General features: G+C 69.0%; 52 protein-coding genes and 2 rRNA genes (2 of these 54 running past the window's edge). 23 read left to right on the top strand and 31 right to left on the bottom strand.

The genetic code is table 11. The annotated features are described in order from the left end of the window. Positions 1-7 carry the 5' portion of an ROK family protein gene (locus FDZ84_RS20860; protein WP_168587276.1) on the bottom strand. The gene continues 926 nt to the left of window position 1, outside the view, so 7 of the gene's 933 nt are visible here — the first part of the coding sequence; it begins with the start codon at positions 5-7; the stop codon falls past the left edge of the window. Further along, positions 1-372, bottom strand: a complete 372-nt coding sequence (locus FDZ84_RS20855; protein ID WP_168587275.1) for a hypothetical protein — start codon at positions 370-372, stop codon at positions 1-3. The genes FDZ84_RS20860 and FDZ84_RS20855 overlap by 7 nt, the downstream gene beginning before the upstream one ends. Before the next feature lie 3 nt (positions 373-375). After that, a complete protein-coding gene (locus tag FDZ84_RS20850; RefSeq protein WP_168587274.1) occupies positions 376-1,593 on the bottom strand; it encodes an ArsA family ATPase in 1,218 nt (405 codons plus the stop codon). Between the two features lie 38 nt (positions 1,594-1,631). After that, positions 1,632-2,075 (bottom strand): SRPBCC family protein, encoded by a 444-nt coding sequence (locus FDZ84_RS20845; RefSeq protein WP_168587273.1) that lies wholly within the window; start codon positions 2,073-2,075, stop codon positions 1,632-1,634. 63 nt (positions 2,076-2,138) lie between these two features. Then, positions 2,139-2,927, bottom strand: a complete 789-nt coding sequence (locus FDZ84_RS20840) for a metallophosphoesterase (protein WP_168590222.1) — start codon at positions 2,925-2,927, stop codon at positions 2,139-2,141. Between the two features lie 242 nt (positions 2,928-3,169). Between FDZ84_RS20840 and FDZ84_RS20835 the strand changes: the two genes are divergently transcribed. Then, positions 3,170-4,981 (top strand): long-chain fatty acid--CoA ligase, encoded by a 1,812-nt coding sequence (locus FDZ84_RS20835; RefSeq protein ID WP_168587272.1) that lies wholly within the window; start codon positions 3,170-3,172, stop codon positions 4,979-4,981. A 186-nt stretch (positions 4,982-5,167) separates the two neighbouring features. Here FDZ84_RS20835 and FDZ84_RS20830 read toward each other — a convergent pair whose 3' ends face one another. The 3 genes from FDZ84_RS20830 to FDZ84_RS20820 form a co-directional block, all read right to left on the bottom strand. After that, positions 5,168-6,469, bottom strand: coding sequence for a basic secretory family protein (locus FDZ84_RS20830; protein WP_246868306.1), 1,302 nt, complete (start codon positions 6,467-6,469; stop codon positions 5,168-5,170). 96 nt (positions 6,470-6,565) lie between these two features. Then, positions 6,566-7,618: a C40 family peptidase gene (locus FDZ84_RS20825; RefSeq protein ID WP_246868305.1), complete on the bottom strand. Its 1,053-nt coding sequence runs from the start codon at positions 7,616-7,618 to the stop codon at positions 6,566-6,568. 371 nt (positions 7,619-7,989) lie between these two features. Then, on the bottom strand, positions 7,990-9,303 hold the full coding sequence (locus FDZ84_RS20820; protein WP_210435024.1) for an NYN domain-containing protein: 1,314 nt from the start codon (positions 9,301-9,303) through the stop codon (positions 7,990-7,992). A gap of 627 nt (positions 9,304-9,930) precedes the next feature. On the opposite strand from FDZ84_RS20820, the gene FDZ84_RS20815 reads away from it, so the two are divergent. After that, positions 9,931-11,649 (top strand): DEDD exonuclease domain-containing protein, encoded by a 1,719-nt coding sequence (locus FDZ84_RS20815; RefSeq protein ID WP_168587271.1) that lies wholly within the window; start codon positions 9,931-9,933, stop codon positions 11,647-11,649. 43 nt (positions 11,650-11,692) lie between these two features. Here FDZ84_RS20815 and FDZ84_RS20810 read toward each other — a convergent pair whose 3' ends face one another. From FDZ84_RS20810 to FDZ84_RS20790, 5 genes are all read right to left on the bottom strand, one after another. Further along, positions 11,693-12,118: a PPOX class F420-dependent oxidoreductase gene (locus FDZ84_RS20810; protein ID WP_168587270.1), complete on the bottom strand. Its 426-nt coding sequence runs from the start codon at positions 12,116-12,118 to the stop codon at positions 11,693-11,695. A gap of 94 nt (positions 12,119-12,212) precedes the next feature. Continuing rightward, complete coding sequence (locus tag FDZ84_RS20805) at positions 12,213-13,865, bottom strand: cytochrome bc complex cytochrome b subunit (protein ID WP_168587269.1); 1,653 nt, start codon at positions 13,863-13,865, stop codon at positions 12,213-12,215. Further along, positions 13,862-14,989, bottom strand: coding sequence for a ubiquinol-cytochrome c reductase iron-sulfur subunit (locus FDZ84_RS20800; RefSeq protein WP_168587268.1), 1,128 nt, complete (start codon positions 14,987-14,989; stop codon positions 13,862-13,864). Before FDZ84_RS20800 ends, FDZ84_RS20805 begins: the two co-directional genes overlap by 4 nt. Beyond that, the gene (locus FDZ84_RS20795; protein ID WP_168587267.1) at positions 14,986-15,792 is read right to left on the bottom strand and encodes a c-type cytochrome; all 807 of its coding nucleotides are present in this window, start codon (positions 15,790-15,792) and stop codon (positions 14,986-14,988) included. The genes FDZ84_RS20800 and FDZ84_RS20795 overlap by 4 nt, the downstream gene beginning before the upstream one ends. Positions 15,793-15,879: 87 nt before the next feature. Further along, positions 15,880-16,491, bottom strand: coding sequence for a heme-copper oxidase subunit III (locus FDZ84_RS20790; protein ID WP_168587266.1), 612 nt, complete (start codon positions 16,489-16,491; stop codon positions 15,880-15,882). 94 nt (positions 16,492-16,585) lie between these two features. On the opposite strand from FDZ84_RS20790, the gene FDZ84_RS20785 reads away from it, so the two are divergent. The 3 genes from FDZ84_RS20785 (at position 16,586) to trpD (ending at position 18,738) form a co-directional block, all read left to right on the top strand. Then, positions 16,586-17,014, top strand: coding sequence for a hypothetical protein (locus FDZ84_RS20785; protein WP_371812907.1), 429 nt, complete (start codon positions 16,586-16,588; stop codon positions 17,012-17,014). A 121-nt stretch (positions 17,015-17,135) separates the two neighbouring features. After that, the gene (locus FDZ84_RS20780; RefSeq protein WP_168587265.1) at positions 17,136-17,543 is read left to right on the top strand and encodes a hypothetical protein; all 408 of its coding nucleotides are present in this window, start codon (positions 17,136-17,138) and stop codon (positions 17,541-17,543) included. 157 nt (positions 17,544-17,700) lie between these two features. Then, a complete protein-coding gene (gene trpD, locus FDZ84_RS20775) occupies positions 17,701-18,738 on the top strand; it encodes an anthranilate phosphoribosyltransferase (RefSeq protein WP_168587264.1) in 1,038 nt (345 codons plus the stop codon). A 106-nt stretch (positions 18,739-18,844) separates the two neighbouring features. Here the strand turns inward: trpD and FDZ84_RS20770 are convergent, their stop codons facing one another. From FDZ84_RS20770 to coxB, 3 genes are all read right to left on the bottom strand, one after another. Further along, positions 18,845-19,147: an Lrp/AsnC family transcriptional regulator gene (locus FDZ84_RS20770; protein ID WP_168587263.1), complete on the bottom strand. Its 303-nt coding sequence runs from the start codon at positions 19,145-19,147 to the stop codon at positions 18,845-18,847. A 312-nt stretch (positions 19,148-19,459) separates the two neighbouring features. Then, positions 19,460-19,858, bottom strand: coding sequence for a cytochrome c oxidase subunit 4 (locus FDZ84_RS20765; protein WP_010695317.1), 399 nt, complete (start codon positions 19,856-19,858; stop codon positions 19,460-19,462). Between the two features lie 42 nt (positions 19,859-19,900). After that, positions 19,901-20,839, bottom strand: coding sequence for a cytochrome c oxidase subunit II (gene coxB, locus FDZ84_RS20760; protein WP_190817477.1), 939 nt, complete (start codon positions 20,837-20,839; stop codon positions 19,901-19,903). Positions 20,840-21,104: 265 nt separating this feature from the next. On the opposite strand from coxB, the gene asnB reads away from it, so the two are divergent. Beyond that, positions 21,105-23,033 (top strand): asparagine synthase (glutamine-hydrolyzing), encoded by a 1,929-nt coding sequence (asnB, locus tag FDZ84_RS20755; protein ID WP_168587262.1) that lies wholly within the window; start codon positions 21,105-21,107, stop codon positions 23,031-23,033. A 208-nt stretch (positions 23,034-23,241) separates the two neighbouring features. Continuing rightward, positions 23,242-24,141, top strand: coding sequence for a homocysteine S-methyltransferase (mmuM, locus tag FDZ84_RS20750; RefSeq protein WP_210435023.1), 900 nt, complete (start codon positions 23,242-23,244; stop codon positions 24,139-24,141). A gap of 355 nt (positions 24,142-24,496) precedes the next feature. Here mmuM and FDZ84_RS20745 read toward each other — a convergent pair whose 3' ends face one another. Continuing rightward, positions 24,497-25,423, bottom strand: a complete 927-nt coding sequence (locus FDZ84_RS20745; protein WP_168590215.1) for a carbohydrate kinase family protein — start codon at positions 25,421-25,423, stop codon at positions 24,497-24,499. Between the two features lie 207 nt (positions 25,424-25,630). Here FDZ84_RS20745 and FDZ84_RS20740 point away from each other — a divergent pair, with 207 nt between their 5' ends. Next, a complete protein-coding gene (locus FDZ84_RS20740; protein WP_168587261.1) occupies positions 25,631-25,843 on the top strand; it encodes an RNA-binding S4 domain-containing protein in 213 nt (70 codons plus the stop codon). Positions 25,844-26,383: 540 nt separating this feature from the next. On the opposite strand, the gene FDZ84_RS20735 is transcribed toward FDZ84_RS20740, so the two are convergent. Continuing rightward, on the bottom strand, positions 26,384-26,749 hold the full coding sequence (locus tag FDZ84_RS20735) for an iron-sulfur cluster assembly accessory protein (protein WP_168587260.1): 366 nt from the start codon (positions 26,747-26,749) through the stop codon (positions 26,384-26,386). A 228-nt stretch (positions 26,750-26,977) separates the two neighbouring features. Here FDZ84_RS20735 and FDZ84_RS20730 point away from each other — a divergent pair, with 228 nt between their 5' ends. The 4 genes from FDZ84_RS20730 (at position 26,978) to cobS (ending at position 30,149) form a co-directional block, all read left to right on the top strand. After that, positions 26,978-27,616, top strand: a complete 639-nt coding sequence (locus tag FDZ84_RS20730) for a DUF3043 domain-containing protein (RefSeq protein WP_168587259.1) — start codon at positions 26,978-26,980, stop codon at positions 27,614-27,616. 107 nt (positions 27,617-27,723) lie between these two features. Beyond that, on the top strand, positions 27,724-28,269 hold the full coding sequence (gene cobU, locus FDZ84_RS20725) for a bifunctional adenosylcobinamide kinase/adenosylcobinamide-phosphate guanylyltransferase (RefSeq protein ID WP_168587258.1): 546 nt from the start codon (positions 27,724-27,726) through the stop codon (positions 28,267-28,269). A 33-nt stretch (positions 28,270-28,302) separates the two neighbouring features. Further along, positions 28,303-29,397 (top strand): nicotinate-nucleotide--dimethylbenzimidazole phosphoribosyltransferase, encoded by a 1,095-nt coding sequence (gene cobT, locus FDZ84_RS20720; protein ID WP_168587257.1) that lies wholly within the window; start codon positions 28,303-28,305, stop codon positions 29,395-29,397. Then, on the top strand, positions 29,394-30,149 hold the full coding sequence (gene cobS / locus FDZ84_RS20715; RefSeq protein ID WP_210435022.1) for an adenosylcobinamide-GDP ribazoletransferase: 756 nt from the start codon (positions 29,394-29,396) through the stop codon (positions 30,147-30,149). The genes cobT and cobS overlap by 4 nt, the downstream gene beginning before the upstream one ends. A gap of 142 nt (positions 30,150-30,291) precedes the next feature. Here the strand turns inward: cobS and FDZ84_RS20710 are convergent, their stop codons facing one another. After that, positions 30,292-31,395, bottom strand: coding sequence for a branched-chain amino acid aminotransferase (locus FDZ84_RS20710; protein ID WP_168587256.1), 1,104 nt, complete (start codon positions 31,393-31,395; stop codon positions 30,292-30,294). Between the two features lie 156 nt (positions 31,396-31,551). On the opposite strand from FDZ84_RS20710, the gene FDZ84_RS20705 reads away from it, so the two are divergent. Further along, positions 31,552-31,848, top strand: coding sequence for a hypothetical protein (locus FDZ84_RS20705; protein WP_168587255.1), 297 nt, complete (start codon positions 31,552-31,554; stop codon positions 31,846-31,848). Between the two features lie 60 nt (positions 31,849-31,908). Here FDZ84_RS20705 and FDZ84_RS20700 read toward each other — a convergent pair whose 3' ends face one another. Both FDZ84_RS20700 and FDZ84_RS20695 read right to left on the bottom strand, forming a co-directional pair. Then, the gene (locus FDZ84_RS20700; RefSeq protein ID WP_168587254.1) at positions 31,909-32,583 is read right to left on the bottom strand and encodes a DUF402 domain-containing protein; all 675 of its coding nucleotides are present in this window, start codon (positions 32,581-32,583) and stop codon (positions 31,909-31,911) included. 8 nt (positions 32,584-32,591) lie between these two features. Next, positions 32,592-33,839: an amino acid permease gene (locus FDZ84_RS20695; protein ID WP_168587253.1), complete on the bottom strand. Its 1,248-nt coding sequence runs from the start codon at positions 33,837-33,839 to the stop codon at positions 32,592-32,594. A gap of 185 nt (positions 33,840-34,024) precedes the next feature. On the opposite strand from FDZ84_RS20695, the gene FDZ84_RS20690 reads away from it, so the two are divergent. Next, complete coding sequence (locus tag FDZ84_RS20690) at positions 34,025-35,518, top strand: leucyl aminopeptidase (protein WP_168587252.1); 1,494 nt, start codon at positions 34,025-34,027, stop codon at positions 35,516-35,518. 286 nt (positions 35,519-35,804) lie between these two features. Continuing rightward, positions 35,805-36,305 (top strand): OsmC family protein, encoded by a 501-nt coding sequence (locus FDZ84_RS20685; protein WP_168587251.1) that lies wholly within the window; start codon positions 35,805-35,807, stop codon positions 36,303-36,305. A gap of 93 nt (positions 36,306-36,398) precedes the next feature. Here FDZ84_RS20685 and FDZ84_RS20680 read toward each other — a convergent pair whose 3' ends face one another. Next, complete coding sequence (locus FDZ84_RS20680) at positions 36,399-36,743, bottom strand: oxidoreductase (protein ID WP_168587250.1); 345 nt, start codon at positions 36,741-36,743, stop codon at positions 36,399-36,401. A 264-nt stretch (positions 36,744-37,007) separates the two neighbouring features. On the opposite strand from FDZ84_RS20680, the gene lpdA reads away from it, so the two are divergent. From lpdA to lipB, 4 genes are all read left to right on the top strand, one after another. Further along, entirely contained in the window at positions 37,008-38,378 is a 1,371-nt protein-coding gene (lpdA, locus tag FDZ84_RS20675; RefSeq protein WP_168587249.1) for a dihydrolipoyl dehydrogenase, read from the top strand. A gap of 54 nt (positions 38,379-38,432) precedes the next feature. Beyond that, positions 38,433-40,157 carry a 2-oxoglutarate dehydrogenase, E2 component, dihydrolipoamide succinyltransferase gene (gene sucB / locus FDZ84_RS20670; RefSeq protein WP_168587248.1) on the top strand — a complete coding sequence of 575 codons (1,725 nt, stop codon included), beginning with the start codon at positions 38,433-38,435 and terminating at the stop codon, positions 40,155-40,157. A 109-nt stretch (positions 40,158-40,266) separates the two neighbouring features. Continuing rightward, positions 40,267-41,154 (top strand): TIGR01777 family oxidoreductase, encoded by an 888-nt coding sequence (locus FDZ84_RS20665; RefSeq protein WP_168587247.1) that lies wholly within the window; start codon positions 40,267-40,269, stop codon positions 41,152-41,154. A gap of 43 nt (positions 41,155-41,197) precedes the next feature. Beyond that, positions 41,198-41,944, top strand: coding sequence for a lipoyl(octanoyl) transferase LipB (lipB, locus tag FDZ84_RS20660; protein WP_168587246.1), 747 nt, complete (start codon positions 41,198-41,200; stop codon positions 41,942-41,944). 373 nt (positions 41,945-42,317) lie between these two features. On the opposite strand, the gene FDZ84_RS20655 is transcribed toward lipB, so the two are convergent. Both FDZ84_RS20655 and FDZ84_RS20650 read right to left on the bottom strand, forming a co-directional pair. Beyond that, positions 42,318-43,586, bottom strand: coding sequence for an IS4 family transposase (locus FDZ84_RS20655; protein ID WP_168587112.1), 1,269 nt, complete (start codon positions 43,584-43,586; stop codon positions 42,318-42,320). Between the two features lie 371 nt (positions 43,587-43,957). Continuing rightward, positions 43,958-44,902, bottom strand: coding sequence for an LLM class F420-dependent oxidoreductase (locus FDZ84_RS20650; RefSeq protein WP_168587245.1), 945 nt, complete (start codon positions 44,900-44,902; stop codon positions 43,958-43,960). A 340-nt stretch (positions 44,903-45,242) separates the two neighbouring features. Between FDZ84_RS20650 and FDZ84_RS20645 the strand changes: the two genes are divergently transcribed. The 3 genes from FDZ84_RS20645 to FDZ84_RS20630 all read left to right on the top strand — a co-directional run bounded on the left by FDZ84_RS20645 (position 45,243) and on the right by FDZ84_RS20630 (position 47,982). Beyond that, positions 45,243-45,788, top strand: coding sequence for a hypothetical protein (locus FDZ84_RS20645; protein WP_210435021.1), 546 nt, complete (start codon positions 45,243-45,245; stop codon positions 45,786-45,788). 304 nt (positions 45,789-46,092) lie between these two features. Next, positions 46,093-47,094, top strand: a complete 1,002-nt coding sequence (gene lipA / locus FDZ84_RS20635; RefSeq protein ID WP_010695373.1) for a lipoyl synthase — start codon at positions 46,093-46,095, stop codon at positions 47,092-47,094. A gap of 159 nt (positions 47,095-47,253) precedes the next feature. Continuing rightward, entirely contained in the window at positions 47,254-47,982 is a 729-nt protein-coding gene (locus FDZ84_RS20630) for a DUF4191 domain-containing protein (protein WP_168587243.1), read from the top strand. Positions 47,983-48,104: 122 nt separating this feature from the next. Here FDZ84_RS20630 and FDZ84_RS20625 read toward each other — a convergent pair whose 3' ends face one another. After that, positions 48,105-48,575, bottom strand: a complete 471-nt coding sequence (locus FDZ84_RS20625; RefSeq protein ID WP_168587242.1) for an RDD family protein — start codon at positions 48,573-48,575, stop codon at positions 48,105-48,107. 218 nt (positions 48,576-48,793) lie between these two features. Here FDZ84_RS20625 and glnA point away from each other — a divergent pair, with 218 nt between their 5' ends. Further along, a complete protein-coding gene (gene glnA / locus FDZ84_RS20620) occupies positions 48,794-50,218 on the top strand; it encodes a type I glutamate--ammonia ligase (RefSeq protein WP_168587241.1) in 1,425 nt (474 codons plus the stop codon). A gap of 81 nt (positions 50,219-50,299) precedes the next feature. On the opposite strand, the gene FDZ84_RS20615 is transcribed toward glnA, so the two are convergent. The 6 genes from FDZ84_RS20615 to FDZ84_RS20590 all read right to left on the bottom strand — a co-directional run. Then, a complete protein-coding gene (locus tag FDZ84_RS20615) occupies positions 50,300-51,160 on the bottom strand; it encodes an SMP-30/gluconolactonase/LRE family protein (RefSeq protein WP_168587240.1) in 861 nt (286 codons plus the stop codon). A 229-nt stretch (positions 51,161-51,389) separates the two neighbouring features. Beyond that, a complete protein-coding gene (locus FDZ84_RS20610; protein ID WP_371812640.1) occupies positions 51,390-51,854 on the bottom strand; it encodes a GNAT family N-acetyltransferase in 465 nt (154 codons plus the stop codon). A gap of 30 nt (positions 51,855-51,884) precedes the next feature. Then, positions 51,885-54,926, bottom strand: coding sequence for a bifunctional [glutamine synthetase] adenylyltransferase/[glutamine synthetase]-adenylyl-L-tyrosine phosphorylase (locus FDZ84_RS20605; protein ID WP_168587239.1), 3,042 nt, complete (start codon positions 54,924-54,926; stop codon positions 51,885-51,887). 52 nt (positions 54,927-54,978) lie between these two features. Further along, the gene (locus FDZ84_RS20600; RefSeq protein WP_168590213.1) at positions 54,979-55,731 is read right to left on the bottom strand and encodes a type 1 glutamine amidotransferase; all 753 of its coding nucleotides are present in this window, start codon (positions 55,729-55,731) and stop codon (positions 54,979-54,981) included. Between the two features lie 127 nt (positions 55,732-55,858). Continuing rightward, positions 55,859-55,975 (bottom strand): 5S ribosomal RNA (gene rrf / locus FDZ84_RS20595). A 121-nt stretch (positions 55,976-56,096) separates the two neighbouring features. Then, positions 56,097-57,671 (bottom strand): 23S ribosomal RNA (locus FDZ84_RS20590) (it continues 1,497 nt past the right edge of the window).

The raw sequence follows: 57,671 nt of genomic DNA, 5'->3' as shown, positions 1-57,671 counted from the left end.
TCAGCACTGCGACACGGCCTCGGGTTCGTCGGCCAGCACCGTGCCGTCGACCCGCTGGACCCGGATCCGCTGGACCTTCGACACCACCGGAACGTCCTCTTCGGACTGCTCGGGCTCCGCCGCCGGACGCTGATCGGCCAGCATCTGCCGCAGCGCCTGAACGATCCCGACGAGCTGGTCGTTGACCTCCGATCTATGCCCGCGCAGCAGCGCCACGGCTGCACACAGTGGACACCAACCGCAGTCGGCCTTACCGCCGGAGTCGGCGTCCTGATCGCAGCCACGCAGGTATTCCTCGGCCTTTCCGGCGGCCGCGTCGAGCAGCAGGCGGAGTTCCTCGAAGAGCTGGTCGTGCCGGGATTCGTCGCGCATCTCTCACCGCATCCACAACTCGGGGTCGGGCCGGAACCGCACGGTCAGCCCGTCGTCGCCGGCGACCGCCGAGATCACGATGCACCGCTGGAGCACCGCAGGCAGCGCGAAAAGCCGCCGGCGGCCGTCGACGGTGATCGCCAGCTCGGCGCCGATCCGGGCCAGTTCCAGGTCGGCCGACGGGTGCAGCGGCAGCGCGATCCGCATGGCGTACTCCGCATCCAAGCCGCGTCCACCGCCGGTGACCTGCATGGACGGCGTGCCCGACAGGTTCTCCAGCGGGTTCACCTCGGCATAGAGCTCGTCGCCGAGCGCCAGCAGCGCCTCCGCACCGACCGGCTCCGCGGCGCGATGCTCGACCACCCGAAGCGGAAGATCCGTCGCGCCCCGCAGCGTGTCGAGCACCTTCTCCTGCTCACGGCGACGGGTGCGCAGCCACCCGGCCGCGGCGCCGCGCGCCGATCCCGGGTGCGGCACCAGGCGGTTGGCCACCAGGCCGTCCACCCGGATCTGCTGCAGCGCCAGGGCGGTCAGCGTCCGGCGGGTTTCGGCGGCCACCACCGACTCCGGGGTGAGCACCAGCCGGACGCTGGTGCCTTCGTCGCCGAGCATGCCCTTGAGCCCTGCCAGCCGTTCCGCGAGCCGCCCCAGTCCGTCGGCGACGGAGTCCCAGCGCTCGACCTGCTCGCTGCCGGCGATGCCGGCCAGCAGGCCGCGCACGGCCCGGCGGTGCGCCGGGAACAGCCGTTCCAGGTAGCCGGCCAGCGATTCGGGCAGCGCGAGCAGCCGCAGCGTCTCGGCGGTCGGGCCGCAGTCGACGATCACGGTGTCCCACAGCCCGCTCGCGGCGAACCGGTGCACCTCGGTGAGCGCCAGCAGGTCCTCGGCCCCGGGCAGCACCGTGAGCTCTTCCGCGTCGACGTCGTCGACGCCCGCGCCCTGCAGCATGGTCCGCAGATGTTCTCGCAGTTCGCGCCAGGTGCCGTCGACCAGTTCGCGGGTCTGCACCTCGGCCGCGTGCAGCATGGCGCGCGAACCGTCCAGCCGAACTTCGCGCGGATGCGCGCCGAGGTCTGCGTCGAGCGCATCGGCCAGCGAGTGCGCCGGGTCGGTGGAGACGACGAGCACCTTGCCGCCGTGCCCGGCAACGCGGGCGGCGGTGGCTGCCGCGAGGGTGGTCTTGCCCACCCCGCCTTTTCCGGTGAACAGCAGGATTCGCAACGGATCGTCTCGGTCTCTGTCGGGCTTCGGCCGGTGCCCTACTTCGCGCCTTCGACGCGGCGCTTGAGCTCCTTCAACGCCGTGTCCATGATCATCTTCTCGGCCTTGCGCTTGAACAGGCCGATCATCGGGATCGCCAGGTCCACGGCCAGGCTGTAGGTCACCTCGGTGCGGTCGTCCGGCAGCGGGTTCAGCCGGTAGCTGCCCTGCTGCGCCTTCTGCACGCCCCCTTCGACGAGCTCCCAGCTCACCGACAGCCCGTCAGCCGCCCAGTCGTAGACGTTGACGTACGTGTCCTTGACCACCCCGGCGTCCAGCACGAAGCGGACCTTCGCCGCGTCGCCGTCCGAGGTGTGCGAGAGCACCTCGGTCTCCTTCACCGCTTCCGCCCACTCCGGGTAGGCGGCGAAATCCGCGATGGCTGCCATGATCTGCCCGGCGGGGGCCTCGATCACGATGGATTGGGTGGACTGATCGACCATGCGCCGCAGGTTACCGGGTGCGAGCGGCGGCAGCGGCACGGAGGAGCCGGGTTTTCCTCACCTTCACCACTGGATCACGTACGGCCGCCCGGTGCGCTTGAAATGCCCGACGTTGACGCACTCGGTGCGCCCGATGCGCATGCGCTGCGCCAGCGGCTGGTGCACGTGCCCGAACAGCGACCACCGCGGCTGGTCGGCGGCGATCCGCTCCACCAGCGCGGTCGAGCCGTCCTCGGGCCGCCGCGCCACCACGTCGTAGACCAGCTCCGGAAGGGCGGGCGGCAAGTGGGTGCACAGGACGTCCACTTCGGGCAGCGCCGCGACGGCGGCGTTGTACTCGTCCTCCGGCCTGAGGTACGGCACCCAGGCAGCGTGACGGCGCAGCGTCGCACCCGTCGGCAGCAGGGTGCCACCGACGAAACCGAAGGTCAGGCCGCCGATCTCGACGCTCTCGCCGTCCAGCACGTGGATGCCGTCGCGGGCGAACTCCGGCCACAGGCGGGGCGCGTCGACGTTGCCGGGGGTGGCGTAGGCGGGCGCGTTCATCGCGCCGAACAGCTCGTCGTACTGCTCGCGGACGGCTTCCTCGACCACTGCCGCCGGATCGGTCAGCCCCGCCCACAACGAACGCACGTAAGCCCCAAACTCGGGCCCGCGGCGGCTGCGCCGCAGTTCGGCGAACCGCGCCACCTTCTCCGGGCCGAAAACCCGCCCCAGGATGCCCTTGCCGTGGTCGTGGTAGTCGACGAAGTCGATCAGGTCGCCGAGCACCACCAACGCGTCCGCGCCGTCCCCCGCGCGCTTGAGGGCCTCGACGTTGCCATGGACGTCCGAAACGACGTGGACGCGCAACTCAACTCCCATCCGCCGACAATTCCTACCTCGAACCTAATCCGTTCCGGTACCGCGGTGGAACGCCGGTTGCCGGCGGGTGTCCCGCCAGAAAGCGCAGGCCGCCGACCGGCGGCACCGCGCTGATCGCCGTGACGACTACGCTGTGCTGACTGCAGCGGGAGGCCCCGCAGGACTACCGCTCAGTAACTATCGGCGTTAGGTTGTGCCCCACTGACTGGTGTGTTTTCGGAGGTTTCGACGTGCGAGAGTTCAGCGCACCCGCCACAACGACTGTGGCCGAGGACGAGAACCTCACCGACATGGTGTGGGCCAACGCGGAGCGCTTCGGGAGCACCGTGAGCTTCCGACGCCGAGTGGACGGCACCTGGGTCGACGTCACCGCCGCCGACTTCGCCGCGCAGGTGCTGGCCGTGGCCAAGGGCCTCGTCGCCACCGGCCTGCAGGCCGGTGACCGGGTCGGGCTGATGTCGCGGACCCGGTATGAGTGGAGCCTGCTGGACTTCGCGATCTGGACGGCCGGCTGCGTCACGGTGCCGATCTACGAAACCTCCTCCGCCGACCAGGTGGAGTGGATGCTCAACGACTCCGGCGCCAAGGCCGTGATCGTGGAGACCGCGGCGCACCGCGCCGAGGTGGACAAGGTCATCGACCGGCTCTCCGAGGTCTCCCACGTCTGGCAGATCGAGGGCCCGACCAGCGGCGGAGCCGCCGGCGTGGTCGACGAGCTGACCGCGCTCGGCGCGGAGGTCGAAGACCGGGACCTGCATCTGCGCCGCCGCGCGGTGTGCGCCGAGGACCTCGCGACGCTGATCTACACCTCGGGCACCACCGGTCGCCCCAAGGGCTGTGTCCTCACGCACCGCAACATGCTCGCCGAGGTGCGCGCGGACATCGAGGCGTTCCCGCAGCTGACCCGGCCGGGCAACTCGATGCTGATGTTCCTGCCGATGGCTCACGTGCTGGCCCGCGCGATCAGCGTGATGTGTGTGTACGGCAGGGCCACCCTCGGTCACACCAGCGACGTCAAGGACCTCGTCACCGACCTCAGCTCGTTCCGGCCGACGTTCGTGCTGGCCGTGCCGCGGGTGTTCGAGAAGGTCTACAACACCGCCAAGCAGAAGGCGCACGGCAGCGGCAAGGGCCGGATCTTCGACCTCGCCGAGGACACCGCGGTCGCCTACAGCCGGGCCGTGGACGGCGGTGGCGCCGGCCTTGGGCTGAAGCTCAAGCACACCCTGTTCGACAAGCTCGTGTACGGCAAGCTCCGGGCAGCGCTCGGCGGTCGCTGCATAGCGGCGGTCTCCGGTGGCGCGCCGCTGGGCGAACGGCTCACGCACTTCTTCCGCGGCGTAGGCGTACCGGTGCTGGAAGGCTACGGGCTCACCGAGACCACCGCCGCCGCTGCGGTGAACGTGGAGTGCGCGTTCAAGGTCGGCACCGTCGGCAAACCGGTGGCCGGCACGTCGGTGCGCATCGCCGAGGACGGCGAGGTGCTGATCAAGGGCGACGTCGTGTTCCGGGAGTACTGGAACAACCCGATCGCCACCGAGGAGTCCCTCAAGGACGGCTGGTTCCACACCGGCGACCTCGGCTCGCTGGACGACGAGGGCTTCCTCAAGATCACCGGCCGCAAGAAGGAGATCATCGTCACTGCGGGTGGCAAGAACGTCGCCCCGGCGGTGCTGGAGGACGCGCTGCGGGCGCACCCGCTGATCAGCCAATGCATGGTGGTCGGCGACCAGAAGCCGTTCATCGGCGCGCTGATCACCCTCGACCCGGAGTTCCTGCCGTCCTGGCTGGCGAACAACTCCCGCCCGGAGAACACCGCGGCGTCCGAGCTGATCGACGACCCGGACCTGCGCGCCGAGGTGCAGAAGGCGGTCGACGAGGCCAACAAGGCGGTGTCCCGCGCGGAGCAGATCAAGCAGTTCCGCATCCTGTCGCAGGACTTCACGGAGGCCTCCGGCGAGCTGACGCCGAGCATGAAGCTCAAGCGCAACAAGGTGGCCGAGAACCACGCGACCGAGATCGAGGCCATCTACTCCAAGTAGGAGCGCTCGTCCTCGCAGGGCCGCCAATTTCGCGAGAAATTGCGCCCACCCCGGGTGACGGGGCATCGTCGCGCTTCGTGATCGCCGCGGTGCGTTCGTGCAGCGTGACCTCGCCAGCTCACTGAGCCGGTTAAGGGAAGTTTCAAGCGACTTGCCCGTCCGAAGGTCTCCGTCGCCTCGAAAGAGTCAGCCGAAGGTGTTGGGGAGATCCGCTCGCCAGTCGGCGACCAGCTGGTCCTTGGTGAGGCCCGTAGTCTCGCGGAGAGCTTTGTCCACTGTGGTCGGTGAGTTCGAGGCCGCGACGCGGCGGTAGAGGTCCACGAGGCGTCGTTCGCCGAGGCGTTCGGCGAGGTGGCGGACCACCGACCAGGATTGCTGGTACGCCAGGTCCAGGCGTCGTCCGCCCTGGTGGAAGTCGCCGTCGTCGGGCAGTTTCGCCGGCGGCCCGGTCTCGCGTAGTTGGCGGACCAGGTCCGGGGCGATGTACTTGGGCGCCACCCCGCTCCCGCGGTAGCCGACGTAGTCCGCGAAGCCCTCCAGCATCCACATCGGCGCACCGTCCACTGTGTCCGCGCGGGCCGCGGTGTGCGTGATCTCGTGCCGCAGCACCACTCTCAGGGCGGTGTCGGAGAGCTCGCTCGCCGCCTTCGGGTTGAGCACCACGCGCGGGCCCTCCACCCGGCGAGCCGCGACGTCCACCCGATCGGCCACCGCCACCGCCGCGATGTCGTCCACCGCGAATTCCGGCCCCACCAGCGACCGCAGCTCCTCCCGGGACTCCGGCAGCACCACGCCGACCCGCTGGGACCAGCCCGGGCCCCAAATCCGCGTCACGTCGGCCACGGCGGCGTCCAGCTGCCGGGCCACCCGCTCCACCGGCTGCCGGCGGTGGCCGATGACCATTCCGGTGGCGGTGCGGCGCACCTGGCACAGCCCGAAGTCCCACGGGCCGCGCCAAACGTTCCCGTGCGCGCCCTCGTCGCCCGCGAGGTACCAGGAACCGCCGCGCCGGGCGAACACGTAGCCGAGCGGGCGCTGGGTGGGCACGCTGTCCACATCGGTCAGCGCGTAGCGCAGCACCACCCGCGGCGCCCAGGTCTCGTCAGCTTCGGGCACCGGGGGCCGGTCCCCCGTCGCGCCGTCCAACTGGTAGGCCCACTCGGTGACCGGGATCGTCGCGAGGTTCCGGAAGAGTTCGTGCTGTCGCCGCTGGAAATCCAGCGGCGACTTCGGGTCCACCGTGGCCGCGAACGCCGACTCGTCGCCGGACCGGACCGCGGCGGCCCGCTGCTCCAGCAGGCGCCGCACAGCCACCTCCGGCGGCGACGTCGCGACGGTGAACCCAGCCCGCCCCGACACCTGCACCGGCGCGCTGCGCGGAAGTTCCGGCGACGGCAGCGAAAGCAAGGAAACCCCGGCCAGCACGGCGCCGGCGGCGGCAGCCGCCAGCCACCCCCGATACGTCCCCGGCGCAGGCACAGGGCGCATCGTATTCCCGGTCACATCGGTGGACCCGTGGCCCCCCGACACACTTTCGGGGCCGGCACTTCGTGGTGCCGGCCCCGGAAGTCAAGTGGTGCAGGCTCAGCCCGCGATGCGGCGGATGGCCGTAATCGGGGCGATCGTCTTGTAGTCGGCCACCTTGACGACGTCGCCCTCGGTGGGGGCGTGCACCGCCTTGCCGTTGCCGATGTACATGGCGACATGGCTGACCGGGCTGTAGTAGAAGATCAGGTCGCCCGGCTTGAGGTCGCTGGCGGAGACGCTGCGGCCCTCGGTGACCTGGGTCTTGGTCGAGCCGCCGATGGTCACGCCGGCCTGCTTGTAGGCCCAGTAGGTCAACCCGGAGCAGTCGAAGGTCGACGGACCCTTCGCGCCCCACACGTAGTCCGAGCCCTGCTTGCCCAGCGCGGCGTTCACCGCGGCGACCGCCGCACCGGCGCCGGCGATCGAGCCCACGCCCGTCTCGCCGTCGGACTTCAGCGAGTCGCGGTCCGCACTGCTGAGCTCGTTGTAGCGCTGCCTGGCCTTGGCGATCTGGTCCTGCATCGCCTTGGTCTTCTGGTCCAGGTCTTCGGCGATGCGCGCGGCATCCGTTTCGGCTTGCACGGCGCGGTTGCGGGCATCCTGCGCGGCGCGCTCGGCGGTTTCGGCCTGCTGCCGCGCCGAGGTCAGCGCCTTGATCGCGTCGTTGTTGTCCTTGGCCAGCACGTCCAGAGCGGACGCGCGGTCCAGGAAGTCGTCCGGGGTTTCGCTCACCAGCAGCGCCGACAGCTTGTTCAGCCGGGCACCCTGGTAGGACGCGTGGGTGAGCTGGTCGACCTGGCCGCGGAACCGCCCTTCCTCGGCGCGGGCCTGGTTGGCGACCTGCTCGGCCTGGCCGGCCTCCTGGTTCGCCCGGTCGAGCTCGTCCTTCTTGGCGTTGTGGTCGTCTTCGGCCTTCTTGGCGTCCTCGGTGAGCTGTTCGGCCTGGTGCTGGAGCTCCTGCACCTGCTTGGCCGCGTCTGAGGCGTTGTTCGGGAGTTGCGGGTCTGCGAGCGCCGGCCCGGAGGTCATACCAACGACGGCTGCGACCGCGGTTGCGGCCAGGGCACCTCGCAAAGAGCGCTTAAGTCGGTGCGACTCCACGTCGCGCACTGCTCCTTCGTCTCCACCCGCTTACCGCCCGGTTGCCCCCTGCCCGGTGCGGCCCGACTCCCCGACAAGTCGATGTAGCGGTGCCCCGCGGGCCGCCCGGTCTGGGCAACTGATCGCCACGAGGTCCCGAGTAGGTTACGAAAGGTGAGCCGCAACGTCCAGAAGCGGGTCGAAAAATTTGTGCATCCATGCACAAGACCTCTAACGGAGGAGAGTCGTGCGCTCACGGTGACGAATCTTGCGGCTTAACTACCTGGGATAGCGACGGAAAAATCCACCCGATAGGGAGATCTGGGACACCTGGGTGATCGATTATGAGATCGGCCACGCACCCACCGATTCGCCAGGCGGTCGGTTGCATCGGCAAGCTGCTAGACCCGGTTCAGCCGGGCCAGCAACATCGCAGACGAAACGGCATAAGCGCCACGTCGGCGGACGGAGGTGACCACGGCCCGGTCCGAGGTCGCCACCACGACTTGACGCCCCTTCGGCTCGGCGGAGACGAGATCCCGGATGACGTCGTCGGCCTGCACCCCGGCCTCGCTGAACAACACCCGGACCCCGCGCGGCCCGGCGGTCGGCACCGCCAGCACGTCGGCGCCGTCGAAGACCACGGTGACCTCCGCGCCAGTCCGCGCCGACAACGCGGCCAACTGGTGCGCCAACCGATCCCGCTGATCCGAAAGCGGCAATTCCGGATACCCGGTCTTGGTCACGTTGTAGCCGTCGACGATCAGATGCACGGCTGGCAACGCCAGCAACCGGTCCAACGCGGCGACGTCCGGCACCTCGCCGGTCGCGCCGGAATGAGCCCGCACCCGCTGCACGACGTCCGCGGGCCGCGGCCCGCTCCCGCTCGCCCCGAGCTCGCGCCGCAGGCCGCCTACGGCGCCCTCCAGCGTCTCCAGCAGCAGCGCCAGCCGCACCTCGTCGCCCTGACGGGCTTCTCGGGCGGACTGCCGCGCCACCTCCACCTCGGCGCTCGCGCGCTCCGCGCGCCGTCGCTCGTCCTGCGCTCGCGTCCGCTCGCGGTCCCGCTCCGCAGCGATCTCGCCGAGCGCGGCCTCGCGCTCCTCGCGGACCTTCTCCAGCTCGCTGCGCGCGTGCTCCGCGGCGTCCTTGGCTTCCTTGAGACGCACGCCCTGCTCCCGCAGGCGCTTGCGCAGCCGGTCCGCCTCCGCGCTGCTCTCGCCACCTACCCGGTCGGCGATCTGCTTGGCTTCGGTGAGTTCGCCGCGCAGCCGCTCGACGTCGGCGTTCAGCCGTTCGACTCGCGCCGTCGCGGAGTCGCGCTCGGCGCGCAGCTGGCCCTGTTCGGTGCGGAACGCGATCAGCTCCACGTAGTGCGGCGCGATCGGCGAGCCGAGCAGCACGGCGGCCGCGGCGACCGCGACCGGGTCGGCGTCGTCGAAGGCGAGTGCCCCGGGGCGGTGGTTGCGGCACCAGTCCACAACGGCGGTGTGGAACACCCCGGAGTCGCGCAGCGCGGCGATCAGCACAGGTTGGCCCAGCTTGGCCCGCTTGGCGGGGGCGAAGCGGCCTACCGGGCGAAGCTGCGCCGGCACGTCCGACGCGCGCATCTCGTCCAGTGCGCCGGCAGCGAGTTCCGCCAGCCGGAGGCGAAGCGGGCCGGGCAGCGCGTCCCAGTCGATCAACGGGCCACCGGCCTGCTGCGCACTGTCCACAGCAGACTCGTCGGGGGTGGGGGTGTCGGCTGACCCCGGCTTCGGCGGTACCACCCCCACAGGCTAACGGCCGGGGTCCCGGAATCCCGCATCCACCGACCCTGTCGCGGTAGCGGGACCAACTCGAACCCTCCCACGCATGAATGGGGGGTTTCCTGGCTCTCGCTGCCCGGCCGCTCGGCGAGCAGCCTGGTCTTCCGCGATCAACGCCAGCCGGGTTGGAACCAGCCCGGTTTCCCCAAAAAGGCAAAAGGTTGTTGTGCTGGCTTGATTCTCGCTCAGCGCGCCGATGGCCCGACCGAATCGCCTGGTCGCCTCGTGCACAGACTTGACGCGTTTCCTCCCTGTCCTGAGAGCCTGTCGGCGAAGCCGTCCGCGCCTTTGGAAGCGGCGTAGCCGCTTGCATTCACCTTGCCAAGACGACCATCGGCGGGTTCTGAGAGGTTTCCTGGCGAGGACGGCCCCTCCGCCGCGTATTGGACATACATCAGGAGGGACACCCGCAGTCCAGGAAACCTCTCAGGTTCCGCTAAGCGACCACCCACACAGACCATTCACCAACAGGCTCTAACCGAAGACCGGGGCGATCACCGGTCCTGTCGGTAGCGGGCCGTAACTTGAGCGCCGATGTCCGCGCACCCGCAACTGTCCTTCGACGAGCTCCTCACCACCGAGGAAGTCCCGCTGCACGAGGTGACCTTCGTCGTCGTCGACCTGGAGACCACCGGTGGTGACCGCGACGGGGACGCGGTCACCGAGATCGGTGCCGTCAAGGTCCGCGGCGGTGAAGTGCTCGGCGAGTTCGCCACGCTGGTGAACCCGGATCGCGGCATTCCGCCCTCGATCGTGTCGATCACCGGCATCACTGAGGCGATGGTCGTCGACGCGCCCCGCTTCGACGCCGTGCTGCCGGTCTTCCTGGAGTTCTGCCGCGGCAGCGTGCTGGTGGCGCACAACGCCCCGTTCGACATCGGGTTCCTCCGCGCCAACTGCGATCGGCTCGGCCTGCGGTGGCCGAAGCCACAGGTGGTGGACACCGTTCGGCTGTCCCGCCGGGTGCTGACCCGCGACGAGACGCCCAACCACAAGCTCGGCACGCTGGCGCGGGTGCTCAACGCCCGCACCGTTCCCGTGCACCGCGCGCTGGACGACGCTCGCGCCACGGTCGACGTGCTGCACGCCCTGCTGGAGCGCGTCGGTCCGCTCGGGGTGCGAACGCTGGAAGACCTGCTCGGCCACCTGCCGGACGTCACGCCGCAGCAGCGGCGCAAGCGCGGCCTCGCCGACGGTCTGCCGAACTCGCCGGGCGTCTACCTGTTCCGCGGCCCGAAGGATGAGGTGCTCTACGTCGGCACCGCGACCGACCTGCGGCGGCGGGTCCGGCAGTACTTCACCGCCGGGGAGCGGCGCAGCAGGATCAAGGAGATGGTGACGATCTCCGAGCGGGTCGACCACGTGGTGTGCGCCCACCCGCTGGAGGCGGAGGTCCGGGAACTGCGGCTGCTCGCCGCGCACCAGCCGCGCTACAACCGGCGTTCGAAGTTCCCGCAGCGCGCCTGGTGGGTGGTGCTGACCGACGAACCATTCCCGCGCCTGTCGGTGGTCCGGATCGCGAAACCCGATGCGCTGGGTCCGTTCAGCTCCCGCCAAGCCGCCGCCGACGCCGTCGAGGCGCTCCAGTCCGCCACGACCGTGCGGCGGTGCGCTGAACGCATCCCGGCGCGCGAACCCAGCGGCCGACCTTGCGCCCTGTACGAGCTGGAGCGCTGCGGCGCGCCCTGTGCGGGCCGTCAGAGCGCCGAGGAGTACGAGCCCGCAGTGATCTCCATCCGGGACGTCATCCGCGGCCGCAGCGCCGATCTGCTGGATCGGCTGCGCGACGAGCTCGACCGGCTGTCCGCCGCGCAACGCTTCGAAGACGCCGCCGTGCACCGCGACCAACTGGCAACGCTCGTACGCTCGCTGGACCGCGGGCAACGCCTGGCCGCCCTGACCAGCGTGCCCGAGCTCGTAGCGGCCCGGCCGGACGGCCGAGGCGGCTGGCACCTGTCGGTGATCCGGCACGGGCGACTCGCCGCCGCGAGCACCGCCCGGCGCGGCGTCCCGCCGATGCCGATCGTGGATCTGCTGCAGGCGTCGGCGGAGACCGTGATCCCCGGTGCGGGACCACTGCACGGCACGACCGCCGACGAAGCACGGGTCGTCTACCGCTGGCTGACCACCGGCGGCACCCGCATGGTCCGCTGCAGCATCCCGTGGGCCGAACCGGCGAACGCCGCGGGTTCCTGGCGCGCCTGGTTGGAGAAGGCGACCACTGGCCGCACCCCCTACGCCGCGATCAACTGAAGATCGTGGCCACCTGCCCGCGGAACCAACGCCCCTGGAGCCGTCAGCCCGTCATGTCGAGGCTGGCGATCACCTTGGTCGGCCGGATCCGGACCACCAGCTCCCCCGGCACCCCGTTGCGGCGGCCGAACTCCGCGGCCCGGTCCCGTCCCATGTAGCGGCCGCCGATCTCGGTCGCCGTGCGCAGCAGCTCGGCGGGGTCCTCCGAGATCTCCGCGATGCCCTGCACCTGCACGAACGCGAACGGCGGCTCGGGCAGGTCCGCGCACAGCGCGACCCGCGGATCGCGGGCGATCGCGCGGCCCTTCGCGGTGTTCTTGCCGGTGTTGAACACCACGTCGCCGCCATCCAGCACGAACCACACCGGCGCGACCAGCGGTCGCCCGTCGCTCGCGGTGAAGCCGAGCATGCCGGTGCGGGTGCCCGCTTCGAGGAAGCCCCGGATCTCCGGATCGTTGATCGATGTCACGCGGGCAACCGTAGTGGGCCCGCCACCACCTCGCGATCTCGGAAAACGACGAGGCCCGGCACCCCTCGGGGGCCGGGCCTCGATCGAACTGCGCTTACTCGGTGGGCTGCTGCGGCTTGCCAGCGGTCAGCTCGCGCTCCGCCTGCTGGACCTCGTCCTCGTGCCGCGCCCGCTCCAGCGCCGCGGTCTCCTCGATCGGGTCCGGGGTGAGCAGGCTGCCCGCCACCGGGCTGCCGGCCGCGCCGAGCTTGTTCATCTTCTTCGGCACCGGAGCGCCCTGGTAGGGCAGCGGCTCCGGGTGGCCGTGGTCGTCCACCGGGCCGAGCGGCTGGTGGACCTCGATGAACTCGCCGTGCGGCAGGCGCTTGATAATGCCGGTCTCCACGCCGTGCTCCAGCACCTCACGGTCGCTGCGCTGGAGGCCCAGGCAGACCCGGTAGGTGATGTAGTAGGCGATCGGCGGCAGGATCAGCAGGCCGACGCGACCGGCCCAGGTCATTGCGTTCAGCGAGATGTTGAACTCGAACGCGACGATGTCGTTCGCACCGGAGATCATCAGCACGCCGAAGAGCGTCAGCGCCATCGCACCGAGACCGGTCCGGACCGGCGCATCACGCGGCCGCTGGAGCAGGTTGTGGTGCGCGTTGTCCTTGCTGAGCTTGCGCTCGATCAACGGGTAGGTCATCAGCAGGGTGAACAGGATGCCCATGCCGATGACACCCGCGAAGAACACCGGCGGCACGGTGTACTTGCCGATGTAGAGCTCCCAGGCGGGCCAGATCCGCAGGATGCCGTCCGCCCAGATCAGGTACCAGTCGGGCTGCGAGGCCGCCGACACCTGGGACGCGTTGTACGGGCCGAGGTTCCAGACTCCGTTGATCTGGAAGACACCGGCCAGGATCGCGCACACGCCGGTGACCAGCGCGAAGAACGCACCGCCCTTGAGCGCGAAGACCGGCATGATCCGGACGCCGACGACGTTGTTCTCCTTGCGCCGCACCCCGGGGAACTGGGTGTGCTTCTGGTACCAGACCAGCGCCAGGTGCACCGCGACCAGCCCGAGCATGATGCCCGGGATCACCAGCACGTGCAGCACGTACAGCCGCGGGATGATCTCCGTGCCCGGGAACTCACCGCCGAACAGCGCCCAGTGGATCCAGGTGCCGAGTACCGGGATCGACAGCACGATCCCGGACAGGGTGGCCCGGATACCGGTGCCGGAAAGCAGGTCGTCCGGCAGCGAGTAGCCGAAGAAGCCCTCGAACATGCCCAGCATGAACAGCAGGGCGCCGATGGTCCAGTTGCTCTCGCGCGGGCGGCGGAACGCACCGGTGAAGAACACCCGGAACATGTGCGCCGCCATCGCCGCGACGAACAGCAGCGCCGCCCAGTGGTGGAGCTGCCGGATGAACAGACCGCCGCGCACCTCGAACGAGATGTTCAGCGTCGTCTCGAACGCCCGGGACATCGGGACGCCCTGGAGGTTCTGGTAGACGCCGTTGTAGACGACCTCCTCCATCGAGGGGTCGAAGAACAGCGTCAGGTAGACGCCCGTCACGATCAGGATGATGAACGTGTAGAGCGCGATCTCCCCGAGCAGGAACGACCAGTGCGTGGGGAAGACCTTGTTCAGCTGGCGCCGCATGCCCTTGGCGAGCTGGTACCGCGAGTCGAGCTCGTCGGCGGCGGTGGCCACCTTGCGGTACGTGGCGCTCTCCGCCTTTGTCGGTCGAGTGATCGAACTCATGAATTACGCTCCCAGTACGCCGGGCCGACCGGTTCGATGAAGTCGCCCTTGGCCACGAAATAGCCGTCCTCGTCCACCATGATCGGAAGCTGCGGCAGCGCCCGCGTGGCCGGACCGAACACCGGCTTGGCGTAGGTGTTGACCACGTCGAACTGAGACTGGTGGCAGGGGCAGAGCAGGCGCCCGGTCTGCTGCTCGAACAGGGAGGTCGGGCAGCCGACGTGGGTGCAGATCTTCGAGTAGGCGTAGTAGTCGCCGTAGTTGAAGTCTTCCTGGCCCTTGCGCTTGACCGGCTTGCTGCCGGGGCGCAGCCGGATCAGCATGACCGGCGCGTCGCCCTTGCGCATCGAGGCTTCGAGCTCGTGCTCGTCGTGCCGCATCGACTCCCGGAACGGGAAGACGGTCTCGAAGCCGCCCGCGTCGATGTCCTCCGGCCGCAGCAGGGAGATCTCGTGCGGATCGCCGGTGTTGCGGCGCAGGTAGGTCTTCTCGCCGTTCTCCGACAGCCACCCGGTGTGCTTCAGGGACTCCGGCCCCTCGGTCGCCCACGGGTTGCGGACCAGACCGCCGATCGCGAACACGCCCGCGCCGACGCCGAAGGCACCAGCACCGAAGCCTGCGGTGCGGCGGATCATCGACCGGCGGGTGATGCCGCTGCGGTTGCCCGCGTCGGCGAGCAGCGCGGCGGTGGTCTGCCGGTCGACCTCGTCGGAGCCATGGCCGTCGTGCCGCTGCTGGACCGCGACCTCGTGCGGGATGAACTTCTTCTGGTACTGCACGACGGCGATGCCGACGGCCAGGATCGCCAGGCCGAAGAAGAAACCGATCAGCGGGTTGTACAGCGAGTAGATGAAGTGCGCGCGCTCGTCCGACGGCGGCACGTAGCCCCACGGCCAGAACACGAAGACCGCGATGAACGCCAGCGCCGACAGGCCGGCGAGGGTGAACCAGGCGGCGACCACTCGCTCCGCCCGGCGCTCCGCGCGGGTGCCCGGCACGGGCCAGTTGTCCCGGTACTCGACGAGTTCGACGTCGTCGAGCGTCAGGCCGAGCCGGACCTTCTCGTCGCGGCTCATCTCGGCGAGTTCGGCGTCGGTGTATTCCGTCTTGTTGTGCTCACTCATGCCCTGGCTCCGATCCACAGGGTGAGGCCGATCAGCGCGCCGAGCCCGACCACCCAGGCGATGACACCCTCCGGCCCGGGCCCGTAGCCGCCCAGGTCGTTACCACCCGGGTTGTTGTTGCCGTTGGTGACCGACTTGACGTAGCCGATGATGTCCTGCTTCTCCTCCGGCGTCAGCTGCCGGTCCGAGAACTTCGGCATGTTCTGCGGGCCGGTGAGCATCGCCTCGTAGATCTCCTGCTCAGTGGCCGGCGCCAGGTTCGGCGCGAACTTGCCGGAGGACATCGCGATGCCACGGCCGGTGAAGTTGTGGCAGGACGCGCAGTTGAGCCGGAAGAGCTCGCCGCCGCGCGCGGTGTTGCTGCCCTGCAGCGCCTCACCGGTCTTCTTCGGAGACTCCGGCCCACCGCCGTAGGTCTGCACGTAGGCGGCCAGCGCGTCGATCTCTTCCGGGTTGAACTTCGGCGGCTTGCGCATCGCCTGCGCTTCCTGGCGCACCATCGGCATCCGGCCGGTGGCGACCTGGAAGTGCACGGCGGCCTCGCCGACGCCGACCAGGCTCGGTCCGCGGTCCTGGACGCCCTGCAGGTTCGAACCGTGGCAGGAGATGCAGGCGTTGTTGTAGAGCTGCTCGCCCTGCCTCACCAGAGCCGGGTCCGCAGCGGCGTGCGCGGTCTGCGGCTCGGGAGTCACGACGGTGTACAGCCCGCCGGCACCCACCAGCGCGATGCCCAACGCCAGTACACCGGAGATCCGCCGCTTGAGCTGCGAGCCCGCGCGGTTCCGTTTCTTGTTGGTGGTCATGAGAGCGGCAACCCTTGCTGTCCGGTTCGGGGTGTTCGGTTTCGACCTCGTGAGAAAAAGCCGATCAATGGGACCCTGCTTCAGCCGTCATGGGACGAGGTAGATCACGGCGAACAGGCCGACCCACACGATGTCCACGAAGTGCCAGTAGTACGACACCACGATGGCGGCGATGGCCTGGGCCGGCGTGAACTTGCTGAGCTTCGTCCGGATGATCAGGAAGATGAAGGCGATCAGCCCGCCGATGACGTGCAGCCCGTGGAAGCCGGTCGTCATGTAGAAGACCGTCCCGTAGGCCGACGACGCGATCGTGGTCGCGTGCTCGGTGACCAACGTGTAGTACTCACCGGCCTGCCCGAGCACGAAGAGCGTGCCCATGATCAGCGTGATCACGTACCACCGGCGGAGGCCGAAGACGTCACCCCGTTCCGCCGCGAACACGCCCCACTGACAGGTGAACGAGGACGCCACCAGGATGATCGTGAACGGGAGGGCGTACGGGAGGTTCAGGTGAGTGGGCGGTGGTGGCCACTCGCCCTCGTTCTGCGCCTTCACCGTGAAGAACATGGCGAAGAGCCCAGCGAAGAACATCAGCTCGCTGGCCAACCAAACGATGGTGCCTACGCTGACCATGTTCGGCCGGTTCAGCGAGTGCACGCGTTGACTGATTGAGGGCGCTGCCGTTGTCACGCGACGCATTATGTCTTGCACGTTTTCCCCTCGCGCCTTCGGGTCCGGCCGTCAGCCGCAGGGTGGTCGGATTGCAGTCCGGAGGTAACGCACTGTGAAAAGCATCCACGCACGGTGGTCGGCCTTCTGGGCCGCCCGCAGGGCCCGCAGCAGGCCCGTGACCAGCGTCGACGATCCCGCGCTGGAGGTCGTCGTGACCGCGTTCGACGAAACCGAGGCCGCCTCGGCCGCCCTCGCCCGCGCCGAGCGCTGGCAGCCCGAACTACCTGCGGTCTTGCGCCACCACCTGACCCTTCCGGAGTGCTCGATCGAGGCCGCCCGAACCCTGCTGGACGCCGACGGCTGGGAACTTCGCCCAGGTGGGCGGGGTAGCGAGCTCGCCGCGCCAGGCCTGACCGCGTTGGTCGCGCTGCGTGTCCAGCGACTCGACGCGTTGCATTGCTCACAGGAGAGTTCCCGGATGGCCGGGCTCGCCCAGCGCCACGGCGGTCAGTCCTTCGGCTGGGACGCCCTGCAACCCGACCCGAACTGATCGACTTCTGGTTGATCGATTTGCCTGGGCGACTACTGTTCGCCCCGGTCGGGCGGATAGCATCCGGAGATGTACGGCGGTCCCACCGCCCCATCCTGCGCCGACCCGCGAGGAGCTAGTGATGAGCACACCGACCACGAACGTTCTCGTGTTCAGCCATCGCCCCGAGATCCGGGAGGCGATCATCACAGCGATCGGGCGCCGACCGGCCCCGGATCTCGCCAGGCTGCACTACATCGAGGCCGGGACCGTGGCGCACGTGCTCAGCGAGGTCGACGCGGGCCACGCGGACCTGGTGATCCTGGATGGCGAGGCGCAGCCGACCGGCGGCATGGGCGTGTCCCGGCAGCTGAAGAACGAGATCGCGCAGTGCCCGCCGGTGGTGGTCGCTGTGCGCCGCAAAGACGACCGATGGCTGGCGACCTGGTCGCAGGCCGACGCGGTCCTGGTGCACCCGCTGGACCCGCTGGCCGCGGCCGAGACCGTCGCCGAGGTCCTGCGTTCGCAGGGCAAGCCGGTACCCGCCTGACCTGACGTTGCGGGATGATTGGCGCAGCGGCGCGGTCCGCGCTCCCCTTTCGGGAGGCACCGGCGCTGCGTCCTCGGGTCGCGGCTCGTGGAGCGTCCGTTGCACCGCGTCGGGGCCGCCGCCGCTTGCTGAAGACGGAGTGAAGAACGTGGAAACCATGGCGGGAAACTGGGCAGGACTGCTGGGCAGCCTGGTCGCGGGTGAGGATCTCTCCGCGGAGGAAACCGCCTGGGCGATGGACCTGATCATGTCCGGGGAGGCCTCGCCCGCGCGGGTCGCGGCCTTCGTGGTCGCGCTCCGCGCCAAGGGCGAGACGCCCGCAGAGGTGCGCGGGATGGCCGACGCGATGCTCGCGCACGCCCGGCGGTTGGAGATCACGCAGCGCTCGGTGGACATCGTCGGCACCGGCGGTGACCGATCCGGCAGCGTGAACATCTCCACAATGGCTTCGATCGTGCTCGCCGCGTCCGGCATCACGGTCGTCAAGCACGGCAACCGAGCCGCGTCGTCGAAGTGCGGCACCGCGGACGTGCTGGAGGAGCTCGGCGTGGCCATCGACCTTCCGCCCGAGGGCGTGCGGCGCTGCGTCGAGGAGATCGGCATCGGGTTCTGCTTCGCGCCCGTGTTCCACCCCGCGTTCAAGCACGCGGGCGGCGCGCGGCGCGAGATCGGCATTCCGACGGCGTTCAACGTGCTCGGGCCGCTGACCAACCCGGCGCTCCCGGCGGCGGGCCTGATCGGCTGCGCCGACTCCCGGATGGCACCGGTGGTGGCCGAGGTGTTCGCCTCCCGCGGCAATTCCGCGCTGGTGGTGCGCGGCGACGACGGCATGGACGAGATCACCACCACTGCCGACAGCACGGTGTGGGTGGTGCACGACGGCGCGGTCCGCGAGGACCGGATCGACCCGCAGGAGTTCGGCATCGCCCGCAGCCGCCCGGAGGACCTTCAGGGCGGCGACGCGACGGTCAACGCGAAAGCAGTCCGCGATCTCCTGGGCGGCGCCACGGGCCCGGTGCGGGACGCTGTGCTGCTGAACGCGGCCGGCGCGGCGGCGGCCTACGACGGCCCCGCAACGAACCTCAGCGACCAGCTCAACGCCGGATTGGAGCGCGCGGCGAACGCGATCGACTCCGGTGCCGCCGCGGACCTCCTGGACCGCTGGGCTGCGCGCTCCACAGCCCTCCGCGCCTGACCTGGTGCCAGACCACATCACAGTTTCAATTGAAGCCATGCCACCACTCCGGTGTACCACAGTCTCAATTGAAACTGTGGTCCGTCAGGCTCCTTCAAGCGCAGTTTCAATCGAAACTGCGAGGTAACTCCTCTTCGAGGCCGATGGAAAACGCCGCTTCGGTGTCCCTGCGGGAGTAGGAGCGAAACGCGATGTGGGTGTCCGTGTCGAGGACGCCCTCGACCTTGTTGATCCGGCCGGGCACGATCTCGGCCAGGTCCTCGTGGCGGGACACCCGCAGCATGGCGATCAGATCCACGTCGCCCGCGCAGGAGTAGACCTCGTCGACGCCGTCCAGGTCGGCGATCTCCTGGGCCGCCTCGGCGAGGCGATCGGCGGCGGTCTGGATCAGCACGATCGCGGTGATCACGGCAAAACCTCCTGCTACAGCGGTACTGGAAGATCTTAGAGCCTGTTGGTGAATGGTCTGGGTGGGTGGTCGCTTAGCGGAACCTGAGAGGTTCCCTGGACTGCGGGTGCCCCTCCTGATGTATGTCCAATACGCGGCGAAGGGGCCGTCCTCGCCAGAAAACCTCTCAGAACACGCCGATGGTCGTCTTGGCAAGGTGAATGCAAGCGGCTACGCCGCTTCCAAAGGCGCGGACGGCATTCGCCGACAGGCTCTTAAACCGCGCAGGCCCCCGGGTCCGGTGGACTCGGGGGCCTGCGCTCGGTGTCGTCGTCAGTGGTGGCTCTGACCGGTGTGGTACTCGAACACCAGCCCAGCCACCATGATCAGCACGAAGCCGACGGCAATGACGATCATCCACACGTGGAAGAACGCCAGGGCCAGACCGGCGAAGGCGGCGGAGGCCGCCAGACCCACCGGCCAGTAGCTACCCGGGCTGAAGAAGCCCAGCTCACCGGCACCGTCGCTGATCTCCGCGTCCGGGTTGTCCTCGGGCCGGTCCTCGATGCGGCGCGCCACGAACGAGAAGTAGCTGCCGATGATCAGGGACAGCCCGCCGACCAGGATCAGCGCCACGGTGCCGACCGGCTCCTTGGCCCAGACCCCGTACACGATCGCGGACAGGAAGAAGAAGATGGTGATGTAGTTGAAGATCTTGGATTCGACCTTCATGGAGTCCTCGCTCTCACGCCGTACGCCCTGCCGAGGGCACCCCTACTTGGTCCCGCTCTGCCCGGAGGGCACTCCGCCGGTGCGGTCGGTGTTGAACGGAACACCGGTGACCGCGTGCGGGGTGCACAGCTCACCGCAGTTCATGGCGCCCAGCGCCTCGGCGGTGGTGTACGGCTGGCCGGTCTGCGGGTTGACCTGCGTCCGCAGTTGCATGTACCGGTCGAACTTGTCCGTCGACAGCGCCCGGACCTCGAAGTTCATCATCGAGTGGTAGGTGCCGCACAGCTCGGCGCACCGGCCGACGAACGAACCTTCGCGCTCGACGGTGTTCTGGAAGACGTTGTCCTGGTTGTTCTTCTCCGGGTCCGGGAAGGTGTCCCGCTTGAAGTGCCATTCCGGCACGAAGAACGAGTGGATCACGTCGGTCGCGCGAATGTTGTACTCGACGCGCTGGCCGACCGGTACGACCAGCAGCGGGATCTCGCTGCTGCTACCGATGGTGCGGACCGGCTGCCCGTCCGGGGTCTTGTAACCGGGGTAGTTGAACTCCCAGTTCCACTGGAACGCGACCACGTTCACCCGCTGGTCCGGGTTGGCCGGCTTGGCCAGCACGGTGTTCTGGGTGACGGCCGTGAAGTAGAACAGGACGACCACCATCACGAACGGGATCGCCGTGTAGATCAGCTCCAGCGGCAGGTTGTACTGGAACTGCCGGGGCAGCTCCTCGTCACCCTTCTTCTTGCGGTGGAAGGCGACCGTCCAGAAGATCAGTCCCCACACCATCACACCCACCGCGAGTGCCGCGATGACCGACCAGGTCCACAGGTTCCGCATCGCCTCGGCCTGCGGGGTGACCCCCTCCGGCCAGCCGAACCGCAGGACCTCGTCGGTCGTGCAGCCCGTGGCCGCGACACCAACCAGGCCGATCAGACCAGCGACCTTGACCAGCCGTGGCACTCGGGTCCCCTCCTTCAGGCCCACTGCGCGACGCCTCCTCGTGCAAAACTCACCGCTGCGGCCTGGTGATCGCCGTCCGTCCGCGGACGAAGCCGGAGATCTGCCGCCGGAATCCTGCGCAGAGCGTAGCCCAGGTGTAGCCGCGATACTGCTCCGGGGGCGTAGATCGCGGCCAGGCCCGGATTGCCGCCCCGCGCGTGCAGCGCGCGGGCGAGCGGACGGCATACTGGGGCGAGCTGTGGGGGGCTGGAAAGACGACACCGCCGACTCGAAGAGGTGCACCAGACGCGTGTGCGGCCTGCTTGGACTTGTTTGTCCCACCGAAGAGAACGCCGGCTTCGCCGTTAACGCGGTGGCCAACGCGCTGCCGTGTCAACGACACCGGGGCCCGGACGAAAGCGACACCTGGCACGGCGGTGAGGTCGTCTTCGGCTTCAACCGGCTGTCGATCATCGACCTGGAGCACTCCCACCAGCCGTTGACGTGGGGCCCGCCGGAGACCCCGCGGCGCTACACCATCAACTTCAACGGTGAGATCTACAACTACCTGGAGCTGCGCGCCGAGCTGATCGAGCGCTTCGGCGCCCGGTTCAGCACCGACGGCGATACCGAAGTGATCGTCGCCGCCTACCACTACCTGGGCACTTCGGTGGTCGGCCGACTGCGCGGCATGTTCGCGTTCCTGATCTGGGACAACGAGCGCAAGGTGGTCTTCGGCGCGCGCGACCCGTTCGGCATCAAGCCGCTGTTCTACGCGGCCGGGCCGGGTGGCGTGGCGTTCGCCAGCGAGAAGAAGAGCCTGCTGAGCCTGGCGAGCACGCTGCGCATCGGCGAGGAGCTGGACCACAAGGCGCTGCAGCACTACCTGGTGCTGCAGTACGTGCCGGAGCCGGAGTCGTTGCACCGGCAGATCCGCCGCATCGAGTCGGGGACCTCGTTCACCGTCTCCCCGGGCGGCCAGCTGGTCACCGAGCGGTACTTCCAGCCGAACTTCCACTCGCGGCCGGTCAACACCGACGCCGACGCGCGACGGCTGCACGACGAGATCGTCAACGTGATGCGCGACTCGGTCGCCAAGCACATGCGCGCGGACGTCACCGTCGGTTCGTTCCTCTCCGGCGGCATCGACTCCACGGCGATCGCGGCGCTGGCCAAGGAGCACAACCCGAACCTGATCACCTTCACCACCGGTTTCGAGCGGCAGGGCTACTCGGAGGTGGACGTGGCCGCCGAGTCGGCCGCGGCGATCGGTGTCAAGCACGTCGTCCGCACCGTCTCCGCCGAGGAGATGATGGAGACGCTGCCGCTGATCATCTGGTACCTGGACGACCCAGTGGCCGACCCGGCGCTGGTGCCGCTGTGGTTCATCGCACGAGAGGCCCGCCAGCACGTCAAGGTGGTGCTCTCCGGCGAGGGCGCCGACGAGCTGTTCGGCGGCTACACGATCTACCGGGAGCCGCTGTCGCTGGCGCCGTTCGAGAAGGTGCCGGGGGCGCTGCGCAAGGCGATGGGCCGCGTGTCGACCGCCATCCCGGAAGGCGTGCGGGGCAAGGACCTGCTGCGCCGCGGCGCATTGAGCCTGGAGGAGCGCTACTACGGCAACGCGCGCATCTTCCGCGACGACCAGCTGCGCGGCGTGATGCGCAGCTTCGACCCGGGCGTGTCCCACAAGGACGTCACGGCCGGCCCGTACCGGCAGTCGGCGAGCTGGGACCCGGTGACCCGGATGCAGCACGTGGACCTGTTCACCTGGCTGCGCGGCGACATCCTGGTCAAGGCCGACAAGGTGACGATGGCCAACTCGCTGGAGCTGCGGGTGCCGTTCCTGGACACGGAGGTGTTCCGGGTCGCCAGCGGCATCCCGCTGGAGCAGAAGATCACCAAGGAGACCACCAAGTACGCGCTGCGCCAGGCGATGTACCAGGTGGTGCCCGCGCACGTGATCAACCGCCGCAAGCTCGGGTTCCCGGTGCCGATCAAGCACTGGCTGCGCGACGAGATGCACGACTGGGCGCGCAACATCATCCAGCAGTCCCAGACTGACCACCTGCTCAACCGCACCGCGGTGCTGCAGCTGCTGGAGGAGCACCGCTCCGGTGTGCTGGACCACAGCCGCCGCCTTTGGGCGCTGCTGGTGTTCATGCTGTGGCACGGGATCTTCGTCGAGGGACGCCTGTCCCCCGAGGTCCCTGAGCCCCACTACCCGGTCCGCCTTTGACGGCTCACCGCAGCGACCGGCCCGTTCACCTCACCTACCGAGGCGAACGGGCCGTTCACGTTCCTGGTCGGCATCGTCACCACGCAGTTGTTCTTGTTGGAGCTGTTCACGGAGAGGTCTTCAATCACGACCACTTGGTTGTCGCGGACGAGTCGAGTAGCGACCTTGTGCACAACCGGCCAGCACCGTGCGCGACTACGCTGAGCGCATGAACGCGTTCAGCCTCAGCGGCGCACCGATGATCCTGGACGGCGGCCTGGCCACTGAGCTGGAAGCGCAGGGCCACGACCTCTCCGATGCGTTGTGGTCGGCGCGCCTGCTGGCGGATGCGCCGGAGGAGATCGTCGCGGCGCACGCCGCGTTCTTCCGGGCGGGCGCGGAGATCGCGACGACCGCGAGCTACCAGGCGAGCTTCGAGGGGTTCGCGGAGCACGGCATCGAGCGCGCCGAGGCGGCGAAGCTGATGCGGCGGAGCGTGGAACTGGCCCGGCTGGCCGGCGAAGTGGAGCCGGGTCGGCACCGCTGGGTGGCGGCGTCGATCGGCCCGTACGGCGCGATGCTGGCAGACGGCTCGGAGTACCGGGGCCGGTACGGCCTGACGAAGCGCGAGCTGCACGACTTCCACCGGCCGCGGCTGGAGGTGCTCGCGGAGTCTCGCCCGGACGTCTTCGCCCTGGAGACCGTTCCGGACGTGGACGAGGCGGAAGCGCTGGTGGACGCGGTCGCCGACCTGGACGTCCCGGCCTGGCTGTCGTTCACGATCAGCGGCGAGCAGACCCGGGCCGGCCAGCCCCTGGCGGAAGCGTTCGCCGTGGCGGCGGACAGCGACGCGATCATCGCGGTCGGGGTCAACTGCTCGGCGCCGGACGACGTGCTGACCGCGATCGAGATCGCCCGCGCCGCGGTGGAAAAGCCGATCGTCGTCTACCCCAACAGCGGAGAGGGCTGGGACGCGCAGCGGCGCGCGTGGACGGGCCGCGCCCGGCTGTCGGCGGAGCAGGCCCGCGGCTGGCGCGCGGCGGGCGCCCACGTCATCGGTGGCTGCTGCCGGGTGCGCCCGGAGGACATCACGGCGGTGGCGGACGCGCTGACTGATCCGGCTGCCTGATCGGGCGGTGGGCCGTCCGCCACCGAGGCCAAACATTTACCGGATATTTGCAGATCACTTGGTCTTGTCCGACATGGACACGGCCCCGGCCATCCCTGGATGACGTTTCCGCAGCTGATCGCCCGGGAGCGCCTTCGGGTGCCGCAGAGCCTGTTCTGGAATGCGCTGGTTGAAGCGAACGGATCGTTCGTGCCGCCTACGGTGGTGTACAGGCCGTTCGCTTCACACCAATTGGCAAGGCAGAACCACACCGCTCCCGCCGGGGCAGCCACCGGAACCTCCAGGCAGAACGAGTTCCTAAACAGGCTCAACAGCCGCGAGCAGCACTCACGGGCCTGACCAGCCGAAGCATCGCTCAGCCGAGCAGCGGGGCGACCTCCGCCGCCGCTTCGGCGCCGAAGGCGTCGGCGAAGCGCTGCTGGGCGCGCCCGTGGTCGAGGGTCCACTCCTGCGTCCCGGTCACCTCCAGGACGTGCACGGCGATCAACGACCCCAGCTGCGCGGCACGCTCCAAAGACAGTCCTGTTTGGACACCAGCGAGGAAGCCCGCCCGGAAACCGTCGCCCACCCCGGTCGGGTCGACCTTCTCCCGCTCCGCGACCGCGGGCACCAGCAGCCGCTCGCCGCCGGTGACGACCTCCACCCCGCTCGCGCCGAGGGTGGTGAGCCGGGTGCCGACCAGCTGCCGCACCTCCGCATCGGTCCATCCGGTCTTCTGCCGCAGCAGGCCCCATTCGTACTCGTTGGTGAAAAGGTAGTGCGCGCCTTCGACCACCCGGCGCACCTGCTCCCCGCTGAGCCGGGCGAGCTGCTGCGACGGGTCGCTGGCGAACCGGTAGCCGCGGTGCCGGCACTCGTCGGCGTGCCGAAGCATGGCCTGCGGGTCGTTCGGGCTGATCAGCACCAGGTTGGCACCGGTGGAGCTGATCACCGGGGCCAGCTCGATGTTACGGGCCTCCGACATCGCACCTGCGTAGAAGGACGCGATCTGGTTGAACTCGTCGTCGGTGGTGCACACGAACCGAGCGGTGTGCGCGACCTCCGAAACGTGCACGCCCGAGCAGTCCACGCCGTGGCGCTGCAGCCAGGAGCGGTAGTCTGCGAAGTCGTCGCCGACCGCGCCGACCAGCACCGGCCGTTGCCGCAGGACGCCCAGCGCGAAGGCGATATTGGCCGCGGCGCCGCCGCGCCGGACCACGAGCCCGTCCACCAGGAAGCTCAGCGACACCTGCTCCAGGCTGTCGGCGACGAGCTGCTCGGTGAACCGGCCAGGGAAGTGCATCAGGTGGTCGGTGGCGATGCTTCCGGTGACGGCGACTGGCACGGCACAACTCCTGGTGGTTCGCGCGGCTGGGCCCGCAGTCAATACAGCACGCCGGAGCGGTCCTCGCGACCCACCGAACGTGGCTGCGGGTAATCAGGCGCGCACCGAGCGGCACCGCCCTGCCCGGTTCGGCCGCGTGCCAGGCGCGCGGCGGACAATGGCGGTATGCGCGAAGTGGAGATCCGGGACGACATGATCCGGCTCGGGCAGCTGTTGAAGCTGGCGGGCCTCGTCGAGCACGGAGCGGAGGCGAAGGCGCTGCTGGAGGACGGCCAGGTCGAGGTCAACGGCGCGGTCGAAACCCGCCGCGGCAAGCAACTGGTCGAAGGCGACGAGGTGGTCCTCGGAAACGAGGTCGTCCGAGTGGTCATCCGCTGAACCTCGCCCGCAAACCCCAACCCCCATGGGGCGAAGCCTGAAGGGCACCTCCTGCCAAGCCGTGTGTAGAAGGTGCCCTTTTATACGTGGCTTGGCGCTGACCTGGGAAAACACTGGTCACGGGTGGTGTGACCGGCGGTTTGGTCATGCGCAGTATAGACGTTGCTGAGCTGCTGTTAGTGCGTTGCGTCACGGTTTCGAGCCCACGTTTGCCCCACGCGGTTGATCACGGTTTGCCCCACGGGCGAAAGGAACGGGGGGCGGGCACGTTGATGTGCTGTCCCCGCGCTGCTGGACGAGTCGTCATTGCGCCGAACGGGTGCGCGGCTAAGACAATCCTCGGGCGATGTGGTCGAGCGCGTCGCCGAGCGTGGACGGCAACGCCGGACGCTGCTCTGGGTGTGCCACCGTGCGCCGGAGGATTCCCTCGGTTCGTACCGAGGCGACCTCGCCGACCATCGGCACGCAGCCCCGGGACCCTGGACAGCAAGAAGGCCGGCGCCCGCGGGCACCGGCCTCATGCCAGATCGGCTTGCTCGATCAGTGGAACGAGTCGCCGCAGGCGCACGACCCGCCCGCGTTCGGGTTGTCGATGGTGAAGCCCTGCTTCTCGATGGAGTCGACGAAGTCGATCACCGCGCCCTGCAGGTAGGGAGCGCTCATCCGGTCGACGACCACGCCCAGGCCCTCGAAGTCTCGCCGAGCGTCGCCGTCGAGGGCGCGCTCGTCGAAGAAGAGCTGGTAGCGCAGGCCCGCACAGCCACCCGGCTGGACGGCGATGCGCAGGTGCATGTCGTCGCGGCCCTCTTGGTCGAGCAGGGCCTTGGCCTTCTGGGCCGCCGCGTCGGTCAACGTGACACCGTGGGCAGGCGCCTCGGCGTCGGTCGTGGTGTTCGGGGCGGTCATGGACTCTCCCTAGAGGTCTCGCTCGTCCGATTCCGGCGTGAGGTGCAACCACAGCCGGAGTCACGCTATTCCCGCGGGCGCCGCCCGGGGGAGCTACGTTTTGTCTCCTGAGTCTATGGTGGCACAGTTACCCGCCTAGCTGGTGTGATGTGGCTTCCCGATGCCGGATCCGCCCGCTGGTGTCCGGTCTGCTGCAGCCCCGACCGGGGCGTCGAATACCCTGTTGGAGTGAGGTTCCTTCGCCGTAGCAGCGCTGAGCAGACCGCCACCACCGAGTCCGATGCGGAGACCGGTCAGGCTGCGGCGGAACATGCCGCCAACCACACCCCCAAGAAGGGGAAGCCGACGCCGAAGCGCCGGGACGCGGAGAGCAAGCGGCGCGGCCCGGTCCCGCCGCCGCCGAAGACCCAGCGCGAGGCGATCAAACGGGCCCGCGGCAACAAGGATGAGCGTCGGCAGGCCGCGCGGGAGCGCCGCGAGCGGATGATGCAGGGCGACGACCGCTACCTGATGCCCCGCGACAAGGGTCCGGTGCGCGCCTACGTACGCGACCTGGTGGACACCCGGCGGCACCTGATGGGCCTGTTCATGCCGCTGGTGCTGATCGTGTTCGCCACCACGCTGGCGCAGAACCTGGTCGTCCAGCAGTACGCGACGCTGGCGTGCATGGCGCTGCTCGCGATGATGGTCGTCGAGGGCACCCTGCTGGGCCGGTACGTGAACAAGCGCGTGCGTGCGAAGTACCCGGACCACAAGGACCGCCCGTTCTCCCTGGGCTGGTACGCCTTCACCCGGGCCATGCAGATCCGCAAGCTCCGGGTCCCCCGCCCCCGCTACACCCCCAAGGACATCGCCAAGATCGGCTGATCCCAGCGCTCGTCTCGGCGACGGCTGTCACACCGACCGCGGTCATCTGATCGATCCGGGTAGCGTCGCTGCGACGTCGTTGGTAAGGGGACCGGAGGTTTCGTCGGGTGGCTGTGCGCACGTTGGTGCTCGGTGGGGCTCGTTCCGGCAAATCCGCGCATGCCGAGGGTTTGGTCTCGGAATCCTCCCCGGTCACCTACGCCGCGACCGCGCGGCGCGATCCCGACGACGCCGAGTGGGCCGAGCGGATCGCCCTGCACGTCTCGCGGCGCCCCGGCACCTGGCGGACCGTGGAGGCCGGCGACGCCGATTCGTTGCTCCGCGTGCTGGCCGATGCCGGCCCCGGGGCGACCGTGCTGGTGGATGACCTGGCCACCTGGCTGACCGGCGTCCTCGACGACGCCGGTGCGTGGGATCGCGACCCCGGCGCGCTCGACGTGGTGGCCGGGCACTGCGCCCGGTTGGTCGGGGCCGTCGCCGGGTGCCGGGCCCGGTTGGTGGTCGTTTCCGCCGAAGTCGGCCTCGGGGTCGTCCCGGCGACCAGGTCTGGAAGGCTGTTCCGGGACGAGCTCGGCTCACTCAACGCCCGGCTGGCTGACGTGTCCGACGAGGTAGTCCTGCTCGTGGCCGGACTTCCGCTCCGCATCCGCTGACCCCAGACGCGCCGAACAAACGGAGGTTTTCGCTTGTCCACCGACCAGAACCAGTCCGGCCCGATCGGGTTCCCGGCGGTACCGGCGCCCGACGAGCAGGCCCGGCGGCAGGCGGTCGCCCGGCACGAGCAGTTGACCAAGCCCGCCGGATCGCTGGGGCGGCTGGAAGAAATCGGCGTCTGGGTCGCATCCCGGCAGGGCAGCAGCCCGCCGCGCCCCTTCACCCGCCCCCGCGTGGTCGTCTTCGCCGGGGACCACGGCATCGCGGCGCACGGCGTCTCGGCCTACCCCAGCGACGTGACCGGCCAGATGGTCAGCAATTTCCTAAGCGGCGGCGCGGCGGTGAACGTGCTGGCCACCAACGCCGGCGCGACGGTGCGGGTGGTGGACATGGCGGTCAACGCCGACACCCCGCCGGTGGTCAGCGCGCACAAGGTGCGGCGCGGGTCGGGTGCGATCGACCGGGAGGACGCCCTTACCGCCGACGAGGTGGACGCCGCTGTCAACGCCGGGCGCACCATCGCCGACGAGGAAGTGGACTCCGGTGCCGACCTGCTCATCGCCGGTGACATGGGCATCGGCAACACCACCCCGGCGGCGGTGCTGATCGCCGCGCTGACCGGGACCGAACCGGTAGCGGTGGTCGGCCGCGGCACCGGCATCGACGACAACGCCTGGATGCGCAAGACCGCCGCGATCCGGGATGCGCTGCGCCGCGCCCGCAAGGTGCTGAACGACCCTTTGGCGCTGCTGCGGACCTCGGCGGGGGCCGACATCGCCGCGCTGACCGGGTTCCTCGCGCAGGCCGCGGTTCGGCGCACCCCGGTGCTACTGGACGGGGTCGTGGTGGGTGCGGCGGCGCTCGTCGCCGAGGAGCTCGCGCCCGGCGCCCGGCAGTGGTGGCTGGCCGGTCACCGCTCCGCCGAACCGGGCGGGCCGCTGGTGCTCGACCACCTCGACCTCACCCCGGTCCTCGACCTGGGGATGCGGCTCGGCGAGGGCTCCGGTGCGCTCACGGCGCTGCCGGTGGTCACCGCCGCGGTGCGGGTGCTCGGTGAGATGGCGACCTTCGCCGAAGCCGGTGTCGGCGGCCCGACCGGAGCCGAGGCGACCGGCCCGACGGCGTGACGGTGCTGGACGGTCTGCGCCTGGCGGTTTCGTGGCTAAGCGTGCTGCCGGTGCCCGCCCGGCGCGTCGACGACCGCGCCTGCCGCCAGGCGATCTCGTTCGCGCCCCTGGTTGGCGCGCTGGTCGGTGCCTTCGGCACCGCCGCGCTCTGGGCCCTGACCGCGCTCGGATCTCCCCCGCTGTTGGCCGGGCTGCTCACCGTCGCCGTGTTGGTGCTGGTCACACGGGGTATGCACGTCGACGGGTTGGCGGACACGGTGGACGGTCTCGGTTGCTACGGACCACCGGAGCGCGCGCTGAGCGTGATGCGCGACGGCGGCGCGGGGCCGTTCGCGGTCGTCGCTTTGATCCTCGTGCTCGGCATCCAGGCGGCAAGCCTCGCCGAACTGGCGAACGTGCCGCTGACGGTCGTCCTCGCATGTGCGGTGGGCCGCGCGGGATTCGTGCTGTGCTGCCGGACCGGAGTGCCGGCGGCACGCCCGGAAGGCATGGGTGCGCTGGTAGCGGGCAGCCAGCCGACCTGGCTCGTCGCCGCCTGGTGGCTCGCCCTGCTCGCGGTGGCCGCCGTCGGCTTCGGCTGGCACGCGGCGATCGCCGTGGTCCTCGCCGCAGCCCTGCTACTCGCCCTCACCTGGCACACCCGACGCCGCTTCGGCGGAATCACCGGAGACGTCCTAGGTGCCGCCTCCGAACTCGCGACCACAACAGTCCTCGCGACCACGGCGGTCCTCGCCACCACGGCCATCGCCTGACCAAGTCCACCGCAATTTCCATTGAAATCCGAGGTTCGATTTCAATGGAAATTGCGGCCCTTCGGCGTGTCGGCACCCCGACACGCCGAAGGTTGTGGATAACTTCCGCAATTTCCTTTGAAATTGCGGACACCCCTGGCGGTCAGCTGAGCTTGGTCATCCAGCCGCGGGTGTCGGCGGCCGTGCCGTGCTGGATGGCGGTGAGGCGCTCGCGCAGCTTCATCGTCACCTCGCCCGGCTGGCCGTCGGCGATGCCGAACTCCCCGTCGCGGTGCTTGACGTGGCCGACCGGGGTGATCACCGCGGCGGTGCCGCAGGCGAAGACCTCGGTGAGCTCACCGGCGGTGGCCTTCTTCTCCCACTCCTCGACGGTGATCCGCCGCTCCTCGACCTGCATGCCGAGCTCCTTGCCCAGCTCCAGCAGTGACGAGCGGGTCACGCCCGGCAGCAGGCTGCCACTGAGCGCCGGGGTCACCAGGCGCGCGTCCGAGCCGGAGCCGAACACGAAGAACAGGTTCATGCCGCCCATTTCTTCGACCACGTGCCGCTCGCACGCGTCCAGCCACACGACCTGATCGCAGCCCTGCTCCACGGCCTCGGCCTGCGCGAGGAACGACGCGGCGTAGTTGCCCGCGAACTTCGCCGCACCGGTGCCGCCGGGCGCCGCCCGCACGTACTCGTGGCTCAGCCACACGGTGACCGGCTTGATGCCGCTGGCGAAGTACGAGCCGGCCGGGGAGGCGATCAGCGCGTACAGGTAGGCGTCGGACGGGTGGTTGACGCCGAGCCCGATCTCGGTGGAGATCATGAACGGCCGCAGGTACAGCGAGCTCTCCTCGGCGCTCGGCACCCAGTCGGCGTCCACCGCGATCAGCTCGCGCAGCGACTCGATGAACAGTTCCTCCGGTAGCTGGGCCATCGCGATCCGCTGCGCCGAGCGCTGGAACCGCTGTGCGTTCGCCTCCGGCCGGAACGCGGCGATCGAGCCGTCCGGCTGGCGGTACGCCTTGAGTCCCTCGAAGATCGCCTGCGCGTAGTGCAGGACCGATGTCGCCGGGTCCAGCTCCAGCGAGTGGTAGGGCTCCACCGCGGCGTCGTGCCAGCCGCGGTCGTCGGTCCACTTGATGGTCACCATGTGGTCGGTGAAGTACCGTCCGAAGCCCGGATTCGCCAATACTTCCGCACGGCGCTCATCGCTGGCCGGTTGCGGGTTGGGGGTCCGGGTGAAAGACAGCGCTCCAGTCATGCGCGTACCGTATCGCGCGCTTCGGAGCAGTGGAAACCCGATCTCCAGAACTTGGTCGTCCAAATATCTGTCGTCCGCTTACTAAACGTTGAACGAACGCCACCGTTCGTGACCGAAGCGGGTGGATCCGGACGATTCCCCCCTTATGATGTGACCATGACGTACGCCCACAACACCCCGGTCCCCGCGGGGCCCACGACGACGTCGCAGGACGCGCTGGCCGCAACCCTGGCGGCGCTCATGCCGCTGGGCGGCGGCCTGCTGGTGATGCTCGGCTACGCGTGGATCGGCATCTTCGGCGCGATCCTGGGCCTGGCCGGTGCCGCCGGATGGGCGTTCTGGTGGCGCAACAAGCACAAGACGTTCTTCCCCAAGGACCTGCGCGGCGGCTCGGTCGGCGGGATCGGCGGGATCGTCGCCGTCATCGCTTTCCTGCTGTTCGTCTCGCTCTGACCCTGGCGGCACGGGGCCGTGAGTCCTTCGGGCTGCCGACGGACTCACGGCCCCGGCTCCTCAGATGAGCAGCAGTCCCTCCGGGAGGGACGGAAGTGCCCACTTCGGATCGGGCTGGGCATCGCAGTAGGTGCCGTCGAACGGGAACCGACCCGCCTCGGCCAAGGTGATCATGCGTTCGCCCTCGGCCTGCAGTCGGGTCAGGTGGCGCTCGTCGAACCGGCCAGCGGCCAACGCATCGGCCACCTCGTTCTCGTCCTTCCAGGACCAGCACCCGTCGGGGTACACCTCGACGTCGAGCACCCCGTCGACGCGCCGGACGCCGGTCGCATCCCTGCCCAGCGGGACTTCGAGGTTGACGTACCAGTTGCGGAAAGTGCCGTCGGGCTCGAAGAACCACCAGACCGACGCCCAGCAGTTCTCGAACACCAGGCGCAGCGTCGAGGTACCGCGCCAGGTCGACTTCGCGGGGACCCGGGGCCCGTTGAAGCGTTCGGACAACGGCATCTGGCGCGGCGACCGGCCGTCCGGGGAGGTGGTGATCCGGATCGGTGTGCCGTCCAGGACCCAGCACAGCAGGTGGTCTCCGTCGTCCTCGACCACCCGTGCCGGATGGACGGTGCCCAGCGATCCGTCCAGCCGCCAGAAGCTGTAGAGCACTTCCTCGCCGGGCTCCCACGCCAGGGACTCACCAGTCGATTTCAGGGGAATGTTGGCAACACTCGTCTTGAGCATGACCCGCCTCATCTCCAGCGACGGGACACCCCTCCCGTCGCCAAAGGACCGACAACAACGACAACAAGCGTCGCAAGCATCGCAGAAATCGGCATGCTCATTGCGAGTAAAACCGACAACCCCATGCCCAGGCACGCTGCGCGCATCGGCCAGATGTGCCCCTCCGAAAGCAGCAGTCGCGCACCGGCATTCGTGAATGCGTAGTGGACGAGCAGGCAGCAGGCCGCGAAGGCCATCGCCGGAACCGGCTCGACCAGCACCGCGACCGCCACAGCGGCGACACCAGCGGCCACATCGAGCAGATAGGGCGTCCCGGCGCTGCTGGTGCGCCCCAGGAAGCGCGGCAAGTCCCGGTCCTGCACGAGCGCCAGCGCCGTCGACCGGAACGACTCCAGCGCACCCAGCAGCACCGGCAGCAGCGCCACCGCCGCGCCGACGCCCACCAGCGGTGCGAGGTTCGCGGCCGCGGCGGCGGTCAGCACCTCGCGGATCGGCGTTGGTGAAAGCGCCAGCCGCGACCATCCCAGCTGGTAGACCAGCGCCGCGGTCACCACCGATAACGCCAGCGCGAGTGCGACCAGCGAGACCACGGTGCCGCGCTTCATCGCCGACCAGGCGAACCGGTCCTGCTCGACGGCAGGCGCGGTCAGCCGTTCGAAGCCGATGAAAGCGAAGAACAGCACGCCGGCCGCCCCGGTGATGCCCACCGCGCTGTCGGCCAGCGGGCGCCCGGTCGGGATAGGCGGCACGGGTTCTATCGCGAAGCAGGTGACCACCACGAGCCCGAGCACCGCGACGGTCAGCGCGAGCCAGATCCAGGCGGCACCGCCCCTGATCCGCAACCCCATCGTCGCCGCGAGCACGACCAGCAGCAGCGCCACCGCGGCGACCTGCGGAGCGGCGGCCGGCAGGAAGAAATCGCCCAGCACCCGCGCGATCACGGCCATCCCGGCGACCTGTCCGGCGAGGTGCGCGCTGGCCCCGATCCGCGCCGGCAGCACGCCCACCCACGCCCGCACGCACGAGTAAGCCGCGCCTGGGCCCCAGTAGGCCTCGGACTGGTGCGCGGTCGCCGACGCGGCACATGCCGCGGCCAAGAACGCGACCAGCAGCCCGAGCGGCAGCCACGGCCCGGCTGCCGCGGCGGCGGGCGCCGGCCCCACGAACACGCCGGCACCGAGCATCCCGCCGAGCGCGAGCGGGATGCCGTCACTGCCAGACGCGAGCCGACCGCGCGATTCAACCTCTTGGGGCACGGCACCACCCTTACAGACGAATGTCGATGCGTGCAGCCGCCTGTCGGCTGACGCACGGGTAGGCAGGGGCGGAGAGCCCGAACGGACCGCCACTCCGAGCGAATTCGCAGTTGCCGAGCGTTCTAGAGTGCGAAGAAGCTTTGCTGACACCGCAGCGTTGACGCAGTGACCCGGAGGATGACCACGTGACGACCCCGAAACTAGCCCTGACCGACACGGCGGTGGCCAAGCTGACCGCGAACGCGCTCGTCGTCGGAACCGTCCAGGGCGCCGACGGCCTGCAGCTCGCGCCCGGTGCCGACCAGGTCGCCGCCGCGTACGACGGAGACCTGGCGAAGGTGCTCACCTCGCTGGGCGCGACGGGCAAGGCGGACGAGGTCGTCAAGCTGCCCGCTGGCGGAAAGCTGCGCGCCGACGTGCTGGTCGCCGTCGGGCTGGGCAAGCCCGCGGCGAACGGCGGGGTGTCCGGCGAGGCGGTGCGCCGGGCCTCCGGCGCTGCGGCCCGGTCGCTGAGCGGCGTCGAGCAGGCCGCCACCACGCTGTCCGCTGTGGACCTGTCGGCGGCGGTGCAGGGCACGGTGATGGGCGCCTACGCGTTCACCTCGTACAAGTCGCAGTCCGGCGACGGCCCGCTGTCCAAGGTGGACTTCGTGGTCGGTGACGCCAAGGCGGATGCGAACGCGCACGCGCTGAAGGGCGCCACCGCGATTGGCGAGGCGGTCAACACCGCCCGCGACCTGATCAACACCCCGCCCAACGACCTGTACCCGGCGTCCTTCGCCGAGCGCGCCGCCGAACTCGGGCGTGCCGCGGGCCTGGAGGTCGAGGTTCTCGACGACAACGCGCTGCGCAAGCAGGGCTTCGGCGGCATCCTCGGCGTCGGCGCCGGTTCCGCCCGCCCGCCGCGCCTGGTGCGGCTGCGGCACAAGGGCCCGAAGGCGGCCAAGAAGGTCGCGCTGATCGGCAAAGGCGTCACGTTCGACACGGGAGGCATCTCGATCAAGCCCGCCGCGAGCATGGAGGACATGACCTCGGACATGTCCGGGGCCGCCGCCGTGATCGCCACCATGCTGCTGGCCGCGCGGCTCAACTACCCGCTGGACATCACCGCGACCGTCCCGATGGCCGAGAACATGCCGTCGGGCACCGCCTACCGCCCCGGCGATGTGCTGACCATGTACGGCGGCAAGACCGTCGAGGTGCTCAACACCGATGCCGAGGGCCGGCTGATCCTTGTCGACGCCATCACGCGGGCCTGCGAGGACGAGCCGGACTACCTGATCGAGACGTCCACGCTGACCGGCGCGCAGGTCGTGGCGCTGGGCAAGCGCACCCCCGGCGTGATGGGCAGCGGGGAGTTCCGCGACCGGGTGGCGCGGCTGTCGCAGGCCGTCGGCGAGGGCGGCTGGCCGATGCCGCTGCCCGAGGAGCTGCGCGGTGACCTGGACTCCAAGCTCGCCGACCTCGCCAACATCACCGGGCACCGCTGGGGCGGCATGCTCGCGGCAGGCATCTTCATCGAGGAGTTCGTCGCCGACGACGTGCAGTGGGCGCACGTGGACATCGCGGGCCCGTCCTACAACACGAGCGCGCCGTGGGGCTACACCCCGAAGGGCGGCACCGGCGTCCCGGTCCGCACCATGGCGGCGGTGCTGGCCGACATCGCCGACCGGGGCTGAGCACAATTTCCTGAGTGCCTGTCGAGGAATGCCGTCCGCGTGGAAATACATCAGGAGGGGCACCCGCGGTCCAGGGAACCTCTCAGGTTCCGCTAAGCGACCACCCACCCAGATCATTCACCAACAGGCTCTGACCGGGGCCGTGAGTCCTTCGTCCTGCAACAGCCGCCCGCCGGATTCACGGCCCCCGCTCGGGGCGTAGTTCTACTCCGCCGAAGTGGCGTATTTGTGATCTGAAACTCAAAAAGATCACCACAGCACGGCGCCGGAGTGCCACGATGGGTCGATGACCGAAACGACACCGACCGCGCCCAGCGCGGCACGGCACGGATACAAGGTCGACGTGGTGTGGACCGGCAACACCGGGCAGGGCACCAGCTCGTACCGCAGCTACGAACGCACCCACGAGGTGCGCGCAGCGGGCAAGGACGCCATCGACGCCTCCGCGGACCCGGTCTTCCTCGGCGACGCGGACCGCTACAACCCGGAAGAACTGCTGGTCGCATCGCTGTCGCAGTGCCACATGCTCTGGTTCCTGCACCTGGCCGCGGACTGCGGTGTGGTGGTCACCGGCTACCACGACCAGGCGCGCGGCATCCTCACCGAGAACCCGGACGGCTCCGGCCAGTTCGAAGAGGTGCGGCTCGCGCCCCAGGTCACGGTGGCCGACCGGGCGAGCGTGGACGTGGCCGAAGCCCTGCACGAACGTGCCCACGAGCTCTGCTACATCGCGAAGTCGGTGACCTTCCCGGTCAACTGCACCCCGACCACCCGCATCGCGAACTGACGATTCGACACTGTTCCGGGTTCACCTCGCGCCGGGGCGAGCGGCTTCGCCGCTCCGAAGAGACACCCGGACACCGGCGGCTTCGAGCCGCTCCTAGCCGTCGGCTGCTCTGCGGGCCTGGTCGCGGAGGATGCGCCGGCGGGCCTGGTAGTCCCGCATCCGCTGCGGGTAGCCGACCTTCGACACCTCGTAGAGCGGGATGCCGATCTTGCGGGTCAGCCGGTGCGCGGCCGACGGGCCGTCCACCCGCCGCCGGGTCCACTCGCCGTCGTGCGCGATGAGCATCAGCGTCGTCTCGGTCACCGTCGTGCGCGGTTCCAGGTATCCCTCGACGCCTCTGCGCTGCGCGGCCCAGTTGATCAAGTGCTCGGCGTCCGCCGAACTCGCGCCGCGCAACCCGCCAGAGCGCTTCCCACGAAACCGAGCGAACAGGCCCACCGGACTCGCCTCCCGTCGCAGCGGATGTCGAACAGCAGCTGTTTTCGATGATGCCACCGGCGGCATGGGGTGCGTGTGAAAAACATTCACTCCAGCCACTCGGCTCCAACGGCGCCGCTGTGATCCTCGGCAGTGCAGCACAGATCACCCAGCCCACGTCGCATACGCCCGTCGTGTGGTGACAAGATGGCTGTCAGGCGACCGTGAACCCCCCGTTCCGGCGACGCCTTCAGCTAGTCAACGATGCCTGTCGAGGAGTGCGAAGTGACCGACACGTCCGCCGATCTGGTCATTCTCGGCGGCGGTTCGGGCGGCTACGCCTGCGCCTTCCGCGCGGCCGAGCTAGGCCTGTCCGTCGTCCTTATCGAAAAGGACAAGCTCGGTGGGACGTGCCTGCACCGAGGCTGCATCCCGACCAAGGCGCTGCTGCACGCCGCCGAGGTCGCCGACTCCACCCGCGATGCCGACCAGTTCGGCGTCCGCGCCGCCCTTGAAGGCATCGACATCGACGGCGTCAACAAGTACAAGGACGGCATCGTCGCCGGCCTGTACAAGGGCCTGCAGGGCCTGGCCAAGGCGCACAAGGTAACCCTGGTCGAGGGCGCCGGCACGTTGGTCGACGCCAAGACCGTCGAGGTCAACGGCACCCGGTACACCGGCAAGAACGTCGTCCTGGCCACCGGGTCCTACTCCAAGACGCTGCCGGGCCTGGAGCTGGGCGGCAAGGTCATCGCCAGCGAACAGGCACTGAACCTCGACTTCATCCCGGAGAAGGTCGTGGTGCTCGGCGGCGGCGTGATCGGCGTGGAGTTCGCCAGCGTGTGGCGTTCCTTCGGCGCCGACGTGACCATCGTCGAAGCCCTCCCGCACCTGGTGCCCAACGAGGACGAGTTCGCCTCCAAGCGCCTGGAGCGCGCCTTCCGCAAGCGCGGCATCAAGTTCAAGACCGGCGTCAAGTTCACCGGCGCGACCCAGACCGCCTCCGGCGTCTCGGTGAGCCTGGAGAACGGCGAGACCTACGACGCCGACCTGCTGCTGGTCGCCGTCGGCCGCGGCCCGAACACCGCAGGGCACGGCTTCGAGGCCGCCGGGGTGCACATGGAGCGCGGCTTCGTCCCTACCGACGAGCGGCTGCGCACCAACCTGCCGGGCGTCTACGCCGTCGGCGACATCGTGCCCGGCCTGCAGCTGGCGCACCGCGGTTTCCAGCAGGGCATCTTCATCGCCGAGGACATCGCCGGGCTCAACCCGCAGCCGATCGACGAGGCCGGCATCCCGCGCGTGACCTACTGCCACCCCGAGGTCGCCTCGGTGGGCCTGACGGAGGCCGCGGCGAAGGAACAGTACGGCTCGGTGGAGACCTTCACCTACGACCTGGCCGGCAACGGCAAGAGCCAGATCCTCAAGACCCAGGGCGCGGTCAAGCTGGTCCGCGCCACGGACGGCCCGGTGGTCGGCCTGCACCTGGTCGGCGACCGCGTCGGTGAGCTCATCGGCGAGGCGCAGCTGATCTACAACTGGGAGGCGCTGCCGGAGGACGTCGCTCCGCTGGTGCACGCCCATCCCACCCAGACCGAAGCCCTGGGCGAGGCGCACCTCGCCCTGGCCGGCAAGCCGCTGCACGTGCACGGCTGACGTCGGCTCCGCAGTCAGCCAGCACCCCGCCACACCACGAGGAGTCAGCAAGACATGGCCTTCTCCGTTCAGATGCCGGCACTCGGCGAGAGCGTCACCGAGGGAACTATCACCCGGTGGCTCAAGCAGGAGGGCGAGACCGTCGAGGTCGACGAGCCCCTGCTGGAGGTCTCCACCGACAAGGTCGACACCGAGATCCCGTCGCCCGCCGCCGGTGTGCTCCAGCGCATCATCGCCCAGGAAGACGACACCGTCGAGATCGGTGCCGAGCTCGCCGTGATCGCCGACAGCAGCGAAGCAGCGGCCCCCGCTCCGGCCCCGGCCGCACCCGCCGCCCCGGCCGCACCCGCCGCACCTGCCGCCCCGGCCGAGCCCGCCGCTCCGGCCGAGCAGCCCGCCCCGCCGCAGCCGGCGGCTCCGGCCCCCGCCGCTGCCTCGACCGCTCCGGCCGGTGGCGCGGCAGGCACGGACGTCAACATGCCGGCGCTCGGCGAGAGCGTCACCGAGGGCACCGTGACCCGGTGGCTCAAGCAGGTCGGCGACACCGTCGAGGTCGACGAGCCCCTGCTGGAGGTCTCCACCGACAAGGTCGACACCGAGATCCCGTCGCCGGTGGCCGGCACCCTGCTGGAGATCGCCGCAGGTGAGGACGACACCGTCGAGGTCGGCGCCAAGCTGGCCGTGATCGGCGCTGCTGGCGCGGCTTCCGCCCCGGCTGCCCCGCCCGCGCCGCCCGCGGCTCCCCCGGCCCCTGCTCCCCCGGCCCCTGCTCCGGCTGCGCCGCCCGCGGCTCCGGCCCCGGCGGCTCCGGCCGAGCCGACGGCGACCACCGGCACGCCGTACGTGACGCCGCTGGTCCGCAAGCTGGCCAACGAGCACGGCATCGACCTGTCCGCGATCAAGGGCAGCGGTGTCGGCGGCCGGATCCGCAAGCAGGACGTGCAGGCCGCGATCGACACGAAGCAGGCGCCGGCGCCCACCGTCCCGGCCGCTCCCGCTGCGGCGGCGCCGAGCGCTCCGGCGCCGGTGGCGGAGCCGTCGGCGGAGGCCAAGGCGCTGCGCGGCACCACGCAGAAAATGTCCCGCCTGCGCCAGCTGCTGGCCCGCCGGATGGTGGAGTCGCTGCAGACCGCGGCGCAGCTGACGACGGTGATCGAGGTCGACGTGACCCGGATCGCCCGGCTGCGGGAGCGCGCCAAGGCGAACTTCGAGGCGTCCGAAGGCGTCAAGCTCTCGTTCCTGCCGTTCTTCGCGAAGGCCGCCGCCGAAGCGCTGAAGCTGCACCCGAAGCTGAACGCCTCGATCGACGACGAGAGCAAGCAGGTCACCTACCACGGCGCCGAGCACCTGTCGATCGCGGTGGACACCGAGCGCGGCCTGGTCTCGCCGGTGATCCACGACGCCGGGGACCTCAACCTCGGCGGGCTGGCCCGCAAGATCGCCGACCTGGCGGCGCGGACCCGCAACAACAAGATCAAGCCGGACGAGCTGTCCGGTGGCACCTTCACCATCACCAACACCGGTAGCCGCGGCGCGTTGTTCGACACGCCAATCCTGAACCCGCCGCAGGTGGGCATGCTCGGCACCGGCTCGGTGGTGAAGCGCCCGGTGGTGGTCGGCGACGAGAACGGTGGCGACACCATCGCGATCCGCTCGATGGCCTACCTGGCGCTGACCTACGACCACCGGCTGGTCGACGGCGCGGACGCCGCCCGCTTCCTGGCCACGCTCAAGCAGCGGCTGGAGGAAGGCGCGTTCGAGGCCGACCTGGGTCTGTGACCTAGCGAAGAGTGAAAGGGGTCGCCCACCGATCGGTTGGGCGACCCCTTTCACTCTTCCAGTTCCAGGCGGCTAGCACCGCGCCGACCGGTGCGAGACGATGCCGGGCATGCGCGTGGTTGTCGCCGGTTCGTCCGGTTTGATCGGCACGTCCCTGGTCGCCGGGTTGCGGCAGGCCGGGCACGACGTGGTCCGGCTGGTCCGCCGCCTCCCCCAAGCCCCCGACGAGCGGGGCTGGGATCCGGAGACCGGGCAGCTCGACGCGGATGCGCTGGACGGTGCCGACGCGGTCGTGAACCTCTGCGGAGCCGGCATCGGCGACAAGCGGTGGACGCCGGAGCGCAAGCGGCTGCTCGTGCACTCCCGGGTGCGGCCGACGCAGGTGCTCGCCGAGGCCGTCGCCGCGAAGGGCGTCCCGGTGCTTGCGAACGGGTCTGCGGTGGGTTTCTACGGCGATACCGGCTCGAAACCGGTGACCGAGACCTCCGCGCCCGGCACGGACTTCCTGGCCGGCCTATGCCGCCAATGGGAGGCTGCCACCGGCGCGGCCGCGCAGGCCGGTGCCAGGGTGGTGCTGCTGCGCAGCGGGCTGGTGCTCGCCCCGTCCGGTGGGCTGCTCGGGCAACTCCGGCCGCTGTTCTCGCTGCTGCTCGGTGGCCGGCTCGGCGACGGCAGCCAGTACTTCCCGTGGATCTCGCTGGACGACGAGGTCGCCGCGATCCGGTTCGTGCTGGAGCGGCCCGAGGTTTCCGGTCCGGTGAACCTGACCGGGCCGGCACCGGTCACCAACGCGGAGTTCACTCGCGCGCTGGGCGAGGCGCTAGGCCGGCCCGCGCCGTGGATCGTGCCGGGCTTCGCGCTCCGGATCGTCCTCGGGGAGCTCGCCGACCAGGTCCTCGGTGGGCAACGCGCGGTGCCGACGGTGCTGGAGGCGCAGGGGTTCACCTTCCAGCACCCGTCTATCGGGGCGGCGCTGGCGGCGGCCGTCTCGGGGTGAGCCTTGGGCCGTTGTCGCTGGGCCCGGGGCGTAGCCTGGCCGCGTGAGTCGTGCCAATACTTCGTGCCGCGCATCCGCCGATCCGATGGCCGTGCGTGACCTGGGAACCATCGATTACCTCTCCGCCTGGGACCTACAGCGCGAGCTGGCCACCGGCCGCGCCGAGGAGCAGAACCCGGACACCCTGCTGCTGCTGGAGCACCCGTCGGTCTACACGGCGGGCAAGCGCACCTCGCCGGAGGACCGCCCGACGGACGGGACGCCGGTCATCGACGTCGACCGCGGCGGCAAGATCACCTGGCACGGCCCGGGGCAGATCGTCGGCTACCCGATCCTGAAGCTGGCCGACCCTATCGACGTCGTCGACTACGTCCGCCGCCTGGAGCAGGCGCTGATCTGGGTGTGCGACCAGTTCGGGCTGGAGGCGGGCCGCGTCGAGGGACGCAGCGGCGTCTGGCTGCCCGCAGCGGACGGACTTCCGGAGCGCAAGATCGCCGCTATCGGCATCCGGGTGCAGCGGGGCATCACGATGCACGGGCTGGAGCTGAACTGCAACGCCGACCTGAGCCACTTCGACCGGATCGTGCCGTGCGGCATCAGGGACGTGGGCACCACTTCGCTGACCGCGGAGACCGGTCGGACCGTCGCCATCGCCGAGGCGATGCCGCTGGTCCAGCAGGGCGTGCTGGACGCGCTTGAAGGCGAGTTGCCGGTCAGCGAGCGCAACATCCCGCGCGAGCAGCCGAGCGCCGCCGGGGTGACGCTCTCGCTGGACCCGAGCCTGCGCTGATCGGGGTCGGCTGACAGATCGAAATCCACTCCTGGAAGCGGCGATCCTGGGCTCCACCGGCCGGCTCTACGACCCTCGACGACCTGGGCCGCCGCCTCGGATAAGCGTTTCCGCTGGCCAGGTACCGTGAGCGTTTTCGGGCGCTATGGCACAATGCCGCTTAGCCTATTTTGATCATGCTGCTGTGTGGGTGAGTTGGATGCTGGGCGGGCTGTCGTGGCGGGTTCCGGTGTCGGTGGGTTTTTTGACTCGGTAGGCGTTGTGGCGGCCGCGTTTGATCACGCGGGGGTAGCTGCGGTGGCGGCGGCGGGGATTGAGGTTGCGGGCGGCGGTGATGTCGGAGGTGATAGCGGCCAGAGATCGTTTCTGGTGTTCAGGGGGAAAAAGCCGCCGGATCGGCGATCCGGCGGCGGACGATGCGGACGGTGCGGGTGAATTTGACCCGGTCGGGGTCGATGTCGGCTTCGGTGGCCGCCCGGCAGATCAGCGCGCTGATCGCGTAGTGGGTGAGCAGGTAGCCGTAGAGCTCCTGGCGGACCATGTCGGGGCTTTTCGACCGCAGCACTCTTCCCGGTCCGCGCAGGACGGTTTTGATCTGTCCGTTGGCGGTTTCGTGTTCCCAGCGGTGGTGGTAGCTCTCGGCCAACGCCGCCGCCGGCGCTGCGGTGGGGTCGGTGATAGTGGTGATCAGCCGGATCAGTTCGCCCTTGCCGTTGCCGTCGCGGTCGGGCACCGTGTATTCCACGACCCGCACAATCCTGGCCTGATCAGGAGGGAGATCCTCGCCGCGGGCGGCGGCGTCGATGAGCGCTTGCCGTGCCCTGCCCCGGATTTTCGCCTCGATCAGCACCGAGCGGTAGGAGCCGTCATACAGCGATCCCAGCACCGGCAGCCTCGTGTTGGACTTGACGCGCCACAATAGCTCCGCACCCGTGTCAGCCGCGGTGCACCAGTCCTGCCAGGTGTAGAAGTTGCGGTCGGCGATCAGCAACCAGCCAGGCTGCAGGCGCCCGTACAATCGCCTCGCCAGGGTCTGTTCCCCGCTGCCCTTGCCGGTGACCCCACCGATTTCAGCGTCCACCATCGCATGCGAGCCGCACTCGCTGACCGACACCACACGGACCTTCGGAAACGCCGACCGGCTCTCCCCCGAGCCGCCGTATCCGAACTCCGCGCCGTTGGCCTTGGTGTCCGGTGCATCCCACTCGAACCCGTCGATGGCCATCAACCGCCACGGCCCGAGAAACGCACCCCGGGTCAGCTCCCCGGCCACCGGGACCGCGACCCGGGCGAACAACTCCGCAAGCGGCTCGGCCCCCAACCGCTGACGAGCCTGGGTGATCCCACCCGAAGTAGGCAGACTCCACTGCTGATCCCAGCAGCCCCACGCCGCCAGCGTATCGGTCAGCCGGGCCGCGACTTCCTCATAATCCTCCGTGGCGAACAACGCCATCGCCATCACGAAATACACCATGACGTGCGGCGGAAGCTTCCCATCCGAGCGCTTGGCCTGCCGCCCCGCCGCGACGATCACTTCATCGACCACATCCCGAGGAACCGACGAGGCCAGCACCCCCAGCGAAACCAGATCCGTCAACCGGGCCCCAGCCACCACGCCATCATCCACCACACCCGAGATCATCCCCGCCACCAACAACAAGATCAACTCAAGCTAAGCGGCATTGCGCTATGGCACCCAAAATCACTCACGGGTGCTGACCAGTGCTCACCGCTGCCTCCGACATCGCCGGCCGACTCGGAACGCGCTGAACCGAAGGCCACCTGTGCCCGGCTTCTAAGACACCGCGGCGCGGGCCGCCGCCCTGGGGTGGCAGTCGGGCGGCGGGCGGAGCAAAGGTGCCCGTTCACAGGTCATCCGACTGGAATCCGATCCGATCCGATCGGGATCCGCGATTTCAACGGAAATCGGACCTCCGATTTCCATTGAAATCGCGGAAGAACCCGCCCGTTGGGGGTGTGAGCCTGGTCGGAGTCGCCCATTCCGCCGCGAAGTCAGAGCTGGGGCGCCACCTCGGCGGCGACCAGCTCGAGGTGGTCCAGGTCGGAGAGGTCGAGGACCTGGAGGTAGAGGCGGGTGATACCGGTGAGCTCCCGCCACGTCCCGATCTTGGCGACGACCTCGTCCGGCGTCCCGGCCAAGCCGTTGAGGCGCAGCTCCTCGACGTCCCGGCCGATGGCGTCGGCCCGGCGCGCGAGCTCCGCGTCGTTCTTGCCGACGCACAGCACCAGAACCGCGGACCGCACGATCTCCTGATGCGGCCGACCGATCGCGGTGCACGCCTCGGCGACCCGCTCGAACTGCTTCGCGGCCGTGTCCACGTCGACGAACGGCAGGTTGAACTCGTCGGCGAAGCGAGCGGCAAGCTCCGGCGTCCGCTTCTTGCCCTGCCCGCCGATCAGCAGCGGCGGCCGGGGCTCCTGCACCGGCTTGGGCAGCGCCGGCGAATCCGCCAGCTGGTAGTGCTCGCCGTCGTACCGGAAGTGCTCGCCGGCCGGGGTGCCCCACAGCCCGGTGATGATCTCCAGCTGCTCGGCGTAGCGGTCGAACCGCTCCTTAAGCGACGGGAACGGGATGCCGTAGGCAGTGTGCTCCGCCTCGTACCAGCCCGTGCCAAGGCCGAGTTCGACGCGCCCGCCGGACATCTGGTCAACCTGCGCGACCGCGATCGCCAACGGCCCGGGCAGCCGGAACGTGCCTGCCGTCATCAGGGTGCCCAGCCGCACCCGGCTGGTCTCGCGGGCCAACCCGGCCAGCGTCACCCAGGCGTCGGTCGGGCCGGGCTCGCCCGACACCGACCCCATCTTCAGGTAGTGGTCGGAGCGGAAGAACGCGTCGTAACCGGTCTGCTCTGCGTGCTTGGCCACGCGCAGCAAGTCGTCGTAGGTCGCGCCCTGCTGGGGCTCGGTGAAGATCCGCAACTTGAGGTATTCGCTCACGGTCCCCGAGGCTAGTAGAGGCTAGTAGTGGGGTTCGGCCCGTGCCGACCGCCCGCTCGAGCGGGCCGCAACCCGTTGCGGACCCGTTCCACGCACTCGCCGAATCGCCGATGTCGAGGCGGGCGTGCTTAAGCGATCCCGGCCCAGGGTCCGCTGGGGTGGCCACGCCGCCAGCCTATGACCTGAGGTCACCGCATCAATCCACTGCTGGCTCCGATCCCAGCAGCCGAACAGGCTGGATCGCGTCCACCCGGAACCGAAAGGACCACCCCATGCCCCGACAGCTTTGGCGCCGCGACCCCGACTCCTCGAACCTGCCGGAGCCCGAACGTTCGTGCGGGTGTTCGTCGCCGCAGAGCAGCTCGAACCGGCCACCGCCTGGTACGAGCGGCTGCTCGGCGTCGAGCGCGACATGTTCATGCCGTACCCGGAGAAGGACCTCGCGCTCGCCGCGGTCGGCGGCTTCCTGATCATCGCGGGCCCCGACGAGGCCCTGGCCCCGTTCCGGCAGACCGTCGGCACGCTGCTGGTCGCCGACGTCGGCCCCTACGAGAAGCGCTTCCGGCAGGAAGGGCTGGACTTCATCCAGGAGCGCTTCCGGGCACCGTCCGGCGAGGGGTTCACCGTCCGGCGAGGGGTTCACCGTCCGCCACTCAGACGGCACGGTAATCGAGTACGTGCACCACCGGCCGAGCGCCCACGAGCTCAGCTGACGGGCCCCGGCACCCGCCGGACCAGGCTGGGCGGCGGCAACTGGAGCGCGTACCGGGCGGTCAGCTCCCGCCGGGCACGCACGGAGGCGAACATGCCGCGCACCTCGACCTGCATCTCGGCGGAGCCAGCCGCACGAGCTCCACCGGCCACGGCAGCAGGTGGCAGAGCTTGAGCAGGAACACGAGCGGCAACGCGATCCCCACCAGCAGTTCCAGCCAGCAGCACCGGCACGGGCAGCAGCAGCCTGGCGAACCGGAGCACCACCGAGATCGGCCCCTCGCTCAGCCGCGGCCGGCGCTCCCCGGCGAGGCGCAACCGGACGACCCGGAACCACGGCGCCCACCGGAGGTGGACCGACCAAGAATCTTCCGACACGGCTGTGCAGTATGCCTCCCCCGGCCGGCGGACCACTGGGCAAATCCGCACCGCTTCTCACCATTTCGGACCGGCTGGGATCAGGGGCGTAGCCTGTCGTCGTGACTGTCGCGCCGGAGGGTCGGAAGCTGCTGCGGCTGGAGGCCCGCAACAGCCAGACACCGATCGAGAAGAAGCCGTCGTGGATCAAGACCCGCGCACGGATGGGACCCGAATACACGGAGCTGAAGGGCCTCGTTCGCCGCGAGGGCCTGCACACCGTCTGCGAAGAGGCGGGGTGCCCCAACATCTTCGAGTGCTGGGAGGACCGGGAGGCCACGTTCCTCATCGGTGGCGACCAGTGCACGCGTCGCTGCGACTTCTGCCAGATCGACACCGGGAAGCCGGCCGAGCTGGACGTCGAGGAGCCGCGCCGCGTCGCCGAGTCGGTGCAGGCGATGGGCCTGCGCTACTCGACCGTCACCGGCGTCGCCCGCGATGACCTGCCCGACGGCGGCGCGTGGCTGTACGCGGAGACGGTCCGGCAGATCCACGCGCTGAACCCCGGTACCGGGGTGGAGCTGCTCATCCCGGACTTCAACGCCAAGCCGGACCAGCTGGCCGAGGTCTTCAGCTCCCGCCCGGAGGTGCTCGCGCACAACCTGGAGACGGTGCCGAGCGTGTTCCGCCGGATCCGGCCGGGCTTCCGCTACGAGCGGTCGCTGAAGGTGATCACCGAGGCCCGCGAGGCGGGGCTGGTGACCAAGTCGAACCTGATCCTGGGCATGGGCGAGACCCCGGAGGAGGTGCGCCCCGCGCTGCAGGACCTGCACGACGCGGGTTGCGACATCATCACCATCACCCAATACCTGCGGCCCAGCCCGCGGCACCACCCGGTGGACCGGTGGGTCAAGCCGGAGGAGTTCGTGGAGCACACCAAGGCCGCCGAGGAAATTGGCTTCCCCGGTGTGATGGCGGGCCCGCTGGTGCGCTCCAGCTACCGCGCCGGCCGCCTGTACGCCAAGGCCACGGTGCACCGTGGCATGCCGCTGCCGGACAACCTGGCCCACCTAGCCAAGGCCGGCACCGCCGCCCAAGAGGCCACCAGCCTGCTCTCCCGCTGATGCTCTCCTAAGTGCGGGGCGCCGTCGATCGAGTCGCTCGGTCGACGGCGCCCCTCGCGCTTCGCTCGACCGCGTTTTTCGGGGGCGGATTTCACGGGTCGGTGACGCATCCCGGACCGCACCTGCACCTGGCAGAGGCCGCGCCGTATCCTGAAAAACATGGCCAAGCAGGACAAGGCCGCCAAGAAAGCGGCGGCCAAAGCAAGGCGCCAGGCAACCCGGGGCCGCATCAAGCAGATCTTCGAGGCGTTCAAGATGCAACGCCGGGAGGACAAGCTGCTCCTCCCGCTGATGCTCGGGGCGTTCCTCGGCGTGACCGTCGTGGTATTCCTGCTGGGCATCATCTGGGGGCTGCACTGGGTGTTCCTCCCGGTCGGCCTGGCCTTCGGCCTGCTGGCCGCAGTGATCATCTTCGGTCGGCGGGTGCAGGCGACCGTCTACCGCAAGGCCGACGGCCAGCCCGGCGCCGCCGGGTGGGCCCTGGACAACCTCCGCGGCCGCTGGGTGCTGAACCAGGCCGTGGCGGGCACCGCCCAGCTCGACACCGTGCACCGGCTGATCGGGCGGCCCGGGGTCGTGCTAGTCGGAGAGGGCTCCCCGCATCGGGTCAAGTCGCTGATGGCGCAGGAGAAAAAGCGCGTCGCCCGCCTGATCGGGGAGACGCCGATCTACGAGATCACCGTCGGCAACGAGAAGGACCAGGTGCCGCTGAGCAAGCTGCAGCAGCGCATCATGAAGCTGCCGCGCAACATCGGCCCGGGCCAGGTCGACGCGATCGAGAACCGGCTGGCGGCGCTGGCCAGCCGCGGCAACTCGCTGCCCAAGGGCCCCATGCCGCAGGGCGCCAAGATGCGGAACGTGCAACGCGCCGTCCGCCGCGCGAAGTAACCAAGACGAAGAAAGCGGGCCCGGGTGGCGCACCCGGGCCCGCTTTCTTCGTCCGCAGTCGTCCTCAGTCGTCCGTCCTCAGTCGTCCGTCCGCAGTCGTACGCAGCCGTACGCAGTCGTCCTCAGCGCCGGAGGACGATGGTCTTGCTGGCGCGGTCGTGCCAGGAGCGGCCGTCGAAGTTCCACATCACCGCCGGGATGACCAGCAGCGTCAGCCCGCAGCGCAGCGCCGCGCGCAGCGGCCCCACCATCCCCGCGCCGTCGATCCGGGCGACCCAGATTCGCATCATCGCCATGCCCGGGGTGAAGCCAAAAAAGCTCACCGGGATGACGGTGATCAGGAACCAGGTCAGCAAGCTCCAGTCGCCCGGGAACTCCGGCGCGGTGAACGCGGCGGTGATCAGTGCCGCCAGCAGGATGTCGATGACGAACGCCAGCAGGCGCTTGCCCGGCGGCGCCGCCGAACCGGGGCCGTCCTTGGGCAAGCCCAGTTTCTCGCCGCGCCAGTCGGGCCGCGCCTCGGTGGCCTGCTCGCGCGCGTGGTTAAATGCGCTCTTCGGGCCCTCCAGCCACGAACCGATGACTCTTCGCACGTCATCCAGGGTACGTGCCCCTGCCGTACGGCCTGCGGAGCATCACGCCCGCCCGGTGCGCGCAACCCCGGCCACCCGAACAGGCGGCAGTTAACGCCCACGAAACATTCAGGTGACGACGGGGCAACACCCCTGGCATAACGTGGACCGTGAGCCGGCGGTGGAAACTTTGGCGTTGCGTCGGTGAGCTGTACGAGTGCGTGAAGGAGCCACCGAGGTTGTTCAAGAATCCTGACGAGGTCCTGCGCTTCATCGCCGATGAGGACGTGAAGTTCGTAGATGTCCGGTTCTGCGACCTACCGGGCGTGATGCAGCACTTCACGGTGCCCGCCACCGCGTTCGACCAGGATGCATTCACCGAGGGACTGGCCTTCGACGGCTCGTCCGTGCGCGGCTTCCAGTCGATCCACGAGTCGGACATGCTGCTCCTGCCGGACCCCTACACCGCCCGGCTGGACCCGTTCCGCGCGGAGAAGACGTTGATCCTCAACTTCTTCGTGCACGACCCGTTCACGCTGGAGCCGTACAGCCGCGACCCGCGCAACATCGCGCGCAAGGCCGAGCAGTACCTGAACGAGTCCGGCATCGCCGACACCGCGTTCTTCGGCGCCGAGGCCGAGTTCTACATCTTCGACTCGGTCAAGTTCGGCGAGGCCCCCAACAAGAGCTTCGCCGAGGTCGACTCGATCGAGGGCTGGTGGAACACCGGCCGCGACGAGGAGGGCGGCAACCGGGGCTACAAGACCCGGCTGAAGGGCGGCTACTTCCCGGTCTCCCCGTACGACCACTTCGCGGACCTGCGCGACCAGATGGTCAAGCAGCTGATCGGCTCGGGCTTCACTATCGAGCGGGCGCACCACGAGGTCGGTACCGGCGGCCAGGCCGAGATCAACTACAAGTTCAACACCCTGCTGCACGCGGCGGACGACTTGCAGCTGTTCAAGTACGTCATCAAGAACACCGCCTGGCAGCACGGCAAGACCGTGACATTCATGCCCAAGCCGCTTTTCGGTGACAACGGTTCCGGCATGCACAGCCACATGTCGCTGTGGAAGGACGGCAGCCCGCTGTTCTACGACGAGACTGGCTACGCCGGCCTGTCGGACATGGCGCGCTACTACATCGGCGGCATCCTGCACCACGCCCCGAGCCTGCTGGCCTTCACCAACCCGACGGTGAACTCCTACCACCGCCTGGTGCCGGGCTACGAGGCCCCGGTGAACTTGGTGTACTCGCAGCGCAACCGCTCGGCCTGCATGCGCATCCCGATCACCGGTGCGAACCCGAAGGCCAAGCGCGTCGAGTTCCGCTGCCCCGACCCGTCCGGCAACCCGTACCTGGGGTTCGCCGCGATGATGATGGCCGGCCTGGACGGCATCAAGAACAAGATCGAGCCGGCCGAGCCGATCGACAAGGACCTCTACGAGCTCCCGCCGGAAGAGGCCAAGAACGTCCCGCAGGTGCCGGACAGCCTGGCAAAGGTCATCGACAACCTGGAAGCCGACCACGACTTCCTGCTGGAGGGTGGCGTGTTCACCCCCGACCTGATCGAGACCTGGATCAACCTGAAGCGGGAGGACGAGATCGACCCGATCCGCCTGCGCCCGCACCCGCACGAGTTCTCGCTGTACTTCGACGTGTGATCGACTGACAGCCCGGTGAAGCGGGGTGGGGACTTCGGTCCCCACCCCGCTTCGCTTTTCTGCTGTTATTAGCGACAGGGGTCAGATTCCCTGCCAGGGCGGGAGTCGCATGCCTACGGTGCCGGGCTTGAAGCGCAGCAGCGCGCCCGCGTAGGGGTCTTCGCGCAGCCCGAGCTCGTCGTAGCCGAAGCACGCCGAAGTCACGTACATCTCCTCCAGCCGCGAACCACCGAAGGCGAGGCTGGTGATCCGCCGGGTCGGTGCCCACAGCACGGTTTCGAGGTCCCCGCTGGGCCCGTACCGGTGGATCCGCCCGGTCCAGTGCATCGCCACCCACAGGCATCCCTCGGCGTCCACCGCAATGCCCTCCGGGCTGCCCTCGGACTCCGCGCACACCACCCACTGCCGCCCTGACACCGCCCGCGCGCTGTCCACGTCGTAGTCGTAGACCCAGATGGTGCGCGTGTCGACCAGGTACATCCGGGTACCATCCGGGCTCCACGCCAGGCCGCCGACGCCGGTCACCCCCTCGACCAGCAATCGCGCCCGGTCGCCGTCGAGCACGTACAGCGCGCTTGCGCGCAGGTCGCGGGCATGCGTCAGGGTCCCGGCCACGAATCGCCCGGCTGGGTCGCAGGCACCAACGCTCATCCGGTCGCCGTTGCGCACCTGCACGACCGGCTCCAGCGCGGCACGCCCCAGGTACACCCGTGCGAAACCGTTCCCCGCGGCAGCGACCAACTGCCCGTGCCGGGTAGCACCCAGCGCCGTCACCACGCCCGGCAGCACCCGCACTTCGTCGGCACCGGAATCCCGGTGATAGGTGTGCAATTCGTTGCGCAGCAAGTCCACCCAATGCACGCAATTGAGCGCCGACATCCACAGCGGGCCCGTCCCGCACAGCGCCTGCCGGTCGACGAGCAGCTCGAAGTCCTCGGACATCGAAAGTCCCCCATCCCGAACCACGCCTGCCCTGCTCGCCGAGGCTACTGGCGAATTCGGCAATACGGGACCGCCGACCGGGTTTCTCCGGAATAAGTCCAATGAGGATGCCGGATCACATTGCGCCGCGATACGTCATCCGGACTACTCGATTACCGCCGATTCACGCAATCGAACAATCTGCCGGATGCGGCCCGAATAGTCCACATTGCATGTGTCGTCCGATCAGCTACCGGAAGCGGGCGAGACTTCCCGGACGAAGCAAACCCGGTCGTGCCCGCGCCCGTCGTAATCCCGGTGCACCGCCAATCCCGTCGATTTCGGTATCGCCGGGAACGAGCTCGAACCCCATTCGCCGGTGAAACGCGATAGAACCGGTGTTGGCCGGGGAGGTGATGCAGCGGACCCGGCTGCGCCCGGCGCTGGACGCGGTATCGAAGAATTCGGCGTACAACCGGCGCGCGAGTCCGCCGCGGCGCCGCGCCGGATCGACACCGACGAAGTGGATGGAATCCCAGCATTTCACCACCCCGCTCGGCCACGAGGCTCGTACCGGAGAAATGCTGCAAGAACAACCGCAGCACCAACAAGGACAATTCACGGGCTGCGGCCGGACTTCTGGAATCCGTCCACCACGACTCGATCGCCGCCACGATCCGCGGATGGTCGGTCTCTTCGGCCTGGCGCAACCCATCGGTCATGACCCCCACCCTAGGCGCAACGATCAGGAACCGTAGAAGACCCGTTCCACGACGGCGCGAGCGCGCCGGGTCACCCGCAAGTAGTCATCGACGACCTCACCGGTGTCCACTCCGGCCGGATAGCCCAACGCCGCCGCCACCGCGCTCAATTCCCGGGTGTGCTTGGGAAGCTGGTCATCGGGCTTGCCGCGCACCAGCATCACCGCGTTGCGCACGCGCATCGCCAGCGTCCACGCCTCGACGAGCTCATCGGTATCACTGGCTTCCAGCACACCGACCGAGGCCGCGGCGCGCAACCCGTCCACCGTCGATGTGGTTCGAAGTTCGGCGAACTCATGCGCATACTGCAATTGAAGCAACTGAAGCGTCCACTCCACGTCGGCCAGGCCGCCGCGCCCGAGCTTGGTGTGGGTGGCGGGATCGGCCCCCCGCGGCAGCCGCTCGGAATCGACCCTCGCCTTGATCCGGCGGATCTCCCTGACCTTTGCCTCGTCCAGCCCGCCTTCCGGATAGCGGACCGAATCGATGGCCCGGCAAAACCGCTCCCCTAGGTCGTGATCGCCCGCAACGGCTCGCGCTCGCAGTAGGGCTTGCGCCTCCCATGCCTCGCCCCAACGCCGGTAGTACGCCAGGTAGGAGTCCAGGGTCCGCACCAGCGCGCCCTGCCGCCCCTCCGGCCGCAGGTCGATGTCGACCTCCAACGGCGGATCCTGGCTCGGTGCACCGAGCAAGCGGCGAACCTGCTCGACGACGGAAGTGGCGAACCGGACGGCAGTCCGCTCGTCGACACCGTCGATGGGTTCGCACACGAACATCACGTCGGCATCGGAGCCATAACCCAACTCGGCGCCGCCCAGGCGTCCCAGCCCGATCACGGCGATCCGCGCCGGGATCTCGCCTTCCGACCGGCTGGCCACGTCCCGCATGGACACGTCCAACGCGGATTCCAGCACTGCGACCCAGATGTTCGACAGCGCCCAGAAAACGGTGGTCGGTTCCATCAGGTCAAGCAGGTCACCGCAAGCGATGCGCAGCAGCTCGTGCCGCCGCAACGAACGCGCCGCGGAGACCGCCCGCTGCGGCTCCGAATAACGCGCCACCGCGCTGCGCAACGATGTTGCCGCCTCCATCGGATCGCGCTCGGCGAGTGCTGCCGTATCCGAGAGCAGTCGCAGCACTTCCGGCGCCCGCACCAGCAATTCCGGAACCAGTTTCGAAGTGCCCAGCAGCTGGGCCAGCCGTTCGGCGACCACGCCCTCGTCCCGCAGCAACCGCAGGTACCAAGGGGTTTCGGCCAACGCCTCCGACACCTTGCGGTAGGCGAGCAGCCCGCCATCGGGATCCGGCGTGTTCGCCAGCAGATCCAGCAGCATCGGCAGCAAGGTGCCCTGGATGCTGGCCCTCCGCGACACCCCGGACGTCAACGCCCCGATATGCCGCAACGCCCCTTCCGGGGAGGTGTAGCCGAGCGCGGCCAGTCGCGCGACGGCGGCCGAGGTGGTCAACCGCAGCGCCGCGGTGGGGACCTTCGCGACCGCTTCCAGCAGCGGGCGGTAGAAGAGCTTCTCGTGCAGGCGGCGAACCCTGTTGCCGTGCCTGCGGAACTCCGCGACCAAGGCCTGGGCCGCAGTGTTCCGGCCGCTGGAGCGAAGGCCGACCGCGCGGGCGAGCACCGTCAGCGCGTCGTTGTCGTCGAAGGGCGGGAACAGATGGGTGCGGCGCAGCTGTCGCAGCTGCAGCCGGTGCTCCACCGTGCGCAGGAAGCGGTAGGAGTCCACCAGGTCCGCGGCGTCGGTGCGGGCCACGTATCCGCCCTCGCCCAACGCCAGCAAAGCATCCAATGTGGACTTCGAACGGAGCGAGTCGTCGCTGCGACCGTGCACCATTTGCAGCAGCTGCACGGCGAACTCGACGTCCCGCAAGCCCCCGCGGCCGAGCTTCAGCTCGCGCTCGACCAACTCCGACGGAACGTGGTCCTCGACCCGCCGCCGCATCGATCGCACATCCGAGACGAAACCCTCGCGCTCCGCGGCGGTCCACACCAGCGGCTGCACCGCTTCGAGGTAGCGAGCACCGAGCTCCTCGTCCCCGGCCACCGGGCGCGCCTTCAACAACGCCTGGAACTCCCAGGTCCGGGCCCACCGCCGGTAGTAGCTGAGGTGGCCATCAAGCGTCCGCACCAAGGCCCCGGCCTTGCCCTCCGGACGCAGCGCTGCATCGACCTCGAAGAACGCTGGGCTCGCCACACGCATCATGAGGCTGGCCAACCGTGTCGCGGCCGGGATATCCGACTCGCTGTCGGCGACGAACACGACGTCGACGTCGCTGACGTAATTCAGCTCCCGCCCACCGCACTTGCCCATCGCTATCACCGCGAGGCTCGGCACCTCGTCCACGCCGGACCGCGGCAGCTCCGCGACGGCGACCGCCAGCGCCGCCCGCAGCGCCGCGACCGCCACGTCGGACAGGTCGGCAGCAACGTCCTCATACGGCGTCGCCGGCAACGACGGCTCCGAAACGCTAGCCATATCGTTGCCGGCGACGTCTAGCAACAACCCCCGGTAAGTGCTCCGCAGAGCGCTAACCGCATCGGGTCCGCGCAGCTGCGCAACCGGGCCTCCCGGTGTGCCCGGCATCCCGTCGCCGTCCGCTCCGACCGAGGTCAGCAGCACCGAGGTGCGCTCCTCCAGGGTGCTCGGCTGGACGGCATCCGACCGCAGCCGACGCCAGTCCGCCGGATTCGCCACCAGGTGATCGGCGAATGCCGTGGAATCGCCGAGCACACCGAACAAACGCCCGCGCAGCCCCAGGTCGTCCGCGAGTGCCTGCGACAACTCCGCCCAGGCAGGGCCTGCGAACTCCTGGAAGCGGTCGAGGGCGAGCAGCGCGAGATCCGGATCTGGTGCGCGGGAAAGCGCGGCGACGATCGGCTCGGCTTGCACCGGGCCGGCATCCGACCACCAGCCGACTCGCCTCAACTGGGCCTCGGCACGTGGCGCGTCGCTGAACCCGTAACGCGCGGTGGACGGCACCGAACCCGATCGGGACGAGTTGCTGTTCGCCATGTTCGAACCGTAGTCCGCATCCGATGCCGGGGAAGACCCAACCTGACGACAATCACGCCAGGGGCAAGAACCTGCTGGTACTGCGCTCATCCGGGGGAATGGCGACCAACCGCACGAAGCGTTCGGCGACCGGCTGCCACGTCTCGGCGAGATCGGCGTGGAACTCCCGCAGGTGCTCGGGTTCCAGCTGCCCCGGACGGGCCGCGGCGGCGACATCCGGCGACATCCTGGCCCACTCCAACACCATGTCCGGGGTCGTCTCGATGTTGAACTGCAATCCGTACGCGCAGTCCCCGACCCGGAAGGCCTGGTTGTCGCACTTCGGCGAGGAAGCGAGCAGCCGCGCAGACGGCGGCAGGGCCGTGATCTCGTCGGTGTGGAACTGCAACACGTCAGGCGTCAGCGGTACTGGGCCGAACAGCGGATCCTCGGCCGCGGCATCCCGCTTCGCCACCAACAGGGTGCCGACCTCCGGTCCCTTCCGAGCGGGCCGAACCTGGCCACCGGTAGCAGCGGCGAGCAGCTGAGCGCCCAAGCAGATCGCCAACACCGGAACCCGCTCGCCCACGGCCTTGCTCAGCAGCGCGCGAACGCCAGCCAGCCAAGGGTGTTCCGCGTCGTCGTACGCACCCATTTCACCGCCGAGCACGACCACGCCCTGATGGCCGTCGAAGCCGTCCGGGAGCCGCTGCTCCGACGGAAGCACAACGTCGAGTTCCGCACCCGCGGCAAGAAGCCATTCGCCGAGCTCGCCCGGGGGATCCAACTTCGACGGCTGGACAACGAGAATCCGCACACCACCCATGCCCGTGAGGGTACGTGCCGGCAATCCGAACGCCCACCGACTTCTGCAGGCAGACCGGACCGATCGCCTTGGAAATGAGAAGGGGCCCCTTCTTCCGTTCCGGAAGAAGGGGCCCCTTCAAATAGTGTGTCGGCGGTGTCTTACTCTCCCACACCCTGTCGAGTGCAGTACCATCAGCGCTGGGGAGCTTAGCTACCGGGTTCGGAATGGGACCGGGCGGACCCTCCCCGCCATCGCCACCGACAACCCTCACCCCGCCGTAAACGACGGGAAACCAGGCGTCAGAACACGAATGACACATGTTCAATTATCAAAAGGTTCTGGTTGTTGCCCCAGAACCGTATAGTGGGTGCGTAGCAATCTTTGTGAGCAAGTCCTCGGCCTATCAGCACCAGTCAACTCCACACGTTACCGTGCTTCCATATCTGGCCTGTCAACCCAATCATCTCTTGGGGGCCTTAACCCACAACGGGTGGGAGACCTCATCTAGGAACAGGCTTCCCGCTTAGATGCTTTCAGCGGTTATCCCTCCCGAACATAGCCAACCAGCCACGCCCTTGGCAGAACGACTGGCACACCAGAGGTTCGTCCGTCCCGGTCCTCTCGTACTAGGGACAGCCTTCCGCAAGTCTCCTACGCGCGCGGCGGATAGGGACCGAACTGTCTCACGACGTTCTAAACCCAGCTCGCGTGCCGCTTTAATGGGCGAACAGCCCAACCCTTGGGACCAACTCCAGCCCCAGGATGCGACGAGCCGACATCGAGGTGCCAAACCATGCCGTCGATATGGACTCTTGGGCAAGATCAGCCTGTTATCCCCGGGGTACCTTTTATCCGTTGAGCGACACCGCTTCCACCAGCCAGTGCCGGATCACTAGTCCCTGCTTTCGCACCTGCTCGACCCGTCAGTCTCACAGTCAAGCTCCCTTATACACTTACACTCAACACCTGATTGCCAACCAGGCTGAGGGAACCTTTGGGCGCCTCCGTTACCCTTTAGGAGGCAACCGCCCCAGTTAAACTACCCACCAGGCACTGTCCCCGATCCGGATCACGGACCCGAGTTAGATGCCCGGAACGACCAGAGTGGTATTTCACCAACGACTCCACACCCACTAGCGTGAATGCTTCACAGTCTCCCACCTATCCTACACAAGCCGAACCAAACACCAATACCAAGCTATAGTAAAGGTCCCGGGGTCTTTCCGTCCTGCCGCGCGAAACGAGCATCTTTACTCGTACTGCAATTTCACCGGGCCTGTGGTCGAGACAGCGGAGAAGTCGTTACGCCATTCGTGCAGGTCGGAACTTACCCGACAAGGAATTTCGCTACCTTAGGATGGTTATAGTTACCACCGCCGTTTACTGGCGCTTAAATTCTCCGCTACACCCCAAAGGGTTCACGGGTCCTCTTAACGTTCCAGCACCGGGCAGGCGTCAGTCCATATACATCGCCTTACGGCTTCGCATGGACCTGTGTTTTTAGTAAACAGTCGCTTCTCCCTGGCCTCTGCGACCACCACCAGCTCCCCAAGCACGTCGGTTCACCAGCAGTGGCCCCCCTTCTCCCAAAGTTACGGGGGCAATTTGCCGAATTCCTTAACCACAGTTCACCCGACCGCCTCGGTATTCTCTACCTGACCACCTGTGTCGGTTTCGGGTACGGGCCGTGAAGACACTCGCTAGAGGCTTTTCTCGACAGCATGGGATCACTCACATCGCCACAACGGCTACGCATCACCCCTCACCCACAAGGCATGCGGATTTACCTACACACCGGGCTACAGGCTTACACCAGTACAACCACTCACTGGCAGAGCTACCCTCCTGCGTCACCCCATCACTTAACTACCGCCCCATCAGGTCCCATGCCAGCACGCATATCACCCAAAGGATCAACACACACCAAGATGGTTAGTATCAAAGGTTTCGCTATGGAC

Origin of the sequence: Saccharopolyspora sp. ASAGF58 (genome assembly GCF_012277335.1) — a bacterium.
GTDB lineage: Bacteria > Actinomycetota > Actinomycetes > Mycobacteriales > Pseudonocardiaceae > Saccharopolyspora > Saccharopolyspora hattusasensis.
The sequence above is the reverse complement of the archived record's forward strand: the minus strand, read 5'-3'. Positions and strand labels throughout refer to the sequence as shown.

Bases quoted from the DNA above. Each gene is read 5' to 3' on its own strand.
- FDZ84_RS20855 (WP_168587275.1), bottom strand. From the start codon at position 372: ATGCGCGACGAATCCCGGCACGACCAGCTCTTCGAGGAACTCCGCCTG.
- FDZ84_RS20710 (WP_168587256.1), bottom strand. From the start codon at position 31,395: ATGACTGGAGCGCTGTCTTTCACCCGGACCCCCAACCCGCAACCGGCC.
- FDZ84_RS20705 (WP_168587255.1), top strand. From the start codon at position 31,552: ATGACGTACGCCCACAACACCCCGGTCCCCGCGGGGCCCACGACGACG.
- FDZ84_RS20735 (WP_168587260.1), bottom strand. From the start codon at position 26,749: ATGACCGCCCCGAACACCACGACCGACGCCGAGGCGCCTGCCCACGGT.
- FDZ84_RS20615 (WP_168587240.1), bottom strand. From the start codon at position 51,160: ATGTCCGAGGACTTCGAGCTGCTCGTCGACCGGCAGGCGCTGTGCGGG.
- FDZ84_RS20800 (WP_168587268.1), bottom strand. From the start codon at position 14,989: ATGAGTGAGCACAACAAGACGGAATACACCGACGCCGAACTCGCCGAG.
- FDZ84_RS20805 (WP_168587269.1), bottom strand. From the start codon at position 13,865: ATGAGTTCGATCACTCGACCGACAAAGGCGGAGAGCGCCACGTACCGC.
- FDZ84_RS20700 (WP_168587254.1), bottom strand. From the start codon at position 32,583: ATGCTCAAGACGAGTGTTGCCAACATTCCCCTGAAATCGACTGGTGAG.
- FDZ84_RS20790 (WP_168587266.1), bottom strand. From the start codon at position 16,491: ATGCGTCGCGTGACAACGGCAGCGCCCTCAATCAGTCAACGCGTGCAC.
- sucB (WP_168587248.1), top strand. From the start codon at position 38,433: ATGGCCTTCTCCGTTCAGATGCCGGCACTCGGCGAGAGCGTCACCGAG.
- FDZ84_RS20765 (WP_010695317.1), bottom strand. From the start codon at position 19,858: ATGAAGGTCGAATCCAAGATCTTCAACTACATCACCATCTTCTTCTTC.
- FDZ84_RS20745 (WP_168590215.1), bottom strand. From the start codon at position 25,423: ATGCACTTCCCTGGCCGGTTCACCGAGCAGCTCGTCGCCGACAGCCTG.
- FDZ84_RS20830 (WP_246868306.1), bottom strand. From the start codon at position 6,469: ATGCGCCCTGTGCCTGCGCCGGGGACGTATCGGGGGTGGCTGGCGGCT.
- FDZ84_RS20630 (WP_168587243.1), top strand. From the start codon at position 47,254: ATGGCCAAGCAGGACAAGGCCGCCAAGAAAGCGGCGGCCAAAGCAAGG.
- FDZ84_RS20815 (WP_168587271.1), top strand. From the start codon at position 9,931: ATGTCCGCGCACCCGCAACTGTCCTTCGACGAGCTCCTCACCACCGAG.
- FDZ84_RS20795 (WP_168587267.1), bottom strand. From the start codon at position 15,792: ATGACCACCAACAAGAAACGGAACCGCGCGGGCTCGCAGCTCAAGCGG.
- FDZ84_RS20685 (WP_168587251.1), top strand. From the start codon at position 35,805: ATGACCGAAACGACACCGACCGCGCCCAGCGCGGCACGGCACGGATAC.
- FDZ84_RS20655 (WP_168587112.1), bottom strand. From the start codon at position 43,586: ATGATCTCGGGTGTGGTGGATGATGGCGTGGTGGCTGGGGCCCGGTTG.
- FDZ84_RS20780 (WP_168587265.1), top strand. From the start codon at position 17,136: ATGAGCACACCGACCACGAACGTTCTCGTGTTCAGCCATCGCCCCGAG.
- FDZ84_RS20605 (WP_168587239.1), bottom strand. From the start codon at position 54,926: ATGGCGAACAGCAACTCGTCCCGATCGGGTTCGGTGCCGTCCACCGCG.
- FDZ84_RS20845 (WP_168587273.1), bottom strand. From the start codon at position 2,075: ATGGTCGATCAGTCCACCCAATCCATCGTGATCGAGGCCCCCGCCGGG.
- mmuM (WP_210435023.1), top strand. From the start codon at position 23,242: ATGAACGCGTTCAGCCTCAGCGGCGCACCGATGATCCTGGACGGCGGC.
- FDZ84_RS20740 (WP_168587261.1), top strand. From the start codon at position 25,631: ATGCGCGAAGTGGAGATCCGGGACGACATGATCCGGCTCGGGCAGCTG.
- FDZ84_RS20610 (WP_371812640.1), bottom strand. From the start codon at position 51,854: ATGGGTTGCGCCAGGCCGAAGAGACCGACCATCCGCGGATCGTGGCGG.
- FDZ84_RS20600 (WP_168590213.1), bottom strand. From the start codon at position 55,731: ATGGGTGGTGTGCGGATTCTCGTTGTCCAGCCGTCGAAGTTGGATCCC.
- trpD (WP_168587264.1), top strand. From the start codon at position 17,701: ATGGCGGGAAACTGGGCAGGACTGCTGGGCAGCCTGGTCGCGGGTGAG.
- FDZ84_RS20665 (WP_168587247.1), top strand. From the start codon at position 40,267: ATGCGCGTGGTTGTCGCCGGTTCGTCCGGTTTGATCGGCACGTCCCTG.